This is a genomic window from Diaphorobacter aerolatus, from assembly GCF_014489535.1.
Lineage (GTDB): Bacteria > Pseudomonadota > Gammaproteobacteria > Burkholderiales > Burkholderiaceae_C > Diaphorobacter_A > Diaphorobacter_A aerolatus.
Map to the genome: position 1 here is coordinate 3994833 of NZ_CP060783.1, position 55900 is coordinate 4050732.

Consider the following 55900-nt stretch of genomic DNA (forward strand, 5'->3'; position numbering starts at 1 on the left):
GTGAACGACCGCTGCATGTGCAGCTTCATGAGCAACGAAAAGCTTGACGAGCTGATTGACGGCCTGAAGGCTGCGGAGGGCAGGGCATGAATACCAGTGCGGCAGCCAATGCAGTCCTGAACAAGTTCGCCGCCAGCGGGGTCGAGACCTGTTTTCATGATCGCCACATCAATCCGCAGATCTATGCGGACCTGAACGGCAGCAACTGGTCCATCAAGGACTACGAGGCGCGCGGCGGCTATGTCGCGCTGCGCAAGCTGCTCGGCAAGGACGGCGGCGAAGGTCTCACGCAGGATCAGGTCATCGCCACGATGAAGGAAAGCGGTCTGCGTGGGCGTGGCGGCGCAGGTTTTCCGACTGGCCTCAAGTGGAGCTTCATGCCGCGCCAGTTCCCGGGTCAGAAGCATCTCGTCTGCAATTCGGACGAGGGTGAGCCGGGCACCTGCAAGGACCGCGACATCCTGATGTTCAACCCCCACATCGTCATCGAAGGCATGATCATTGCCGCTTACGCGATGGGCATCTCGGTGGGTTACAACTACATCCACGGCGAAATCTTCCAGGTCTACGAACGCTTCGAGGCGGCCCTGGAAGAGGCGCGTGCCGCCGGATATCTCGGCGACAACATCCTGGGCAGCAGCTACAGCTTCCAGTTGCATGCGCACCATGGTTTCGGCGCGTATATCTGCGGCGAGGAAACCGCGCTGCTCGAATCGCTCGAAGGCAAGAAGGGCCAGCCGCGCTTCAAGCCGCCGTTTCCGGCCAGCTTCGGTCTGTACGGCAAGCCGACGACCATCAACAACACCGAAACATTCGCGGCCGTGCCGTGGATCATCCGCAATGGCGGTCAGGCCTACCTCGAATGCGGCAAGCCCAACAACGGCGGCACCAAGATTTTCTCGGTGAGCGGCGACGTGAACCTGCCCGGCAACTACGAAGTTCCGATGGGCACGCCGTTCGGCAAACTGCTCGAGCTCGCTGGCGGTGTTCGCACCGGTCGCACGCTCAAGGCCGTGATCCCCGGGGGATCATCGTCACCCGTGCTGCCTGCCAACATCATGATGGACTGCACGATGGACTATGACTCCATCTCCAAGGCCGGCTCGATGCTGGGCTCGGGCGCGGTGATCGTGATGGACGACTCGCGCGACATGGTCGAGAGCCTGCTGCGCCTGTCGTACTTCTATCAGCACGAGTCCTGCGGCCAGTGCACGCCATGCCGTGAAGGCACGGGCTGGCTGTGGCGCGTGGTGAACCGCATTCAGCACGGCGAGGGCCGTCCGGAAGATATCGAGTTGCTGGATTCGGTGTCGGTGAACATCATGGGGCGCACGATCTGCGCGCTGGGCGATGCGGCTGCGATGCCGGTTCGCGCCATGATCAAACATTTCCGTCATGAGTTTGAAGCGAAGATCCAGAACGCTTCCAAGCAGGCTGCATAGCCGCCGGATCGCGAGAAAAGCATATGGTTGAAATTGAACTGGACGGTAAGAAGGTCGAGGTCACGGAAGGCAGCATGATCATGCATGCCGCCGAGAAGGCCGGTACCTATATCCCGCACTTCTGCTACCACAAGAAGCTGTCGATTGCGGCCAACTGCCGCATGTGTCTCGTGGATGTCGAAAAGGCCCGAAAGCCATGCCCGCTTGCGCCACGCCGGTGACGCAGGGCATGATCGTTCGCACCAAGAGCGACAAGGCGATCACGGCTCAGCAGTCCGTGATGGAATTCCTGCTGATCAATCACCCGCTCGACTGCCCGATCTGCGATCAGGGCGGTGAATGCCAGTTGCAGGATCTGGCCGTCGGTTACGGCGGCAGCACATCGCGCTACGAAGAAGAAAAGCGCGTGGTGCCGGTCAAGGACGTCGGTCCGCTGATTTCCATGCAGGAAATGACGCGCTGCATCCACTGCACCCGTTGCGTGCGCTTCGGCCAGGAGGTGGCCGGTGTCATGGAACTCGGCATGATCAACCGTGGCGAGCATTCCGAAATCACCACGGTGCTGGGCGACACGGTGGATTCCGAACTCTCTGGCAACATGATCGACATCTGCCCGGTCGGCGCGCTCACGAGCAAGCCGTTCCGCTACAGTGCCCGCACGTGGGAACTGTCGCGCCGCAAGTCGGTGTCTCCGCACGATTCCAACGGTGCCAACCTGATCGTCCAGGTCAAGAACCACAAGGTCATGCGCGTCGTTCCCTTCGAGAACGAAGACGTCAACGAGTGCTGGATTGCCGACCGCGACCGTTTCTCGTATGAAGCGCTGAACAGCGAAGACCGACTCACGAAGCCCATGCTCAAGCAGGGCGGTCAGTGGAAGGAAGTCGATTGGCAGACCGCGCTCGAGTACGTGGCCAACGGCCTGCGTGGCATCAAGAGCGATCACGGTGCAAACAGCATCGGCGCTCTGGTAAGCCCGCACAGCACGCTGGAGGAGCTGTATCTCGCCGGTGCGCTCATGCGCGGTCTGGGCAGCGACAACATCGACCATCGCCTGCGCAATGCCGAATTCGCGAAGAGCGAAGGCGTGCACTGGCTCGGTACCTCGATTGCTTCGTTGTCTGCTCTGCAATCGGTACTCGTGGTGGGTTCGAACCTGCGCAAGGATCATCCGCTGTTTGCGCAGCGCATCCGCCAGGCCACGCGCAAGGGCTGCGCCGTGAATGCGATCAACGCCACGGTGTATGACTGGGCCATGCCCGTGTCGCAGGCCATCGTGGCACCGGCCGCGCTCTGGAGCGACGCGCTCGCGCAGATCGTCGCCGCCATCGCCGCAGAAAAATCCATGCCGACACCGATTGCCGTCGAAGGTGTGAGCGAAGGCGCGCGTGCCGTGGCTGCGTCGCTGCTGTCCGGCGAGCGCAAGGCAATCCTGCTCGGCAACGCCGCCGCGCACCACACCAACGCCTCCAACCTGCTGGCACTGGCGCAATGGATTGGCGCGAACACCGGTGCATCCGTCGGTTACCTGACCGAAGCCGCCAACACCGTGGGCGCGCAGTGGGTTCAGGCCGAACCGCAGCAAGATGGCCTGAACGCCGGCCAGATGCTGCGAGGTGCGCTCAAGGCCGTGCTGCTGCTGAACACCGAACCCGAGTTCGATTCGGCGCTGGGCGCAGAGGCAAAAGCCGCCTTGAACAATGCGCAGATGGTCGTGACCATGAGCCCGTTCAAGGCCAACATGGAGTTCTCCGACGTCCTGCTGCCCATCGCGCCATTCAGCGAAACCGCTGGTTCGTTCGTGAACGCCGAGGGCCGCCTGCAGAGCTTCCACGCCGTGGTCAAGCCCGCTGGTGATGCACGTCCCGCATGGAAGGTGCTGCGCGTGCTGGGCAATCTCATGGATCTGCAGGACATGAACTACGAGACCTCGCAGGACGTGCTTGCACGCATCACGGGCAGGCAGCCTGGCGAGACCACCCAGGTGCCCGCCGAGGCGCTCAGCAACGCCACCTCTGCGTCGCTGCAGGCTTCGGGTGTTGCTGGCGAGCCGAGCGTTGCGAGCATCTACCAACTGGACAGCCTGGTGCGCCGCGCGCCATCGCTGCAACTGACGGCTGACGGTCGTGCAGCGCTGAAGGGAGCAGCCCAATGATCGACGCAATCTACAACGGCGGTCTGAATGCCATCAATGCGGGCTGGTGGACGGCCGTGGTCTGGCCGGTGCTCTGGATTCTCATCAAGATCGTCTGCATCGTGGCCCCCTTGATGGGCGCCGTTGCCTACCTGACGCTCTGGGAGCGCAAGCTGCTCGGTTTCATGCAGATCCGTTTCGGCCCCAACCGCGTGGGCCCCATGGGCCTGCTGCAACCATTGGCCGACGGCTTGAAACTGCTGACCAAGGAACTGATTCAGCCGACCGCTGCGGCCAAGGGTCTGTTCTATCTTGGCCCGATCATGGCGATCATGCCCGCGCTCGCGGCCTGGGTCGCGATTCCGTTCGGGCCCGACGTGGCACTCGCCAACGTGAATGCCGGTCTACTGCTGATCATGGCGATCACGTCGATCGAGGTCTACGGCGTGATCATCGCGGGCTGGTCGTCCAATTCCAAGTACGCCTTCCTCGGTGCGTTGCGCGCATCGGCGCAGATGGTGTCCTATGAAATCGCCATGGGTTTCTGCTTCCTGGTGGTGATCATGGTGTCCGGTTCGATGAACCTGACCGAGATCGTCCTGGGTCAATCGCAGGGCCGCTTCGCGAGCATGGGCGCGAGCGTCCTGTCGTGGAACTGGCTGCCGCTGCTGCCGATCTTCATCGTCTACCTGATCTCGTCGGTCGCCGAAACCAACCGTCACCCGTTCGACGTGGTGGAAGGCGAGGCGGAAATCGTCGCCGGTCACATGGTCGAGTATTCGGGCATGGGCTTCGCGGTGTTCTTCCTGGCCGAATACGCGAGCATGTGGCTCGTGTCCATCCTTGCCGTGATCATGTTCCTCGGCGGCTGGTTGCCACCGTTCGATTTCCTGGGCTTCATCCCCGGCTGGATCTGGCTGGCGGTCAAGACCTTCCTCGTGGTGTCCATGTTCATCTGGATCCGCGCTACCTTCCCGCGCTTTCGCTATGACCAGATCATGCGTCTGGGCTGGAAGATCTTCATCCCGGTGACACTCATCTGGCTGCTCGTGATTGCAGGCTGGTTGCTGTCGCCCTGGAATATCTGGAAATAAGCGGGGATAGACATGACTACCGTTACTGCTCCTGCGTCTAATTTCTCCATCAAGGATTTCTTCAAGAGCTTCATGCTCGTGGAGCTGGTCAAGGGCATGGCGCTGACTGGCCGCTACACCTTCCGTCGCAAGATCACGGTGCAGTTTCCTGAGGAAAAGACGCCTCTGTCGCCGCGCTTTCGTGGCCTGCACGCGCTACGCCGTTATGAAAATGGCGAAGAGCGCTGCATTGCCTGCAAGCTGTGCGAAGCCGTTTGTCCGGCCATGGCCATCACCATCGAATCCGACGTGCGCGCCGATGGTTCGCGTCGCACCACGCGCTATGACATCGACCTGACCAAGTGCATCTTCTGCGGCTTCTGCGAGGAAAGCTGCCCGGTGGACTCCATCGTCGAGACCCATATCTTCGAGTACCACGGAGAAAAACGCGGCGACCTGTATTACACCAAGGACATGCTCCTGGCCGTGGGTGATCGTTATGAACCCGAGATTGCAGCTGCCAAGGGCGCAGATGCCAAGTACCGCTGAAGCGGCTCCTTGATCACAAAAGAAGATTCGATTCATGGACGCCAAAACCGTTTTTTTCTACCTGTTCTCGGCAGTGCTGCTGTTCGCAGCCTTCCGCGTCATCACTGCGCGCAATCCGGTTCATGCAGTGCTCAATCTGATTCTGGCCTTCTCGCAGGCGGCTGCCATCTGGCTGCTGCTCAAGGCTGAATTCCTCGGCATCGCGCTGGTGCTGGTGTATCTGGGCGCCGTGATGGTGCTGTTCCTGTTCGTCGTGATGATGCTGGACATCAACATCGATACCGTGCGCAAGGGCTTCTGGCGGCACTTTCCGCTGGCCGCGTTCATTGGTGCGCTGATTGCGTTTGAAATGGGTGCCGTGCTGATGACCGGCTTTCGCGGCATGGAGGAGCCCAAGGCCGCAGCCGTGGTGGTCGATGCCGCAGGCAAGGTGATCCCTTATTCGAACACCAAGGAACTGGGCAAGCTGCTCTACACCGAGTATCTGTACCCCGTCGAGATTGCCGCCGTGATCCTGCTCGTGGCGATGATTGCCGCGATTGCCCTGACGCTGCGTCAGCGCAAGGACAGCAAGGCGGTCAGCCCATCGCAGCAGATTCGCGTGCGCGCGTCTGATCGCCTGAAGGTCGTGAAGATGGATGCGGTGCAAAAACCCGTCGCTCCCGCAGCGCCGCAGGCCGAGCCGACTCCCGAGGAGAAGAAATAATGACTTTGACATTGGGTCACTTCCTGGCACTCGGCGCGATGCTGTTCGCCATGTCGGTGGTGGGCATCTTCCTCAATCGCAAGAACCTCATCGTTCTGCTGATGGCCATCGAGCTGATGCTCCTGGCCGTCAATATGAATTTCGTCGCGTTCTCCCATTACCTTGGCGACATGCATGGCCAGGTATTCGTGTTCTTCATCCTGACTGTGGCCGCCGCGGAGTCGGCCATCGGTCTGGCGATTCTGGTGCTGCTGTTCCGCAACAACCGCAACATCAACGCCGAAGATCTCGACACCCTCAAGGGTTGAACGGACTAACCAAGGTTCAGAAGAATGAGTCAAACCCTTAATGCATCCATGCTGCTGGCCGTGCCTCTGGCACCGCTGGTCGGCTCAGCCTTGGCGGGTATCTGGGGTACCGCCTTTGGTGGCAACAAGATCGGCCGCACCGTCAGCAGCTCGTTGACGATTCTCGGCGTTCTGCTCTCCTTCCTGCTGTCCGCCTTCGTGTTCAAGCAGGTCGTGTTCAACGCTGCCACGTTCAACGAGACGATCTACACCTGGATGGTGGTCGGCGGCCTGAAGATGGAGGTCGGCTTCATGATCGACAGCCTCACGGCCATGATGATGTGCGTGGTGACCTTCGTGTCGCTGATGGTGCACATCTACACGCTGGGCTATATGGCGGACGACGACGGCTACGACCGTTTCTTCTCCTACATCTCGCTGTTCACCTTCTCCATGCTGATGCTGGTGATGGCCAACAACCTGCTGCAACTGTTCTTCGGCTGGGAAGCCGTGGGTCTGGTGTCCTATCTGCTGATCGGTTTCTACTACAAGAAGCCCACGGCGATCTTTGCCAACATGAAGGCGTTCTTGGTCAACCGCGTGGGTGACTTCGGCTTCATTCTCGGCATCGGCCTGATCGCTGCCTACACCGGCACGCTGAACTACACCGAAATCTTCGCGAAGCTGCCCGAAATCCAGACCACGCAATTGCCCGGCACCACCTGGCTGCTGGTCACCGTGATCGCCATCTGCCTGTTCATCGGCGCGATGGGCAAGTCGGCGCAGTTCCCGCTGCACGCCTGGCTGCCCGACTCCATGGAAGGCCCGACACCGATCTCCGCGCTGATTCACGCCGCGACCATGGTGACCGCAGGTATCTTCATGGTCTCGCGCATGTCGCCGCTGTACGAACTCTCGGACGCCGCGCTGAACTTCATCCTCGTGATCGGTTCGATCACCGCGCTGTTCATGGGTATCCTGGGCATCATCCAGAACGACATCAAGCGCGTGATCGCGTACTCGACGCTCTCGCAGCTCGGCTACATGACCATCGCCCTGGGCGTGTCGGCGTACTCGGTTTCGGTATTCCACCTGATGACGCACGCGTTCTTCAAGGCGCTGCTGTTCCTTGGCGCCGGTTCGGTGATCATGGGCATGCACCACAATCAGGACATCCGCTGGATGGGCAATGTGCGCAAGTACATGCCACTGACGCACTGGACCTTCGTGATCGGCAGCCTTGCGCTGATCGGCACGCCGTTCTTCTCGGGCTTCTATTCCAAGGACGCGATCATCGAGGCCGTGCACGCTTCCAACCTGCCGGCTGCCGGTTTCGCCAGCTTTGCGGTGCTCGCCGGAGTGTTCATCACGGCGTTCTATTCGTTCCGTCTGTACTTCATCGTCTTCTGGGCAAGGAGCGCTACGACCAGAATCCCGACGCACACCACGACGCGCACCACGCGCATGATGACCACCACGGCCATGGACATGACGACAAGCCGCACGAGTCGCCATGGGTCGTGACGCTGCCTCTCGTGCTGCTCGCGATTCCTTCCGTGGTGATCGGCGCGATTGCGTTGGCGCCGATGGTGCTGGGCGACTTCTTCAAGGGCGTGATTAGCGTCGACGGTACGAAGCACCATGCCATGGCCGAACTCGGCGAGGAGATCCATGATTGGGTCTCAATGGCGCTGCACGGCTTCACCGCCGCGCCATTCTGGCTTGCACTGGCCGGTGTGGTGGTGGCTGGCATCTTCTATCTGGCCAAGCCCGAAATTCCGGCTGCCATCATGTCGTTCTCCAAGAAGATCGGCCTGTATCAACTGCTCGAAAACAAGTACGGCGTTGACTGGGTGTATGAAAACGTCTTCGCGCGTGGCGCGCGCGCTTTCGGCACGGTGTTCTGGAAGGTCGGCGATCAGGCGATCATCGACGGGGCGCTCGTCAACGGTTCATGGAAGCTCATGGCTCGATTCGGCCAGTGGGTCCGCACACTGCAGACCGGCTATCTCTATCACTACGCGTTGGTCATGATCCTGGGTGTGTTTGCGCTCATGACGTACTTCGTGTGGCTCAACAAGTAGTAGGGGAAAAATAAAAATGGGATTGTTGAGTCTTGCAATCTGGGCACCGATCGCCTTCGGCGTTCTGCTGCTTTTCTTTGGGCGTGACAACCAGGCACCGATGGTGCGCTGGATCGCGCTGATCGGGGCGCTCATCGGGCTGGCGGTCACGTTGCCCATGTTCGGCGGTTTCGACAACGCGACGGCTGCCGCGCAGTTCGTTGAGAAGGCGATGTGGATTGAGCGCTTCAACGTGCACTACCACCTCGGCGTGGACGGCATCAGTTTCTGGTTCGTGCCGCTGACCGCCTTCATCACCGTGATCGTGGTGATCGCCTCGTGGGAAAACATCACCGAGCGCGTGAATCAATACTTCGCCGCGTTCCTGATCCTCTCGGGCATCATGATCGGCGTGTTCTCGTCACTCGACGGCATCCTGTTCTATGTGTTCTTCGAAGCGACTCTGATTCCGATGTACCTGATCATCGGCATCTGGGGCGGCCCGAACCGTATCTACGCGGCGTTCAAGTTCTTCCTGTACACGCTGGCCGGTTCGCTGCTCATGCTGATCGCGCTGATCTACCTGTACAACGCGTCGGGTGGCAGCTTCGACATCGCCACCTGGCACGCGTTGCCACTCTCGGCGACCGCGCAGACACTGTTGTTCTTCGCATTCTTTGCCGCCTTCGCGGTGAAGGTTCCGATGTTCCCGGTCCACACCTGGTTGCCGGACGTCCACGTGGAAGCGCCTACCGGTGGTTCCGCCGTGCTGGCCGCGATCATGCTGAAGCTCGGTGCCTATGGTTTCCTGCGTTTCTCGCTGCCGATTGCTCCGGACGCCGCGCGTGAATATGCGTGGCTCATGATCACGCTGTCGCTGATCGCCGTGATCTACGTGGGCGTGGTGGCGCTGGTTCAGCGCGACATGAAGAAGCTTGTGGCTTACTCGTCGGTCGCCCACATGGGTTTCGTGACGCTCGGTTTCTTCATCTTCAACGACCTCGGCATCTCCGGTGGCATCGTGCAGATGATCGCTCACGGCTTCGTGTCGGGTGCGATGTTCCTGTGCATCGGCGTGCTCTACGACCGTGTTCACTCGCGGGAAATTTCGGCCTATGGCGGTGTGGTCAACACCATGCCCAAGTTTGCCGCGTTTGCCCTGTTGTTCGCGATGGCCAATTGTGGTCTGCCCGCGACCGCCGGTTTCGTGGGCGAGTGGATGGTGATCCTCGGAGCGGTGAAATTCAACTTCTGGATCGGTCTCGGCTCTGCCACGGCGCTGATCTTCGGCGCGGCCTACACCCTTTGGATGTACAAGCGCGTGTATCTGGGCCCGGTTGCCAACGACCATGTCGCAAAACTCAAGGACATCGGTTCGCGCGAGTTCCTCGTGCTGGCGATTCTGGCCATTGCCGTGCTCTACATGGGTCTGTATCCGAAGCCATTCACCGACGTGATGGACGTTTCTGTTGCCGAGCTGATCAAGCACGTCGCGCAGTCGAAATTGAACTGACCAGACTGGATTGAGAGATAAGAAATGATTGACAACATCAGCTGGCTGGCCATTTATCCGGAGATCGTGCTGCTGGTCATGGCCTGCGTGATCGCGCTGGTAGACCTCGGCGTGAAGAGCTGTGGCCGCGCTCCGACCTACATCCTGACGCTGCTCACGCTGCTCGTCGTGGCCGTGCTCGAGGCCATGTACGCCCGCAATGGCACCACCTTCTACGGCTGGGGCAATATGGTCGTGAGCGACGCCATGGGTAGCTGGCTCAAGTGCTTCGCCGCCGTGGCGATGATGATCACCATGGTCTACGGTCGTCCCTACGCGGCCGACCGCGACATGCTGCGCGGCGGTGAGATGTTCACGCTCTCGCTGTTCTCGCTGCTGGGCATGTTCGTGATGATCGGTGCCAACAATTTCCTGGTCGTCTACCTTGGCCTTGAGTTGCTGACGCTCGCAAGCTACGCGCTTGTGGCGCTGCGCCGCGACCATTCGCAGTCCATCGAGGCCGCGATGAAGTATTTCGTGCTCGGCGCGATGGCTTCGGGCTTCCTGCTCTATGGCCTGTCGATGATCTACGGCGCCACCGGTTCGCTCGACATCGGTCAGGTATTCCAGGCCATCAACGGTGGCCAGATCCGTCATCAGGTACTGGTTTTCGGCACGGTGTTCGTGGTCGCCGGTCTGGGCTTCAAGCTCGGCGTGGTGCCGTTCCACATGTGGGTGCCCGACGTCTACCAGGGCGCGCCGACCTCCATCACCTTGTTGATCGGCAGCGCGCCCAAGCTCGCAGCCTTCGGCATGACCATGCGTCTTCTGGTCGATGGCCTGCTGCCGTTGGCCTTCGACTGGCAACAGATGCTGATGGTGATGGCGGTCTGCTCGCTGCTGATCGGCAACCTGGCGGGTCTGATGCAGACCAATCTGAAGCGCATGCTGGCCTACTCGACCATCTCGCAGATGGGCTTTGTGCTGCTTGGCCTGATGTCCGGCGTCATCCATGGCAACGTCGACGCCAATGCCGTCGAGAACGCCTACAGTGCCGCGATGTTCTACGTGGTGACCTACGTGCTGACGACGCTCGCGGCGTTCGGCGTGATCCTGCTGCTGGCGCGCGATGGCTTCGAAAGCGAAGAGATTGCCGATCTGGCAGGACTGAACCAGCGTAGCCCGCTCTACGCCGGCGTGATGGCCATCTGTTTGTTCTCCATGGCCGGCATTCCGCCGCTTGTGGGTTTCTATGCCAAGCTGTCGGTGCTCCAGGCACTGGTGTCTTCCGGCGAGACCTCGCACATCGCATTGGCGGTGTTCGCGGTGATCATGTCGTTGATCGGTGCGTTCTACTACCTGCGCGTGGTGAAGGTCATGTACTTCGACAAGCCGCTCACAGCCACCACGGTTTCCGCGCCAATGGACGTGCGCACGGTGCTCACGCTGAACGCCGCCGCATTGCTGGTGCTGGGCCTGTTGCCCGGTGGCCTGATGAACCTGTGCGCCGACGCCATCGTTCGCGCACTCGCGACCTGATCGGTGGATCGGTTCGCGACAAGGCAAAGAGACAAGAAAAAGGAAGAGGCCGCATGTCACAGACCGCTGCGATCTGGCTGGTGATTCTGGCGGCGTTTGCCGCTGCCAACTGGCCTTTCCTGTCTCAACGCCTCATGCTCGTGGGGCCGCTTCCCAAGGGCGCGAAGCCCTTTGCCGTCCGGCTTCTCGAACTCGTCGTGCTGTATCTCGTGGTCGGCTTGATCGCGATGCTGCTCGAACGCCGAGCGGGCCAGAATGCTCCTCAGGGATGGGAGTTCTACGCCGTGACCGCAACGCTGTTCATCACGCTCGCATTCCCGGGCTTTGTCTACCGTTATCTGGTGCGCCGCCGCGGCTGAGGCGTTTGGCGCTACCATGCGCATCTCGCACCCCATGCGGTGCAGTTGGCCCTCTCTTTTCTCCTACGACTCACGTTGATCTGCCGATATGAAGGTTCTTGATCTGCTCTGTGATGCCGACCACCGCTTCGAGGGCTGGTTTGCGTCCGAAGAGGACTTTCAGTCTCAGCTTGATCGTGGCCTCGTCGAATGCCCCATGTGCGGCAGCGACCACATCCGCAAGGGCCTGAGCGCCCCGCGCCTGAATCTGCGCACGCCCCTGCAGGATCATCCGCCGCCGCATCAGGCCAGTGCTTCGGACGACAGCGTAGCGGCGGCAACGTCCCGGAACGTCAGCAATCGCGCGTCACCGATGTCCGCGCAATTGCAGTCCCAGTTACAGGAAGCATGGCTGCGAGCGGCGCGCCATGTCGTCGCCAACACGGAAAACGTTGGCGAGCAATTCGCTCACGAGGCACGCCGCATTCACTACGGCGATGCGCCCGAGCGCGGCATTCGCGGTCAGGCGTCGGCCGAGGAGACGGCTGAACTGCTCGAAGAAGGCATCGACGTGATGCCCTTCGTGCTTCCGGATTCGCTCAAGGAAACGCTGCAGTAACGGCGCGCGCCGTCAACTGGCGGCACCTCACTTCAGCCATTTCTGAGCCGCAGCCTTCAGTCCGCCACGCTGATCGATCTGGTCCCACGAGAAGCGCAGCACGCGTGCGTAGTCGGCGTCATCGCTGGGAAACAGAAAGCCCAGCCGGTTCACCGGCGTGAGCGGCTTTTCCAGAAATGCGGCATGAAGACGCGGCTCGGCGTGCGCATAGTGCAGCGCCTCATAGGTCTCGGTGATCATCACGTCGCCTTTGCCTTCGGCAATCAGCGCGGGTATCTCGGCATTCTTGTCGTGGGTGCTGACCTGCGCCGAAGTGAGGTTCTGCAGCACATAGGCCTCATTGGTACCGCCGGGATTCTTGATCACGCGTACACCGGATTGATTGAGGCTTTCGGGCGTCTGGAACTTGTCCATGTCGGCCTTGCGCACCAGCGCGACCTTGCCGAACGGCGCATAGCCCGGAAGCATGTCGGCCTGGCTGATGCGTGCCACATTGCGCGTGATACCGCCCACCGCCACGTCGTACTTGTTGGCCTTGAGGTCTGCCATCAAGTTGGGCCAGCTCGTGGGCACGAACTCCACCTTGACGCCCATTTCCTTGGCCATGGCCTCGATCACGTCCACGTCATGACCGCTGTAGCCACCATCGGTCTTGATGGCAAACGGACGATAGTCGCCCGGCGTGCCGACGCGCAGCGTCTTGGTCTGCATGATCTGGTCGAGGCGAGGACCGGCGGTGGCGGAAAAACAAGCCAGCGCACAGGTCGCCGAGGCGATGACGGTCAGCGTGGAGTGCAAAAAGCGGTGGTGAGCGATGGGCATGATGAAAGATGTCTCCTTAGAAAGTGGCTGGTCGATAGCCAGCAAAACCACCTGCCGAGTATTGCACCGAGTCGGCTGGATTTTCACTACCGCGCAAATGCTGCGCATGGAAGGTCAGGCTGCGTGGCAGGTGCGCCCATGAAAAAACCGCCCGAAGGCGGTTTCCAGATCAAGCAGGGGCGCCGAGGATCAGATCACGCCCTGTGCCAGCATGGCATCGGCCACCTTCACGAAACCAGCGATGTTGGCACCATCGATATAGCTCACGGTGCCGTCCGCGCGCTTGCCATGCTTGACGCAGGCGGCGTGGATGTTCTGCATGATCTGCAGAAGGCGAGCGTCCACTTCCTCGCGGTTCCATGTCAGGCGCATGGCGTTCTGGCTCATTTCCAGACCCGACGTGGCCACGCCACCGGCGTTCGACGCCTTGCCCGGGGCGTAGAGCACGCCTGCCGCTTCAAACGCCTTGGCGGCTTCGATGGTGGAGGGCATGTTCGCGCCTTCGGCGACGCAGACCACGCCGTTCTTGATCAGCAGTCTGGCGTCGCTCTCGTCGAGTTCATTTTGTGTAGCGCAGGGCAGCGCGATATCGACCGGAACATGCCAGGGACGCACGTTCGCTTCAAACCTCGCGCCCACGCGCGCGGCATAGTCGTTGACGCGGCCATACAGATGGTTCTTGACCTCCATGAGGACCGCGAGCTTCTCGGGCGTGAAGCCGTCCTCGTCGATCACGGTGCCCGAGGAATCCGACACGGTCACGACCCTGGCGCCGAGTTCCATGGCCTTTTCGACCGCGTACTGCGCCACGTTTCCCGAGCCGGACACCGACACACGCATGCCGCCAAAGCTCTTGCCCTGCGTCTTGAGCATTTCGTCGGCAAAGTAGACCGTGCCGTAGCCGGTCGCCTCGGGACGGATCAGCGAACCGCCGAACGCCATGCCCTTGCCGGTGAACACCGAAGCCGCGCTGTTCGCGAGCTTCTTGTACATGCCGGCCATGAAGCCGACTTCGCGGCCACCCACGCCGATGTCCCCTGCGGGCACGTCGGTGTCGGGCCCCACGTGGCGGAACAGCTCGGACACGAAGGCCTGGCAGAACCGCATGACTTCAGCGGGACTCTTGCCCTTGGGATCGAAATCGGATCCGCCCTTGCCGCCGCCCATGGGAAGGGTGGTCAGCGCGTTCTTGAAGGTCTGCTCGAAAGCCAGGAACTTCAGCACCGACAGATTCACCGAGGGATGAAAGCGCAGACCGCCCTTGTAGGGGCCGATCGCCATGCTGTGCTGGATGCGAAAGCCCGGTTGACCTGCACGTCGCCGTGGTCGTCGGTCCAGGACACGCGGAACATCACGATGCGCTCGGGCTCAATCAAGCGCTCGAGCAGGCCGTGCTCCGCATAGCGCGGATTCTTCTCGATGAAAGGCCACAGGCTTTCCATCACTTCGGTGACGGCTTGCAGAAATTCCGGTTGACCGGGATTGCGCTGCGCGACTTGTTCGAGAAATTGACCGAGCGATGCGTGCTTCATAGAGCGGAACCTTCTATCTATCTTGGTGACAACTGTTTCTTGATTGCAAGCGGAATTATGTCAAAAAGACATGGCGTCATGCACCAAAATGGAAGGCATGCACCCGCGGTGCTCAGGTTTCTTGACGATGGACAATTCGGGATAGGTAGTTTGCACTCTTTTGGTGATACCACTGCCTTGTTTTGGTGATTGATGGTCGTCGATCCAGGGCTGTCCGGAGTCGCACCGATTTCGCGTGCGGGAGTCCCTGATCGCGTGAGTGGCAAGAATGGGGTACACGGGGTTGTCATCTCGCGGACAGACAGTGTCGATCCCGGTTGATCGAACACTTCCGGATCGAAGTGATGGCGGGTTTACGAAAAAGGGGTCAATCCATGAAAAATAGGACCAGAGCCTGCGCATTGAGCGCGACTGCCGCAGCGGCCGTTTTTCTCACGACCGGCGCATCGGCGGCGCAGGACGATGACGTGGTGAGCAAGCGGCGATCACCCGTCGCGGTCGAATACGCACTCGCCGCCCAGCGCCAGCCAGGGCTGGTGGATTTCACGCACAGCTTTGCGACGCAATGGGTGCTCTCATCGGCCGCCCTGGCGGGCAGCCCGACGCCCGAGGCCTCAGAGCTGGACTGAAAACGTTCAGCGGCCGCGCAGGAACAGCGCGTCCAGCTCCTTCATGGAGAGCTGCCGCCACGTGGGCCGTCCGTGGTTGCATTGGTCCGAGCGGTCGGTCACTTCCATCTGCCGCAGCAGTGCATTCATTTCGTCGAGCGTGAGCTTGCGGTTGGCACGCACCGCGCCGTGGCAGGCCATGGTGGCGAGGATTTCATTGCGCGCGCGCTGCACCACGGTGCTTGCATCATGCTGCGACAGCTCGGCCAGCACGCTGCGCGCAAGCTCCACGGGATCGCCATGCGCCAGCGCGGTGGGAACGGCCCGAACCGCCAGCGTGCGCGGCGAGAATGGCGAAATTTCCATGCCCAGCAGCGCCAGCGTGTCGGCGTTCGATTCCGCCGCCGCAACTTCGTGGGGCGTGGCGGCGAAGGTTGCGGGGATCAACAGCGGCTGGCTGGCGATGCGTGCCGATTCGTCGATCACCTGGCTCTTGAGGCGTTCATAGACGATGCGCTCATGCGCTGCGTGCATGTCCACGATGATCATGCCTTGCGCGCTCTCGGCCAGAATGTAGACGCCGTGAATCTGCGCCACGGCGCGGCCCAGGGGCCACGGCGATGCGTCGGACTCGGTCGTCGGTGCGCGCGGTGTGTCGATCGGCGTAGCGGCACCGGTCGATGCCGACGGTGCGGCAGCGGAGCCAGCGGGCGGCGAGTCGGCAGCAGCCGACCTCGGCGCACCCCAGAGCGCCTGCAGATCCTCGACCTTGTGGCCCACGCGTTCCTCGAACGGCATGGTGGACTGGGCCTTCCAGTGAGGCGTTGGCGCCCATGCCGTGGCCGCGTTGCCCGGCGATGCCGCCATGGGCTCATTGCCCGTAGGCAGGGGCGAATTCTCGCTCGCCGCAGCCGCAGCCGCAGCCAGCGCCTGGGCGCGTGGCACGGCGAGCGCGTTTTCCACGGCGTGACGCACGGCCTGATGGACCTCCCGGCTATCGCGAAAACGCACTTCGATCTTGGTCGGATGCACGTTCACGTCCACGCGCAGTGGATCGATTTCGACGAACAGCGCATAGACCGGCTGCTTTTGTCCGTGCAGCACGTCCTCGTATGCGCTGCGCGCCGCATGCGTCAGCACCTTGTCGCGAACGAAGCGGCCGTTGACGTAGCAGAACTGTTGATCGGCACGCGAACGCGCGGCATCCGGAAGCCCTGCGCGGCCCGAGACCGTCGCATTGCCTAGCTTGAACTGCACGGCCACCGATTCCTCGATGAAGTCGGCGCCAAGCACGTCGGCGAGTCGGCGACCAAGGGCTTCCTGATGCTTGTCGGCATTGTCGATGTCGGCGCGATCCAGCGTGGCGCGCCATTGCTCGACCAGCTTGCCTTCGTGCCAGATCGCAAAACCCACATCGGGCCGGGCGAGCGCATGGCGGCGCACGGCCTCCACGCAGTGCGCGAGTTCCGTGGCATCGGTCTTCAGGAATTTGCGGCGCGCGGGAGTGGAGAAAAACAACTCCTTGACCTCCACGGTCGTGCCCCGGCTGCGCGCAGCCGGACGCAACTCGCCACTGCGCGCATCCAGCAGAAAGCCATTGGCCTGATCCTGCGTGCGCGAGAGCAGGGCGGTTTCGGACACGGATGCAATGGCCGCCAGTGCCTCACCGCGAAATCCCATCGTGCTGACCGCTTCCAGATCGTGCAGATTGGTTATCTTGCTCGTCGCGTGGCGGCGCAGCGCCACCGGCAATTCTTCTGGCGGAATGCCGACGCCATCGTCTTCGACCGCGATCAGTCGAACCCCGCCCGCAAGCAGGCGCACGGTGATCTGCGTGGCACCGGCATCGAGTGCGTTGTCCACCAGCTCGCGCACCGCCGAGGCGGGGCGTTCGACGACCTCACCAGCGGCGATCTGGCTGATCAGCTCGTCGGGCAGATCGCGAATCGGGCGTCGGTCGGAGGTTGGGGAGAGTGGGTTGGGGTTGGCTTCGTTCACCGGTTGATTCTAGGGCCTGTTGTCGCGCGTCGAGCCCTGCAGAATCGTGGACACTCACGCTCCCGCTAAACTCGGGCCCGATCACGACCCGTTCGGTTGTTCGCAGGCGGGCCAAAGGCTGGACTTGATCTGCTTGAGTTCGTCCGCCTGCGCCGTTGTCAGAGTCTGCACCTGAACGCGCTCCAGATAGGCGATTCGACGCAGCTTGAGCATTGCGTCCGGCGAGGTTTTGAGCGCCAGTTGCAGGTCTGGTTCCATAGTGTGAATGGCGATCTGGGCGTCCGCTGACAACACGGTGATCTGCCCGAAAATTCCACCTTTGTAGCTGAAGTCATCGGAATATTTTTCGCCTTTTCGCGGGTCATGGAAGCAGGGGTCGGTGGGCAGCAGATGGGCCGTCAGGGTTCCGAGCTTGCCTTGAGCAGCGTCGCTTCGCAGGTCCGCATGCACCTCGGCATCCGACAGGGTCTCCCACAGGATGTCGTTTCTTGCGGTGGCACCCACGTTCAATTCGCGCGCGCGAATGCTCAGCGAAGGCATGTCGGCGGCCGACGCCATCAGCAGATGCACCTGGGGCCAGGTCAGTTCGGTAATCGATGCGGGGAGCGTCAGGCTGACAGGGCGGTCGAGAGCGATGAAAGGTTTCTTTTTCTGATCTGCGTTGGAAGGCGATTCGGCCATTCGGACAAAAACCGTGTCGCCTTCGCGCACCAGAAGCAAGGGCGTGGAGGAATTCTTCATCTCCCTGGCCGTCTGCAGTCGCATGTCTCCGCTCCAGCCCGCCAACACCAGCGTTGGCCGCGAGTATTGCCATTGGTATGAGGTTTTCACGTCGAAGACCACGCGCTTCACGCCCTGTAGTTCCGCTGCCTTGAGCGTTTGCAAGGGCCCCGTTTCGCGAGCGGGAGCGTTGTATTGCGCGATCCACACGCCGGCCCAGCCGACAATCACCGCAGCGACGAATACGACGGATGCCAGTCGCTGTTTCATGTGAGATCCCGTTCGCGCAATGCCAGATAAGCGGACCACCAGACAAGCGCGGGAGTACCCAGCCAGAACAAGAGATTGGAGACGATGGTGGAGGCGTTAAGGTCCACACGTCGCGAACCGTCGATCCAGTGCGTCAGCGCCCCGGTTTCACCATCGGTGAACATGCTCAGCGACAACACGAACAGTGAAAGAATCAGCAGGATGAAGGCGAGCGCCAGCGTCTTGAACGGCGCGGCGTGGCGAAATCGCACGAGCGCGAAGGCTCCAAAGCCAGCGATGACGGTGTAGAACCACTGGAACATCCATTGAGACGACGCGTCGATTTGCGACCTGTCGTCGGCGCGGAGGAACGGCAGGTAGACGTGAAACCCAGCCGACTGGCTGGTGATCGCGTTAGGCGTGATGAGGCGCGCTTTCGCATGATTCGCCGACTCCAGCATTGCGACGAAGCCATTGAGCGGCACGGTGGCCAGCAGATAGACCACGGTGTAGGCCAACGGAAAAGCCACCAGCATCAGCAAGGCCGCATGCAGCCATTTTTCGAATGTGGATGCGGGACGCATCAGCATCAGCAGGCCCGATCCCTGTTTGTACATGGGCGCGTGCAGCACGAACATGAACGGGATGCCGAAGATGCACAGGAAGACGTTGTACCAGCCTTGCTGCGTGCTGACGTCCATAGGGCGCATTTTGCCCAGCACGAACTGCGCCCAGCCATGCAGCAACAACTGCACGACGAGCGCAATCAGCAGCACTGCGGCATAGATTCGCCAGCGCTCGGCAAAATCCACCCTTGCAAGTGCCGCGAAGCGCGACCAGCGAAAGTGACTGCCTTTGCCTGTGGCTGTGTGTCTGGCCTGTGGGTTCTTCAATCCCGCTCTCCCGCGACGGCCAGCATCTGTTGAGGATTCAGGCTCAGCGCCTTGTAGATCAGTTCGAGTTGCAAGGGCGTTGCCGGAAAATCCGCTGCCAAGGCATCACGCCGCGCAAGCCAGGCGATCTGCGTGCCCAGCGGCTCGGTGTAGAGCAGCGCGTCCTGATCGGGGAGTTCGTCTGCGGACGCGGCCACGCCCATGGCGAGATCATCAGCGAGTCGCTGCATGTCCGAAGAAAGCCGCAGCGCGCCGCCGTCGATGAACCAGATGTGACGGATGATGCTTTCCAGATCGTGGGCCTGATGTGTGCTGATCAGCACGATGCGCGTGGCATGCTCCGGCCGCAGCATCAGTTCCTTGAACTGCATGCGGCTTTCGATGTCGAGGCCATTCGTCGGCTCATCCATGAGCAGCACCGGCGTGCGCGTTGCGAGCGCAAACGCAATCGTGGCCTTCTTCTTCTGACCCAGGCTCATCTGCGAGAAACGTTGATCGTGAGGCACTTGCAAGTCCGCGAGATATTCACGGAACAACGCTGCATCGAACGCCGGATAGAACACGCCCTGGTTGCGCATCAGCGCCTCGGGCTTCAGATTGGGCAGATGAAATTCCTCGGGCAGGAGATAGACCTGCGCGAGAAATTCCGCAGCGCGCTGGCGTGGCGTGTAACCCAGCACGCTGATCGCGCCGGCCTCGGGCGTGAGCAAACCGCAGAGGAGCTTCAGCAGCGTCGATTTCCCGGTGCCATTGCGCCCGAACAGCCCGTAGACGCCGGGCGCACCGATGTGCGCATTCAAGCGGTCGAACAGCGGCGTCTTGTAGCCGAATTGCAGATCGCTGACGCGTATCTCCGCCGCGAGCGGGTTATCTCCCATGGGGTCCTTGTCTTTGAGTGCCTGAGCAGTGGATTGCCAGCCAGCATTCTAGGTAGTCGCGAGAAATTCTCCATCCCGACAGGCGGTTGCGCGCGATGCGCTACAGTCCATGCCTTCTTGAGACACCGGGGAACGGGTTTGGAAATCGTCAGTTTTTTGATCGACTTCATCTTGCACATCGACAGGCATCTTGAAGCGTTTGTGATCAGTTATGGGCCATGGGTCTATGCGCTGTTGTTCATCATCGTGTTCGTGGAAACGGGCGTGGTGATCATGCCGTTCCTGCCGGGTGATTCGCTGCTGTTCATCGTCGGTGCGATGTGTGGTGCGGGGCTCATGCACTATTCGATTGCCGTGCCGATCCTGCTGGCGGCGGCGATTCTCGGCGACCAGTGCAACTATTCGATAGGGCGTTATCTGGGGCCGAAGGTATTCCAGTGGGAGGATTCGCGCTGGTTCAACAAGCGGGCGTTCGATCAGGCGCACAGCTTCTATGAACGCTACGGCGGCGTCACCATCATTCTGGCGCGCTTCATGCCGTTCATTCGCACCTTCGCTCCGTTCGTGGCAGGGGTGGCGCACATGACACGCGCGAAATTCACGATGTTCAACGTGGTGGGCGCGCTGATCTGGGTGATCGGCATCGTGTCCGCCGGTTATTTCTTCGGCAATCTGGAATGGGTGAAAGCCAACCTCGAGAAGATCATCTGGGGTCTGATCCTGATTCCGGGCCTGATCGCCATCTTCGGCGCATGGAAGGCCGGGCGCGCGGAAAAGCAACGCGCTGCATCGTCGCCACAGCCCTGAACGCAACCGCCTCCTCAGAGCAGGCCCCATGCAAAGCCCCTGACGCCGCGTGTGCAGCGTCAGGGGCTTTGTTCGATGAATGCCAGCCGCAGTGACTGGCAGGGCCTATCAGTAACCGTAGCCGCGACGGTCGTAGTCGTGATTTCGGCCGACCTGGTTGCCGATCAGCGCACCAGCGGCAGCGCCGCCAACGGTTCCAATCGTGTTGCCAAAGACGGCATTGCCGACGAGACCGCCCGCTACCGCGCCGACGCCGGTCCCGACCTGTGCATTCGTGGGATTCGAGGAGCAACCGACCAGGCTGAGTGTGGCTGCGCAAATTGCGGTGGAAATGATGATGCGGATGTTTTTCATGTCAGTACCTCTTTCTCTGGAAGCGATGAACCGGTGCATCAATGGAATTTGCGTCACCGTTCAATGGGACAGGAAACCGATCCTGCCTGTCCCTATTCAACGTCCTGAGCGTGTGCGTGGCCGACAGTGGCGGGTGTCGATCCTGTAGGACTGCTACCCGGATACCGGTGGTGACCGGCATGCCGGGTTTCTTTACACGGAGCGGCTGCGCGCGAGCGGTGGGTTCTTCGCGAAGTAGCGCGTGATGCCACGCATGAGTGCCTCGGCGAGCTGGTTCTGGTAGGCCGAGGAGCGCAGCTTGGCCTCTTCATCCGGATTGCTGATGAAGGCCGTCTCCACGAGCACGCTGGGAATGTCCGGTGCCTTGAGCACGGCGAACCCGGCCTGCTCCACGCGCGGCTTGTGCAGCTTGGCGAAGCCGCCGATCTCGCCGAGCAACACGGAGCCGAGCTTCAGGCTGTCGTTGATCTGCGCGGTGGTACTCATGTCGAGCAAGGCTTTCTGCACATGCTGGTCCTGCGAGGTCACGTTCATTCCGCCGATCAAATCGGACTCGTTTTCCTTGTTGGCGAGCCAGCGCGCGGCGGAACTCGAAGCGCCGCGTTCGCTCAGCGCAAACACGCTTGCGCCCTTGGCCGCGGGCGTGGTGAACGCATCGGCGTGGATGCTCACGAACAGGTCGGCCTGCACGCGACGGGCCTTTTCCACGCGCGTGCCGAGTGGAACGAAAAAATCCGCGTCACGCGTCAGAAAGGCGCGCATCGGATTGCCGCCGATGACGGTCGCGTTGATGCGGTCGCGCAGCAGGTGAGCGATGCGCAGCACCACGTCTTTCTCGCGCGTGCCATTCGGGCCGATGGCCCCGGGGTCTTCGCCGCCGTGGCCGGGATCGAGCGCAACAATGATCAGGCGGTCGGTAGCGCGCGGCGCGGTCGGTGCCCTGACTGGCGCAGGCGCGCGGGGCGGGGAGGCGCGGGCGGTGGCGGCGCGGCGGCAACCACGGCCGGGGCGGGAGGCGGGGCCGCTGGCACGGGTATCGGCAGGGGCAGCGGAGCGGGCGGCGGGGTGCAACCGCCACGACCGGGCGATCCTGCAGCGGCTTTTCGTTGCGCTGCGCGATCAGGTCACCGAGCGGATCGACCGGCGGCGTGTCGGCCGGCTTGTTGATCGGCGCCGGGGCCTGAGCAACAGTGGCCTTGGGATCGTTCAAACGCTCGGCGATCAATTCTTCGAGTGGATCGCGCTCCTGTGCGGGATAGAGGTCAAACACCAATCGATGCTTGTACGCAGCCACGGGCGAGAGCGTGAACACCTGGGGACGCGCCGCATGTTTGAGATCCATGACCATGCGCACCACGCCGGGCGCATTCTGGCCCACGCGAATTCCGGCGATGTTCGGGTCATCGGCACGCACCTTGGCCACCAGTTCCCTGAGCTGCGGATTCAGGTCGATGCCCTCGATGTCCACGGCCAGCCGTGGCGGCGTCTCGACGAAGGTGTGTTTGGTGACGAGCTTGGTGTCGGATTCGATGGTGACGCGTGAATAGTCCTGAGCGGGCCAGACGCGCACTGCCACGATCGACGCGCCGCGCGCGATCTGTTGTGCGCCAAGCAGCAGCACGACGGTCCCTGCCTTGAGCAATGTCCGGCGGGATGCAGAAGAGGCCTTGTCGGTGGGCGACTCGTCATTCACGAGAGGTCCTTTATGTGTGGCACTGAGCGGTGGTGTCATGCGAGTGTGAGTCTCGGCTTCTTCATATGTTCAAACCCTGGAGCAGATTTCTGCCCGAAACTGTTCGAGCCTCGAGCGTAACGCGTCGTTTCTGATCGTCCAACGCTTCAATGTAAATAGCTATATCGGCTGTCGGGATTAGCGAGCCGGCTTTTTCAGGCCATTCGGCGAGCTTGAGACCGTCGCTCGCAAAGATATCGCGAAAGCCCGCATCCTCCCATTCACGCGGATCGTTGAAGCGGTAGAAGTCGAAATGCCAGATGTTCAGGCTGTTCGCCTCATGCGGTTCGACCACGGCATAGGTGGGACTTTTGATACGACCTGTTACTCCCAAAGCGCGCAAAAGATGCCGCACAAAGCTTGTCTTTCCCGCACCGAGATCGCCGTGCAGCGTGATGAAGGCGTTGCGCAACTCGGGGCGGGCCGCCACTTGACGCGCGAATGCCTCGGTCTCGGACTCGCTGGCCCAATGCGATTGCGTGCGCGCCAACGCGGCGTGCGGGCTATTTTCCGCAGGCGTGGATGCGCTTGTTTCTACAATTTGCGGGTGATGTGGTGCAGCAGTCAACTCGTTCCTCAAATTCAGCTCTGGGCTCGCGAACTGGGATTTTCCCAAATTGGCGTGGCAGGCGTGGATTTGTCGTCTTCTGAACACGGTTTGCTCGAATGGCTTGCGAACGGATTTCATGGTGACATGCATTACATGCAGGTACACGGACTCAAGCGTGCGCGACCGGCGGAACTGGTTCCCGGCACGGTCAGCGTGATCACGGCGCGCATGGACTACCTGCCCAAAAGCGTTCCCGATGGCTGGCAGGCGATTGAATTCGAGCGGCTTCGGCGTCCCGAAGAGGCCATCGTGTCGATGTATGCGCGTGGACGGGACTACCACAAGGTACTGCGCGCGCGGCTTCAAAAACTCTCGGACCGGATTGCAGAGGCGGTCGGCCCGCTCGGGCATCGCGTGTTCACCGATTCCGCGCCGGTGCTCGAATGCGAACTCGCGAGCCGCAGCGGGCAGGGCTGGCGGGGCAAGCACACGCTGGTGCTCAATCGCGAGGCCGGGTCGATGTTCTTTCTCGGCGAGATCTATGTCGATCTCGCGCTCGAGCCCACCGCGCCGACGACGCCGCACTGCGGCACTTGCACCGCCTGCATGGATGTCTGCCCGACGCAGGCCATCGTCGGTGAGCGCATGGTGGACGCGCGGCGCTGCATTTCCTACCTGACCATCGAGCACGCCGGCTCGATCCCCGAGGCGTTGCGGCCGCTGCTCGCCAACCGCATTTACGGGTGCGACGACTGCCAGCTTACCTGCCCCTGGAACAAGTTCGCGCAACGCAGCGAGTTGCCGGATTTCGACGTGCGCCCGATGCTCGAAGGCAATTCACTGGTTCATCTTTTTTCGTGGAACGAGGCCGAATTTCTGCGCTACACCGAAGGCAGTCCGATTCGGCGCATCGGTCACGAACGCTGGTTGCGCAACATCGCGGTCGCCCTGGGCAATGCCTTGCATCGGCGCGACGATCCGCAGATTCGCGCCGCGCTGCTCACACGCGCAGCGCACGACAGCGCCATCGTGCGCGAGCATGTGGCCTGGGCGCTGGCGCGTACGGCAGCGGCCTGATCGCCCGGATCACTGCAGCAGGCCGAGCGCAAACGGCAGGCTCAGCACGCCAAGCATCGTCGACAGCGTCACCAATCCCGCGACGTAGGGGCCGTTGAAGCCCATGCGCGCCGCGAGCACGAAGGCCGAGGGCGCGGTCGGCGAGGCGGAAAACAGGATCAGCACGGTGGTCTGGGCCGGATCGAGCCGGAACGCCCGGGCGAGGCCGAAGGCCAAGAGCGGCAGAATCAGGTGGCGAATGGACAGCAGTGACACCGTCAGTACCTTGTTGCGCTGGAGTTCGCCAAACTGCAAACCCGCGCCGGCAGCCATCAGGCCGAGCGCCAGCGACGCCGAACCGATGCGCGTGAAGATCGGTTCGACCAGCTTCGGGATGCTCAACCCCATGAAGTTGCAGGCGAGTCCCACGACGGTGGCCACGATGAGCGGATTGCGCACCAGCTCGCCGATGAAGCCGCGATTCGATCCGCGCGACATCGGCCAGACCGCCGCAATATTGAACAGCGGCACGCAGATGCCGATCACCACCGCCATCATCAACAGGCCCTGCGTGCCGATGAGTCGCTCGGACAGCGCCAGCATGATGTAGGAGTTGAAACGAAACCCGACCTGTGCGCTGGCCGCGTGATCGCGCCGGTTGATGCGCTTGCCGACCACCGGCAACAGCGGCAGGCAGTACGACATCGCAATCGCCAATGCGCCCATCAACACGGTGGCGCCGATCAGGCTCGACGCTTCGTGGATCTGGATGGGACTCTTGAGGATCGACTGAAACAGCAGTGTGGGAAACAGCAGGTAGTAGACCAGCAACTCCACGGACTGCCATACCGGGCGATTGAGCAGCGTGTAGCGGCAGATCAGATACCCGAGAAGGATCAGCGAAAAATCCGGCAGTAGCAGTTGAGCGTAGTTCACGGCATGCAGCATAGCCGTATGCCTTGAGCGCTATCAATTGCTTGACATTCCGCGATAGAAATTTGGGGGAAATCCCGAGGGTTCGTGGCGAAAAAACAAGCCTTCGCGGGCGTTGCTGCGATTAGTATCGCTTCTCAAATCAATGTTTCGAATGTGAGGAGTTACGTATATGCAACGCCGACACTTGATGGCCCTGGCTTTGACAATGGCCGCCGGCACATCATTCGCAGACGGATATCCCAGCAAACCCATCAAGCTGGTCGTTCCGTTCGCACCGGGAGGAACGACCGACATCGTTGCCCGCGTGATCTCGGATCCGCTCGGCAAGATACTGGGGCAAGCGGTCGTGGTGGACAACAAGGGCGGCGGCGGCGGCCTGATCGGCGCGACCGAGACCGCGCGCTCGACGCCCGATGGCTACTCGCTGGGCGTGGCGACCGTCTCCACGACGGCGGCCAATCCGGCGATCAACACCAAGACGCCGTACAACCCGATCACCGACTTCACGCCGATCATCAACATCGCCGCGACGCCCAACATCATTGCGGTGAATCCGGGCTTCCCCGCCAAGGACTACGCAGGCTTCATCGCCGAGATCAAGAAGAATCCCGGCAAGTATTCCTACGGTTCTTCGGGCACCGGCGGTATCGGTCACATGCTGATGGAGCTGTACAAGAGCCTGACCGGCACGTTCGTGACGCACATTCCGTATCGCGGCGCCGGCCCTGCGCTCAACGACGTGGTGGCCGGGCAGGTGCCGATCATTTTCGACAACCTGCCGTCGGCGCTGCCGTTCATCAAGGCCGGCAAGCTGGTGCCCATCGTGGTGTCCGCTCCCCAGCGCCTGAAGGAGCTGCCCAATGTTCCGACCTTCAAGGAAGTCGGTCTCGAGCCGGTGAATCGTCTCGCGTATTACGGCCTGCTCGGCCCCAAGGGCATGCCCAAGGACGTGGTGGACAAGCTCAACGATGCAACCCGCAAGGCGCTCGAAGACCCGGCCGTGCGCAAGCGCATCGAGGACACGGGCTCGATCGTCGTCGCGAACACGCCCGATCAGTTCGCGCAGCAGATCAAGGCCGAGTTCGACATCTACAAGGATGTGGTGAAAAAGCAGAAACTGACGCTCGATTGAGCGCCGCTTGCGCACCCTGAAAACCCCGACGCCACCTCGCCGCAGGTGGCGTTTTTACGTGCTATGTTCGTTGCATGTCGGAAAGCCAGACCGCGATTGATGAATTCCTGGACGCCCTCCTGCTGGAGGACGGCCTCGCCCGCAACACGCTCGATGCCTATCGCCGCGATCTCACCGCGTTTGCCGACTGGCTGATCACGCGGACCCCTGCGGTCGAACTGAATCGGGCGCAGGAAAATGATCTGCAGAACTACTTCGCCGCGCGGCATGCCGAGACACGGGCGACCTCGGCCAACCGGCGACTCACGGTGCTCAGGCGCTACTTTCACTGGGCACTGCGTGAGCGGCGCATCGGCAGCGATCCCACGGTGCGCATGCAGGCGGCCAAGCAGGCGCTGCGTGTGCCCAAGACACTGTCGCAGCAGCAGGTGGAGGCCTTGCTGCATGCGCCTGATGTCGATTCGATGCTCGGCCTGCGCGATCGAACGATGCTGGAGTTGATGTACGCGAGCGGCCTGCGCGTGAGCGAACTGGTCAGCCTCAAAACCTTCCACCTCGGACTGCGCGAGGGCGTGCTGCGCATCATGGGCAAGGGCGGCAAGGAGCGGCTCGTTCCGTTCGGCGACGAGGCCATGCGCTGGCTTGAGCGCTATCTCGCGGACAGTCGCGGCGTGATCCTCGCGGGACAACAGACCGATGATCTGTTCGTCACCCAGCGCGGCGCGGGCATGACCCGCGTGATGTTCTGGGTGATCGTCAAGAAATACGCGCAGTTGGCGGGCATCACCTCGCCGCTCTCGCCGCATACCTTGCGGCACGCGTTTGCGACGCATCTGCTCAACCACGGCGCGGACCTGCGCGTGGTGCAGCTACTGCTGGGTCACGCCGATATTTCGACGACGACGATCTACACCCACGTGGCGCGCGAGCGACTCAAGACGCTGCATTCACAGCACCATCCGCGCGGATAGGCGGACATACCCATGCCGAAGCGGCCCGTGCTGCGCTTCAGGCGATCTCGGCCCAGTCCTCGGCCTGCGTGCGGGCCTCGTTCAACTGCTTTTGAGAGACGCGCAGACCCGACGCCGATTGCTGCAAATCGGCGATCTCGCCAAGTTCGGATGCCTGGGCGAGTGCCAGCAGGGCGCCCAGATAGCCGGTTTGCTGCAACACGGCATCGCGCACGCTTTGCGGCATGTGCAGCAGATCGACGATGGCGTCGAGCGGAATGTCCAGCAGTTCCTGAAGCTGCGAGATCGCGCCCACGAGGAATGCATGGTCGCTCACCGACGGCGGCAATTGCTGCGTCTTGGCGATCAGTTCCATGAAGCGCCCATAGCGCACGGCGTTGCGCGCCGCAGGCGGCGTTGTTTCGGAGGTCACGCGGAAGTTTTGCAGCAGTCCGGCCCAGCAGCTCAGGCGATGGTTGCCGAGCAGGCGGATCACGTGCTCGATCGACTGGAAGCCTTCGTCGGGCGTGACGCCCGAGGTGACCGCCAGACGCAGCAGATTGAAACTCAGCACCGCATCGCGCTTGATCAAGGCCTCGATTTCCTGCGTGCTCCCCTGACCGCGCAGCAACTGCATGAGGTGCGCCACATTCGCTGCGGTGGGAAACAGCAGTCGGGCCTCGACCAGTTGCGGGCGCGACAGCCAATAGCCCTGAAACAGCTTCACCCCGAGACTGCTCAGCAGCTCAAGCTGCGCCGCCGTTTCGATCTTCTCGGCGATGAGTTGCGCGCGTGTCTGGCGTGCGGCGTATTTGGCCAGCACGGTGACCTGATCGGCGGGAAGCACCGAGAGATCGAGCTTGATGAAGTCGGCCAGCGGCAGCCAGGCAGCATAGGCCGATTCGAGCACCGTATGGCTGAAAGCCAACCGGAAACCGCGCTGGCGCAGCGTCTGTAGCGTGGGCAGGCGGGTGCGGACTTCTTCGGCCGCCGTGTGGCCTAGTGGCGGAACTTCGAGAATCACCTTGTCCGGGTTGAGCAGGGACAGATGCCCTTCGACCAGACTCTCATGCGTGCAGTTCACGAAGATCAGCCGGTCTCCCAATAGTTCGTCTACACCGGCATGTGACAAGGCAGTGAGCGCCAGCATCATGTCGCTCGCGGCCGTGTGTGCTGCGTGATTGCGAGAACGATTGAAAAGCTCGTGACCGATAACTCGACCCTCTGAATTGACAATAGCCTGACGGGCGATCAAAGCGCCAGTTGATTGTCTGCTTTGAAAAGCATTTGGCAGAGACGGTGGAGCTGTATACATACTGAAAAATCAGATGCCGACCACTTTGGCGAATGAATGGTAGTCACCCAGGTGAAGCAATCTATTGCTAAATCAACGCTGTCTTTTAATGACGATTGATTTGATTGTCGCTGATAACGCGGCAATTGTTTTGGCGATATTTATCAACAACTCTTGCGTGATTGATGACCGTCAATGCGCAACTACGGATTTAGCCATAGCAATTCCTCTTCCGTGAACCCGGCGAGCAGACGTGCGGCCATGTTCAATGGAGGCTTGGGACGTGGCGCTTCGTATTGCGCCGTCAAGGCGATGAAATGTGCGTGCGGCTCGATCTCTTTACGCTGGCATAACCAACGATACCAATGGTTGCCGATGGCGACGTGGCCGATTTCCTCTTCGAGGATGATGTCTAGAATGGCGACGGCCGCCACGGCGTCGGGCGTTCCTATCTGGCGCAGCTTTTTCTGTATCAGTGGCGTTGCGTCCAGCCCACGTGCTTCGAGCGTTCGCGGCACGAGCGCCATGCGCGCCACGACATCACCCGAGGTCTTCTGGCACATGGTCCACAGGCCCTGATGCGCGGGAAAGTCGCCGTAGTCATGACCCATGGTGCGCAAATGATCGCGCAGCAGACGAAAATGCCTGGCCTCTTCACCGGCCACCCGCAACCAGTCGAGGTAGAAGGAATCGGGCATGCCGGGAAAACGCCAGATGGCATCAAGCGCCAGATTGATCGCATTGAATTCGATGTGGGCGATGGCATGCATCAGCACCGCCCGCCCCTCGATGGTGGCGGGCGAGCGGCGGCCCACCGCTGTGTGGTGGCGCAGCTCGGGCTTTTCGGGGTGCCCCGGCAGTTCCACTCCGACGGGTGGCTGAGGCGCTGCGCTCGCGTCTATTGAAAATTGGGCCGCCCGCGCATACATATCCAGCGCGGCAGCGGATTTCTCTTCGGGGTCCGTGATGCACAAGACCTGCAATGCTCGTTGGCGTAACTCCATCCCTACAATTCTAGGTTTTCCCCCACGGCAAAAGGAGACAACCCACCATGGCAGTCTATGAATTGGATGGAATCAGGCCGAACGTCCCCGAGTCGGCATGGATTGCAGACAGTGCGCAGGTTCTGGGCAATGTGTCGCTGGGCGAGGACGCGAGTGTCTGGTTCGGTGCCGTGATTCGCGGTGACACCGACAGGATCACCATTGGCGCGGGCAGCAACATCCAGGATGCGAGCGTGCTGCATGCGGATCACGGCACGCCCCTGGTGATCGGCGCGCACGTGACGGTAGGTCATCAGGTCATGCTGCATGGTTGCACGATTGGGGATGAGACGCTGATCGGCATTGGTGCCGTCGTGCTCAATGGCGCGAAGATCGGCAGAAACTGCCTGGTGGGCGCGGGCTCGCTGGTCACCGAGGGAAAGGAATTTCCCGACGGTTCGATGATCCTCGGCAGCCCTGCCAGGGTCGTCAAGCAGCTCTCGCCGGAGCAGATCGAGGGGTTGCGCAAGAGTGCGCAGCATTACGTTGAAAACGCGCGCCGCTTCAAGAAGGGGCTGCGCAAGATTGGTTGAGAAAGACTTCTTCCGTGTCCGAACTTCACAAGTTTCTTTTTGATGGCCTGCCGGTGCGCGGCATGATCGTGCGTCTGACCGACGCATGGAAGGAAATCCTGCGCCGCAGGGCCTCCAACACCGAGAGTGGCAACTACACGCCGGCCGTGCGCGAGCTGCTCGGCGAGATGGCCGCCGCCGGTGTGCTCATGCAGTCCAACATCCAATTCAACGGCGCGCTGATTTTCCAGATTCAGGGCGACGGGCCGGTGAAACTCGCGGTGGCCGAGATCCAGTCCGACCTGAGCCTGCGCGCCACGGCCACGATCCCGGGCACCGTGACCGAGGAGATGACCAGCCTGTCGTCGCTTGTCAACGTGAACGGCAATGGCCGCTGCGCGATCACGCTCGATCCCCAGAATCGCATGCCGGGTCAGCAGCCGTACCAGGGCATCGTGCCGCTCAACGGCGAGCATGGCCAGAAGCTCGAAAAGCTCAGCGACGTGATCCAGCAGTACATGCGGCATTCGGAGCAGCTCGACACCACGCTGGTGCTCGCCGCCGACGATGAGGTGGCTGCGGGACTGCTGATCCAGCGCATGCCGGTCAAGGGCGAGGGCAATCTGCAGGCCGAAGCGATCACCGATCCGGAAGCGGACCAGATGGATGCGAACGAAGACTACAACCGCATCTCCACGCTGGCCGCGAGCCTCACGCGCGACGAGTTGCTGACGCTCGACGTGGACACCATTCTCCGGCGGCTGTTCTGGGAAGAAAAGCTGCTGCGCTTCGTGCCCCAGCAGGGCGTGGACGGTCCGCGCTTTGCGTGTTCGTGCAGCCGCGAACGGGTGAGCAACATGCTGCGCGGACTGGGCGAGGAAGAGGTGCAGAGCGTGCTCGACGAGCGCGGCTCGGTCGAAGTAGGCTGCGAGTTCTGCGGCCAGCAATACCACTACGACGCCGTGGACGCCGCGCAGTTGTTCACCGAGCGGGAAAAGCAGCCACCGGGCCCACGCAATATCCAGTGACGCTGTGGCGCGCTGTCAGCGCGCGCCGAGCAGGTCGGTGAACAAGCGATGCTCGCAGTCAGGATCGCTGCATTTCTCGCAGTTCCAGCTGCGCATGCGCGGATGCAGCGGCTTGCCGGTGTCGCTCACGACGAAGCACGCACGGTCGATCGAGGGCAGCACGGCCTTTGCAGTGAGCGCGACGGCGTTGGCCGCACTGGCGACGCAGTCTGCAAGCGAGCTGCCATACAGCACCTGATAGCCCATTGCGGCTTCGGCCAATGCGTTGCGCAGTTGCAGTTCGCTGGCAATGGCGTCGCGCGCCGAAGAGGGAACGAGCAGGCACAGGTGCGGGCGAGTCGGGGCGGTCTCGAGTTCGGCGCGCAACCAATCGCGCATCTGCTCCGGGGTGGTCAGGCCGAGCAGATCATGTGCGCTCACCTGCAGTCGCTCGCTCCAGCCGACCTGGCCCGATGCATGAAGCGCAAAGGCCGCTGCATGCGCCTGGGCCTCCCGGCCCCAGAAGGCAATGTGCAGGATCCGGCGGGGATGGCGCTGCGGTTCGCGCGAGGAGGTCGTTGCAGTGCTGACGGACGAAGCCTCAGCGTTTGGGTGCAACGTGGACATAGATTTCGTTGGGCTTGACCATGCCGAGTTCGCTGCGCGCCTTTTCCTCGACCATGTCCATGCCATCCTTCAGGTCGGAGACTTCCGCTGAAAGGCGTTCGTTCTCGGTGCGGGCCTTGTCGTTGGCCGCTTTCTGTTCCGCAATCTGCTGGCGCATGTTCGAGACATGCTCGACGCTGCCACGACCGCTCAGCAGTTGGGTCAGCACCAGCAAGAGCAGCAGCAGAAGGATCAGCGGAACGATGCGGGTGCTCATGGACAGGGGTGGTGCAGCGGAGAAGGCCTTGTCGGCAATGGTACACGCCGTGCGTTGCAGCAAAACCACGGCAGCCACCGGCAAGCCATCGCCTCAAAGGATAACGGGCTTGCGGGATGCCGTGTTCGCATGGTTCAACCCACTGTTACAACGTGTTGATGATGGCCTTGGCCTCCTCGATCAGCGCAGGTTGTAGAACGCGGCGCGGCCCGGGTAGAAGGCAATGTCGCCCAGATCCTCTTCGATGCGCAGCAACTGGTTGTATTTGGCCATGCGGTCCGAACGGCTCAGCGAACCAGTCTTGATCTGGCCCGCGTTCGTGCCCACGGCGATGTCGGCGATGGTCGAGTCCTCGGTTTCGCCCGAGCGGTGCGAGATCACGGCGGTGTAGCCCGCGCGCTTGGCCATTTCGATGGCTTCGAAGGTCTCGGTCAGCGTGCCGATCTGGTTGATCTTGATGAGGATGGAATTGGCGATCTTCTTGTCGATGCCTTCCTTCAGAATCTTGGTGTTGGTCACGAACAGGTCGTCGCCCACCAGTTGGACCTTGCTGCCGAGGCGCTCGGTCAGGTGCTTCCAGCCGTCCCAGTCGCCTTCGGCCATGCCGTCTTCAATCGAGATGATCGGGTACTTGTCGACCCAGGTGGCGAGCATGTCGGTCCACTGCTCGACAGTGAGTTGCAGGCCGCCTTCGCCTTCGAGCACGTACTTGCCATCCTTGAAGAACTCGCTGGCCGCGCAATCAAGGCCCAGAACGATCTGTTCACCGGCCGTGTAGCCGGCGTTTTCGATGGCTTGCAGGATCAACTGGATCGCGGCTTCGTGGTTTTCCACGGAAGGCGCGAAGCCGCCTTCATCGCCCACGGCGGTGGACATGCCCTTGTCGTGAATGATCTTCTTGAGCGCGTGAAACACCTCGGCACCCCAGCGCACGGCTTCGCGGAACGAAGGAGCGCCCACGGGAATGATCATGAACTCCTGCAGATCGAGGCTGTTGTTGGCATGCGCGCCACCGTTGATCACGTTCATCATCGGAACGGGCAGTTGGGTCGCGCCCATGCCGCCAAGATAGCGGTACAGCGGCAGGCCCGATTCCTCGGCAGCGGCGCGGGCCACGGCCATCGACACGGCGAGCATGGCATTCGCGCCAAGGCGAGCCTTGTTGTCGGTGCCATCAAGATCGATCAGGGTCTTGTCGAGAAAAGCCTGCTCGGATGCATCGAGGCCCAGCACGGCTTCGGAAATTTCGGTGTTGATGTGTTCGACCGCCTTGAGCACGCCCTTGCCGAGGTAGCGGCTCTTGTCGCCGTCGCGCAGCTCGATGGCTTCGCGCGAACCGGTGGACGCGCCCGACGGCACGGCCGCGCGACCCATCACGCCGGATTCCAGCAGTACGTCGCACTCAACGGTGGGGTTGCCGCGGCTGTCCAGCACTTCGCGGCCTACGATGTCAACGATTGCGCTCATGAGAGATCCTAAAAGTTAAATCCAAAAATCAAAATCGGTGGCTCGGCAAATCGGCCCGCACAGCACCTGCGCGGGCAACGCGTCGTCTGTCTGGGCTACACGCCTTCGACGCAAATCAGCCGCATGACCGCGGCACCTTCGCGCGACGCGCGGGCCTTGCCGTATTCGGGAGAATTGTAGAAAGCCTTGGCGGCATCGAAGCTCGCAAACTTGAGCAGCACGATGCGCTCGGGCGACCAGTCGCCCTCCATCACCGCCACCTGACCGCCGCGAATGCAGACCTCGGCGTTGTGCGCCTGCATGGCGGCGGTGGACCACTTCTTGTACTCCTCGTACTGCGTGGGATTGGTGACCTGAACGGTGGCGATGACGTATCCGCTGGGCATGGTTTTATCTCGTCTCGGTTGTGTAGGGTGGATGGCTTCGACGTCTTCGGCCGAATATCAGGGGTTGAAGTCGTTTTCGAGGAAACCGTTGCGCTTGGTGACATCGTCAAGCGCCACCAGCGTTTCAAGCAGCGCCTTCATGTGCTTGAGCGGCACGGCGTTCGGGCCGTCCGACAGCGCATTGCAGGGATCGGGATGGGTCTCCATGAAGACCCCAGCCACGCCCACAGCGATGGCCGCGCGCGACAGCACGGGAACCATCTCGCGCATGCCGCCGCTTGACGTGCCGTTGCCGCCCGGCAATTGCACGCTGTGCGTCGCGTCAAAGACCACGGGCGCGCCGGTCTCGCGCATGATGGACAGCGAGCGCATGTCGCTCACCAGATTGTTGTAGCCAAAGCTCGCACCGCGTTCGCAGGCCATGAAGCTGTCTTCCGGCAGGCCCACTTCCTTGGCCGCCGCGCGTGCCTTGTCGATGACGTTCTTCATGTCATGCGGCGCGAGAAACTGCCCCTTCTTGATGTTCGCGGGCTTGCCGCTTTGGGCGACGGCGCGAATGAAGTCGGTCTGGCGGCAAAGGAAAGCGGGCGTCTGCAACACGTCCACGATGCTGGCCACGGTGGGAATTTCCGCCTCGGTGTGTACGTCGGTGAGGATGGGTACGTTCAGTTCCTTCTTCACCTTGGCAAGAATCTCGAGCCCCTTTTCCATGCCCGGGCCGCGAAAGCTGGTGCCCGAGGAACGGTTGGCCTTGTCGTAGCTGCTCTTGAAGATGAAGTGGATGCCGAGCGCGGAGGTGATCTCCTTGAGCTGCCCAGCCACATCCATCTGCAATTGTTCAGACTCGACCACGCACGGGCCGGCAATCAGGAAAAAACGTTTGTCGAGTCCGACATCGAATCCACAGAGTTTCATGATGTGACGGGTCCTTCTCTACTTGAAGATGTTGACGGCCTGGTCGCTTACTTGCGCGCGTCCTGGTGATGCACGATGGCTGCCTTCACGAAGGCATTGAACAGCGGGTGGCCGCTCCAGGGCGTGGACTTGAATTCCGGGTGAAACTGCACGCCGATGAACCACGGGTGCACCTTTTGCGGCAGCTCGACGATCTCGGTGAGTTGCTCGCGCTGCGTGAGCGCCGAGATCACCAGGCCCGCGTCGCGCAGCCTGTCCAGGTATTGCGTGTTGGCTTCGTAGCGATGGCGATGGCGTTCGGTCACCACATCGCCGTAGATGCTGTGCGCGAGCGTGCCGTGCTGCACGTCGGACGATTGCGCGCCCAGGCGCATGGTGCCGCCCAGGTCGGAGTTCTCATCGCGCTTCTTGATGGTGCCGTCCTCGTCCTTCCACTCGGTGATCAGGGCGATCACGGGGTGCCTGGCATGAGGATCGAACTCGGTGGAATTCGCGCCCTCGAGTCCCGCCACATGGCGCGCGTACTCGATGGTCGCCACCTGCATGCCCAGGCAGATGCCAAGGTACGGAACCTTGTTCTCGCGGGCATATTTGGCGGTCGCGATCTTGCCTTCCACGCCGCGCGAGCCGAAGCCGCCGGGCACCAGAATCGCGTCGTACTGGGCGAGCTTTTCGCTGGCATTGCGGTCGTCGATGGTTTCCGAATCGAGGTGCGTGATCTTCACCCGCACGTGGCTCTGCATGCCGGCGGCACGCAACGCCTCGTTCACCGACTTGTAGGCATCGGACAGCTCGACATACTTGCCGACCATCGCCACCTGCACCTCGCCTTGCGGGTGCTCGGTTTCGCGCACCAGATCATCCCAGCGCTTGAGGCTCGCGGGCGGCGTGTTCAGACGCAGCTTGTCGCAGATGAGGCCGTCGAGGCCCTGCTCGTGCAACATGCGCGGCACCTTGTAGATGGTGTCCACGTCCCACATCGAGATCACGCCCAGGCCTGAACATTGGTGAACAGCGAGATCTTCTCGCGCTCTTCTTCGGGCACGGCGTGCTTCGCGCGGCACAGCAGCGCGTCGGGCTGGATGCCGATCTCGCGCAGCTTCTGCACGGTGTGCTGGGTCGGCTTGGTCTTGAGTTCGCCGGCCGCTTCGATATAGGGCAGGTAGGTCAGATGCACGAAGGCCGAGTTGTTCGGGCCGAGCTTGAGCGAGAGCTGGCGAACGGCTTCGAGAAACGGCAGCGATTCGATATCGCCGACCGTGCCGCCGATTTCGCAGATCGCGACATCGACCGCATCGTCGGTACCGATACCGGCACCGCGCTTGACGTATTCCTGAATCTCGTTGGTGATGTGGGGGATGACCTGCACGGTCTTGCCCAGATAGTCGCCGCGGCGCTCCTTCTCCAGCACGGACTGGTAGATGCGTCCGGTGGTGAAGTTGTTCGACTGCTTCATGCGGGTTTCGATGAAGCGCTCGTAGTGTCCCAGATCGAGGTCGGTCTCGGCACCGTCGTCGGTCACAAAGACTTCGCCATGCTGAAACGGCGACATGGTGCCGGGGTCTACGTTGATGTAGGGATCCAGCTTGATCAGAGTGACTTTGAGGCCGCGCGATTCCAGAATCGCAGCAAGGGAGGCTGAGGCGATTCCCTTGCCCAGGGAAGACACCACACCGCCGGTGACGAAGACGAATTTAGTCATGTCTTTTATGGTGGTGGGAAATTCTGATTATACGGGTCGACCCGGGTGATGTTCAGGTCATCGATGGCTTGACCCTCGACTTCCTCTGCTAAATTCCGCCCATGACACAGCTTGCTGGAAAACACATCGTCCTTGGCCTCAGCGGTGGCGTGGCCTGTTACAAATCGGCCGAGTTGTGCCGCCTGCTCATCAAGGCTGGCGCCACGGTGCAGGTGGTGATGACGGACGACGCCGCGCGGTTCATCACGCCGGTCACCATGCAGGCGCTCAGCGGGCGCAGCGTGTATCTGTCGCAGTGGGATGCGCGCGAGCCCAACAACATGCCGCACATCAACCTGAGCCGCGAGGCCGACGCGATCCTGATTGCTCCGTGCAGCGCGAATTTCATCGCGCGGCTGGCGCAGGGGCGCTCGGACGAATTGCTGAGCCTGTTGTGTCTGGCCCGCCCGATGGAGACAGTGCCGCTGCTGCTCGCGCCGGCCATGAATCGGGAGATGTGGCTGCATCCCGCGACCCAGCGCAACATGGCGCAGGTGGTCAGTGATGGCGCCGTGATTCTGGGCGTGGGCAACGGCGAACAGGCCTGCGGCGAAACGGGCGACGGACGCATGCTGGAGCCCGAGCAAATTTTCGAAGACCTCACGGCACAACTCTCGCCCAGAAAGCTGATCGGCCATCGGGTGCTCGTGACCGCTGGCCCGACGTTCGAGGCCATCGATCCGGTGCGCGGCATCACCAATCTGTCGAGCGGCAAGATGGGCTTTGCGATTGCGCGTGCCGCCCGCGATGCCGGCGCGCAGGTCACGCTGATCGCCGGGCCGGTGCATCTGCCCACGCCGCGCGGTGTGCAGCGCGTCGATGTCCAGTCGGCCCAGCAGATGTTCGACGTGGCGACGGCGTTTTCCTCGGAAGCATCGATTTTCATCGCCACGGCGGCGGTGGCCGACTGGCGTGTGGCGCATGCAAGCGAGCAAAAGATCAAGAAGGACGGATCGGGAGCCGTGCCCGCGCTCTCGTTCGTCGAGAACCCGGACATTCTGGCGAGCATCGCCCATTCGCCGCGCGCCGAAGCCGGTGAACTGTTTTGTGTGGGCTTTGCCGCCGAAAGCGAGAATCTGCTCGAACACGCGAGCGCCAAACGCAAGCGCAAGGGCGTGCCGTTGCTGGTGGGCAATATCGGTCCGGCCACCTTTGGACAGGATGACAACGCACTGGTACTCGTCGATGCCGAGGGTCACCGCGAGCTGGCGCGCGCGTCAAAGCAGATACTGGCCGACGAGCTGATCGCCGAGATTGCGCGGCGCGTGCCGGTCAAGGGCTGAGATTCAACTGCAGGAGCTATTTTCCATGCGCGACCTTTTTGGTTCGGGATCGACCAGTCCGGCGGACACGCCTCGCGACGGAGATTTCGCGCGCTATGTGGAAGAGTTGGTCGAACGCCAGGCCAGAACGTTGGCCGGCGGTCAGCGGATGGCCCCCGTGCCTCCAGCGCCTGTCGTTGTAGTGCAAACGCCCATCGGCACGCCAGGCCGCCGACAAGAAAACCCCAGCCTCCCGCGCACAAGGCAGAGTTGAAATCCTTGGGCGACACGCAGGAAACCTGGGGCAGGAGCGGCTCGCCGCCCATGCCGGGTGGGCGGCGCCTACCGATTCCACCGTTCTGGATCTATGTGGCGGTGTTGGTGGCGATAGGCGCATTTTTCTTCGGCTGGCTCATGGCGATTCCGCCGCTCGTTACACTCGCGCTGCTGGGTTTTGCACTGCATCGCGTGCTCAAGCATTTTGGCGGGCTCGGAGGGCCCGGGCGCCCTCGGCCGCCCCAACGAAAGTAGTTTCAAGTGAAGATAGATGTGAAAATTCTCGATCCGCGCATGACGGATCAACTGCCCGCGTATGCGACGCCCGGCAGCGCGGGGCTGGATCTGCGGGCCTGCCTTGACGAGCCGCTCACGCTCGCGCCGAATGCCTGGCAGCTCGTGCCGACCGGCATTGCCATCCACCTGAAGGACCCGGCCTATGCGGCGCTGATCCTGCCGCGCTCGGGCCTTGGTCACAAGCATGGCATCGTGCTCGGCAACCTGGTGGGCCTCATCGACAGTGACTACCAGGGCCAGCTCATGGTCAGCGCATGGAATCGCAGTGACGTGGCATTCACCATGCAGCCCATGGAGCGTCTCGCGCAATTGGTCATCGTGCCCGTGATGCAGGCGCAGTTCAACGTGGTGTCCGAATTCAATGCCGCCACCGAGCGCGGCGAAGGTGGCTACGGATCGACCGGCAAACACTGAATGGTGTCTGCGCCGCCGTCCTGCACGGGCCCAATGCGATGTATCCGCGCGGTAAAGTCAATCGCCACCTACAAAAACCGGTTCCACGCGGCGCTATCCTGTGCCGCATGGAGCCCCATGGAAAGGATTGAACCAATGCGCAGCAAATTTTCGCGATTCGGCACCTGGGTGGCAGTTGCCACTACCGCCAGTCTGCTTTCGGCGTGTGTCTATCAGAGCCCATACGGGCCCGGGTACGGCTACGAACAACCCCCGCCTCAGCAGCAGCCCTATCCCCAGCAGCCCCGGCCCGGCTACAGCGGCTATGAGCAGCCCGCGCAGGGCGTGATGGAATACGGCGTGGTCACCACCATCGAAGGCATTCCGCGCAGTTACCAGCGCGGCAGCACCTCGGGCGTGGGTGCCATCATCGGCGCGGTCGTTGGCGGTGTGCTGGGCAACCAGATCGGTGGCGGCATGGGTCGTGCGGCCATGACGGCAGCAGGCGCGCTCGGCGGTGCGGCGGCCGGCAACGCGATCGAGGGCCGCACGGCTCCCGGCGGAGAAGTGGGCGGCGGCTACCGCATCTTCATCCAACTGGATCGCGGCGGTGGCCAGCGCGTCTACGACGTGCCCGATCCGGGCGACCTGCGACCCGGCGACCGGGTCCAGATGGTGAATGGGCAGATTTCGCGCTATTGATCGATCAGAGACGTTGCAAACAATAAAGTCCGGAGCGCTTTGATGCACTCCGGACGTTTCGTTTTATGGGAGTCGTCTGAGTCAGTGCACCGTATCGCCACCCGGCGCCAAGGGTTGAATGCGAAAGAAGCCGGTTCCTGCCGTTCCTCTGCCGATTTCCTCTTCCGTCGCTTCGCGAATGGCTTCGATCTTGATCTTGAGGCGCAGTGCAATTCCAGCGAGCGGGTGATTGCCGTCAAGCACCACATGGTCGGGATAGATTTGCGCGACGGTGTAGAGCGCGTCCTTGGGCATGTCGGGCGACAGGCCTTCGGGCAGCGCGTGTCCGTCAAAGCTCATGCCTTCCTCAAGCGTTTCCGGGAAAGCTTGACGGGGCTCCAAAAAGATCAATTTATCTTGATAGTCGCCAAAAGCCTCTTCGGGTTCGAGGTGTAATGAGATTTCGTCGCCGACCTTGTGACCCTGCAGCGCTTCATCGATGCGCTTGAGCAGATCTTCTCCGCCAACGAGAAACTCGACCGGCTCATCCAGCACGTCCAGCTCATCGCCGAGCGTGTCCTTGAGTACCCATGTGAGTGCGACAACACATTGTTGAGTGATTTCCATAGGAGAATTGTCGCAGTTCATTCGACGGTCGCCAACGCGGCCTCTTTCACGCCATGGATGTTCAGAAAAATTCAACGATGCTCGGCGGGCTGACGCCCGACGAGTTCATGCGCCGTTACTGGCACAAGAAGCCCTTGCTGGTGCGCCAGGCCATCCCCGGCTTCAAGGCGCCCATACAACGCGCCGAACTGTTCGAGCTGGCCGCGCAGGAGGGCGTCGAGTCGCGCCTGATCCAGCAAAAGAAAAGCGGCTGGACGCTCGGTCACGGTCCGTTCGCCAACAACCATCTTCCTGCAATCAAGACCCGCGAGTGGACGCTTCTGGTGCAGGGCGTGGATCTGCACCATGCCGCCGCGCGCGCGTTGCTCGACGAATTCCGGTTCGTACCCGAGGCGCGGCTCGACGACCTGATGATCAGTTGGGCAAGCGATGGCGGCGGCGTCGGCCCGCATTTCGACAGCTATGACGTGTTCCTGCTTCAGGCGCACGGCAGGCGTCGCTGGCGCATTGGCCGTCAGCGTGATCCGTCGCTGGTCGAGGGCATGCCGGTGAAGATTCTCGCCAACTTCGAGCCCGAAGAAGAATACCTGCTCGAGCCCGGCGACATGCTGTATCTGCCGCCGCGCTGGGCGCATGACGGAGTGGCCGAGGGCGAGTGCATGACGTATTCCATCGGCTTTCGCTCGCCGCAGCGTGACGAGCTTGCGCGCGAAGCCTTGCTGCGCATTGCGGATGCGCTGGGCGAATCGGAAGATTCGCCGATCTACCGCGATCCCAAACAGGTCGCGGTGCAGGCGCCGGGGCTGGTTCCCGAGCAGTTGCAGGAATTCGCGCGCGACGGCGTGATGCGCGCACTCGCGCAGTCCGGCATTGTCGAACGGGCGCTGGGCGAGACGCTGACCGAGCCAAAGGGCAATGTCTGGTTCGATCCGCCCGCCGAGGAGGTGGATCTGCAGCAGACCGGCATTGAACTCGACCGGCGCACGCGCATGATGTATGACGCGGCCCACGTCTACATCAATGGCGAGAGTTATCGCGCGTCCGGCAAGGACGCGACGCTGATGCGCAGGCTCGCCGATCAGCGGGGACTGACGGTGCGGCAGCTGGCGGGGGCAAGCGAGGCCGCCATTTCGCTGCTCGAGTCGTGGTTCGACGACGGCTGGCTGCGCGAGGCGTCGGTCATCTGACGCGGCCTGCGATATCCGATATCCTTGACACCACCATGACCGAGCCAGCCAACCCCGCCGCCGCCCCTTCCAAGGCACCCGTCGGTCGCTTCGACGGGCGTGTGCAGTTCGAGGACTGGTTGCGCGAAGCGCTGCGCGCCGCCGCCGATGAAGGTTGGCGCGAACTCATCCTCTGTGATGGCGACTTTCGTGATTGGCCGCTAGGAGATCGCGAGATATTGGAAATACTCAATCAATGGGCCGCCGGTTCGCGCGTTGGTGGGGCGCGGCGTTGCGTGTTGATGTCGGCGAATTTCGAGCAACTGCGTGTGTGTTTTCCGCGATTCGTCCAGTGGCGCACGCGCTGGGAGCATCTGCTGGATTGCCGCCAGATCAACGCTCGCAATGCGGCCGACGTTCCTAGCGTGCTGTGGTCCGCACGCTGGACCTTGCAGCGCGTGGACACCGAGCGTAGCCGTGGGGTTGCCAGCGCCGAGGCCCAGTTCTGCACGGAATGGCGCGAAAAACTGGGCGAATGGATTAACACGCGCACCCGCCCTGGATTCCCCTCGACCATTTTGGGGTTGTGACAGAAAAGTCACAGCCGCGCCAAGGCTGACCGTTCAGCTTGGTGAAACCAGCTATTGACTAAAATTAATCTTATAATACGCGGCTGTATTTCAATACTCCGGAGTGCAAACCTTGGATGGAGTGCTCTGGTCGGCCTAGCGTACCGCTTGCCAAAAGATGGACGTAATGGCTTTTTAATTTGAATTGTCTGTCCAAATAGGAAACTGAAATGAAGAATTCCGTCGTTCTGGCCGCTTTGTTTGCTGCTGTTGCCCTGTCCGCTTGCGGCAAGAAGGAAGAAGCTCCGGCACCTTCCACCGTTGTGGTTCCTGTTCCTGCACCTTCGCCCGCAGCCGATGCTGCTGCCGACGCTGCCAGCGCAGCCGCAAACGCTGCCAATGCGGCTGCAACCGCCGCTACCGGTGCTGCTAGCGCTGCCGTTGGTGCCGCTTCGTCGGCCGCTTCTACCGCTGCTGATGCTGCCAACACCGCAGCCAACAGCGCTGCTGACGCTGCCAAGTCTGCCGCTGACGCCGCAGCCGCTGCCGCAGCATCTGCTACCAAGTAATTCGCATTCACATTCGTTCGGGCCCGTGATATTGGCCTGAATGAGTTTGAAGCCTCAAGCCCCATGCCGAAAGCCTGGGGCTTTTGTCATTGGGTGTGGCATATGGGGATGTGCGCTTGTCAGCGCCTGGATTTATACGCCGGAATACCTTGTGGATATTGAATCCGGAAATGGGTTATTTATCCGGCGATCTCGACCCAGTCCGAGCCCGTTCGTTGCAGGGCGACCTCAATATCGGAGTGATTGCGGCCAATGGCCGCCGATAGCGTTTGCTGCGCGATGTCCGGGCGGTTGTTTTCCGCGCTCAGGTGCGCGGCCACTATGCGCGTCAAGCCGTCGTGGCTGACGGCGCGAAGCAGTTCAGCGGTCTGCGCATTGGCCAGATGGCCGTGATCACTGCCGATGCGTCGTTTCAGGAACGCGGGATAGCGGCCATTTCTGAGCATTTCCGTATCGTGATTGGCCTCGATGAGCAGCGCCGCGCAATCCCGTAGATAGGGGATGACTTCTGCACTCGGGTGACCGAGGTCCGTGAGCAGCGCAATATGGTGACTGCCGTCCGTGCACCGCAGATGCAGCGGCTGGGCGGCGTCGTGAGGAACCGAAAAAGGCAGGGCCTGGAATGCCCCGAGGTCGATGGGTACGTTGTGATCGGCGAAACGCAGCAGGCCGTGAAGATCGGGTGAACCGATGGCGCGATACGTTCCTTCGCTCATCCACACCGGAATGCGATGTCGCAGCGCGAGCGCGCTGACGCAGCCGACGTGGTCGGAATGCTCGTGCGTGATGAAGATGGCGCTGAGCTGTTGGTAGGCAAGTCCGGCAGCGCCCAGACGCTCTGCCGTGACGCGGATTCCCAATCCGCAGTCCATCAGCAGACGACTGACCGCATGTCCGCAACGCCCTTCGATGATGGTGGAATTGCCTGAGCTGCCACTGCCCAGGCTTTTAAAGCGCAGCAAACAAAATTACTTCATGTCGTCGGCCAGCACGCGCAGGATGCGTTCCGCGTTGGTCGAGTTTTCCGGAGCGCCGTTTGCATTCAGCACGGAGACGATGCTGCGTTCGCCCTGGCTGCGGACGGTGACGCGGTACTTGAGCGGCGGCACGGCGTCCGGCGCGCCCTTGAACAGCTTGCTGAAGAAGCCTTGCTCCTTCTTGTTCGCATCGGGTGCCACGTAACGCACGTAGTACACGCCTTCGGCGCGGTTGCGGTCTTCGACGGTGAAGCCGGTGCGGTCAAGCGACAGGCCCACACGACGCCAGGCGCGGTCGAAACCTTCGTCCATCTGGATCGCGGGAACGCCATTGACGCTGGCGACCTTGGCCGTGGCGGCCAGAGGTGTGGCCTGGGCGCTCGCGGCGGCAGCCTTGGACTGCTCCTCGCTCACGCCGAGCTTGACCATCATGCGGCGCAGGAATTCGGCTTCCAGTTCGGGATCGACCGGGCGGGGCTGCCACATCGTGGCGTCCTTCTGCGTGGTGCTGTAGACCTCGACCATGCCGCGATGGCTGACGAAGATGTTGCTGCCGCCCGAGGGATTGCGTTCGATGCGGGTGCGGAACCTGTCACGCTCGCCGGTCGAATACAGGCCGTCGAAGAGCTTGCCGATGCTCGAGCGGATGATGTCCTGTGGAATCTTGGCGCGGTTTTCGGCCCAGTCGGTTTCCAGGATGCCGAGTTCGGAATTGTCCGTGGTGAACACGAAACCGCTTTCCAGCCAGAAATCGCGCACCGGGTCCCAGAGCGTTTCGGCGGAGCGATTCACCACCAGCCAGCGCTGGTTGCCGTCGCGCTCGATGCGTACATCGCCGATGGTGGAGGGCGCCGTGTTGGGGCCGCTGGGTTTGGCCTTCTGACCTGCCTCGAAGGCCACGGCGGACGCCGCACCACCGGGAACGGTGTAGCGTGTGTCGGCCGAGAGCTGGGTCAGATCGGGCGGCACTTCCAGCGTCGGGCCCTTGCGGGCGCTCTTGTAGTCAATCTTGTCGCTCTCCAGAACGGAGCAGGCTGACAAGGTCAGTGCCAGGCCGAGCAGGCCGAGTCGAGTCGTAGCGTTCACGCGAAATTCCTCATTGAATTGGAAGTGCCGTTGGCAAGCTGAGCTGAACCGAGCGGGATGGATCGGAAGCTCTTCAATGCAGCAAACCCGCCGAGCGTAACGCAGCTTCGACGACAGCTTCGTTGCCTTGGCTCATCGTCGTCATGGGCAGACGCAGGGTTCCGCCGCAAAGGCCCATGCGCTGCATGGCCCACTTCACGGGGATCGGGTTGGCTTCGACAAACAGATTCTTGTGCACCGGCATCAGCTTGAACTGGATTTCCATCGCCTTGCGCGCATCTCCGGCCAACGCGGCCTTGCACAGATCGGCCATCAGGCGCGGGGCCACGTTGGCCGTCACGCTGATGTTGCCCTGACCACCGCAGAGCATCAGCGCCACCGCGCTCGGATCATCGCCGGAATACACGGCAAAACCCTTGGGCACGTCGCGGATCAGCCATTGCGCGCGTTCGATGTTGCCGGTGGCTTCCTTGATGCCGATGATGCCCGGCACCTGCGCCAGGCGCAGCACGGTCTCGTGGTGCATGTCGGCAACCGAACGACCGGGCACGTTGTACAAATACATGGGCAGATCGCCGACGGTTTCGGCAATCGTCCTGAAATGCTGGTACTGGCCTTCCTGCCCGGGCTTGTTGTAGTAGGGCACGACCTGAAGCTGGCTGTCTGCGCCCACGCTCTTGGCGAACCTCGCGAGTTCGATGGCCTCCCGCGTGGAATTCGCACCGCAGCCCGCCATCACCGGAACGCGGCCAGCGGCCTGCTCGACGGCCACGCGGATGATCTCGCAGTGTTCCTCGACATCCACGGTGGGCGACTCGCCGGTGGTGCCGACCACGCCCAGGCAGGCCGTACCTTCGGCGATGTGCCAGTCGATCAGTTTGCGCAGCGTGGGGTAGTCCACGCTGCCGTCTTCGAGCATGGGGGTGACCAGAGCGACGATGCTGCCGGTGAGTGGAGCGCTGGGAGAATTCATGTCCGTATCGTAAAACGGGGAAAGAAGCATTCTAACTAGACCGGGCCGCCAAGGCGGGCTCGGAATAACTCTGTTGCCGTTGAAGGCTCGCGTCGGGCGACGATGCGTTGAACGAATCGGTCAGGCTCGTCGAGAAATCCGTCTTCGTAAGCCAGAACGCGTAAACCTTTGCAAAGCTTGAGCAGTTCACCCGCCTGGAGCAGGAATTCCGCACGCGCCGGTCTTCCTACAGACTCGTTGCCGATGGCAAAAGTTTCATGCATCAGCACCCCACCGGGTGCCAGGCTGCCAAGAATGGCCGGGAAAATCGGTCGCCAGAGGTAGTTGGTGACCACCACCGCATCGAATTCGCGGCCATCGAGCGGCCAGGAGTCGGCCTCGATGTCCGCTTCGACCACCTCGCCGAACCGCGCGGCAGATGCCAGCGCCTCGGCAGACCGGTCGATGCCGGTCACGGCATTGCCGCGCTCGGCAAACCACTGCATGTGCCGTCCCGAACCGCAGGCCACGTCGAGCACGCGGGCCGACGCTGGCACGAGATGCGACCAGCGCTGAATCCATTCCGACGCTCGATGGAGCGGGGCGTGAGGTGCGGTGTCGCTGGCGGCGGGGTTTTGCATCAGGGAAAGAGCCTGCCCTTGCGGCAGCGCGATTGCGGGAAAGAGCGCGATTATTCCTCAACGCTCAGGCAACGCAATGCATGACCGCATCAAAAGCAGGCCCACAGTTGGTCGGCCATCGTGATCACGAATTGCGGATCGGCGTAGAGCGCGAACACGCCGAGCAGCACGGCGGCGGCGGCAACGCCCAGCAAGACCTTCACGCCGACGCGGCTGGCCGGAGACTTCGCTGTGCGGCGCTGGTTGGTGATCTCCATGATGGCTGTTTCTTTCCCGTTCACGCGGGTTGGGGCGCGCCGCGTGTAATCGCATTTTCGCGCACTGGCAGATTCACCAATCCCGCGAACACGCCAAGGGCAATTGCCAGATACCAGACCACGTCGTAACTGCCGGTGCGGTCATAGAGGTAGCCGCCCAGCCAGACGCCGAGGAAACTGCCGATCTGGTGGCTGAAGAACACGAAGCCGCTGAGCATGGACATGTGCTGCACACCGAAGATCTGCGCGACGATGGCGTTGGTCGGCGGCACGGTCGAGAGCCACAGCGCGCCCATCACTGCCGAGAAGATATAGACCGACATCGGCGAGAGCGGCACCAGCAGGAAGATCGTGATCACGACGGCGCGCGCGAAATAGATGAACGCCAGGATGTGCCGCTTGGCAAGACGCTGCCCAGCGTGCCGGCGATATACGTGCCGAACACGTTGAACAGGCCGATCAACGCGAGCGCGTAGCTTGCCACTTGCGGGGACAGGCCGTGGTCCTTCAGATAGCTCGGCATGTGCACGCCGATGAACACCACCTGGAAACCGCAGACGAAATAGCCGGCGGTGAGCAGCAGAAAGCTCGGGTAGCGAACCGCCTCCCTGAACGCTGCGGCCGCGCTTTGCGTGCGCTGGATCTTGGTCGATCCGTGAAAACCGGGCTCGCGCAGACCAAAGGCGAGCGGCACGATCAGCAGCACCGCAACCGCCAGCACCAGCAGCGCCGACTGCCATCCCAGTTGCAAAATCAACTGGCCCTCGATAGGCACCATCAGGAACTGCCCGAACGATCCCGCCGCCGCGGCGACGCCCATCGCCCAGGAACGCTTCTCGGGCGCAATCTGGCGACCCAGAATGCCGTAGATCACCGCATAGGTCGTGCCTGCCTGCGCCGCGCCGATGAGCACGCCCGTGGTGAGCACAAACCATCCCGGGGTCGGCGACAGGGCCATTCCCGCGAGACCGAGGCCATAGAGAATCGAGCCGCAGATCAGCACCTTGAACGCGCCGAAGCGGTCGGCGGCAATGCCTCCTACAATGCCGAACACGCCCCAGGCGAGATTCTGGATGGCCAGGGCGAATGCGAACGTCTCCCGTGTCCAGCCCATCTCCTGCGTCACGGGCTGCAGCCACATGCCGAAACCATGGCGAATCCCCATCGACAGCGTGACGATGGCTGCGCCACAGGCCAGCACCTGTGTCATTGACAATTTTTTTATTTCGTTTTGCATTGATGGAATGTAGCTAAATCCCGCACGGCTTGCTCGGTGTGGATTTGCCGCGTTGGCGCATGATCGCCCTTTCGCCTGTTTTTTTATCCAGTATTACAATGCGCCGCCATGGCAACCAAACCATCATCCAATTCGGCTAGTGAATACTCTGAAGGCTCGATTCGCGTCCTCAAGGGACTGGAGCCGGTCAAGCAACGTCCGGGCATGTACACCCGCACGGACAACCCATTGCACATTCTTCAGGAAGTGCTGGACAACGCCGCCGACGAGGCGCTCGCCGGTTTCGGCAAGAAAATCAAGGTCACGCTGCACGCCGACGGCTCGGTGAGCGTGGAAGACGACGGTCGCGGCATTCCCTTTGGCATGCACCCGGAGGAAGGTGCGCCGGTCGTCGAACTGGTGTTCACGCGGCTGCACGCGGGCGGCAAGTTCGACAAGGGCAGTGGCGGCGCGTACAGCTTCTCGGGCGGCCTGCACGGCGTCGGCGTTTCGGTGACGAACGCGCTGTCCAGGCGGCTTGAGGTCACCACGCACCGCGAAGGCAAGGTGGCGCGGCTGGTGTTCTCGGGCGGCGACGTGATCGAGCCGCTGGTTGCGCGCGCGTTGCAGGCCGGTGAACGCAAGCAGGGCACGACGGTGCAGGTCTGGCCCGACGCATCGTATTTCGAGTCGGCAGCGCTGCCGATGAACGAACTCACGCATCTGCTGCGCAGCAAGGCGGTGCTGATGCCCGGCGTCACCGTCACGCTCGTCAACGAAAAGACCCGCGACACGCAGACCTGGCAATACAAGGGCGGCCTGCGCGACTATCTCGCGCAGACGCTCAGCGCCGATCCGGTGATTCCGCTGATCGAGGGCGAAGGCTACGCCGACCGCCACAACGAGAGCTTCTCCGAGGGCGAGGGCGCTGCCTGGTGCCTCGCCTTCACCGAAGAAGGCCACCCGGTGCGCGAGAGCTATGTGAACCTGATTCCGACCACCGCTGGTGGCACGCACGAAAGCGGCTTGCGCGACGGGCTGTTTCAGGCGGTCAAGAGCTTCATCGAATTCCATTCGCTGTTGCCCAAGGGTGTGAAGCTCATGCCCGAGGACGTGTTTGCGCGCGCCAGCTACGTGCTGTCGGCCAAGGTGCTCGATCCGCAGTTTCAGGGCCAGATCAAGGAGCGCCTGAACTCGCGCGATGCCGTGCGTCTGGTTTCGAGCTTCGTGCGCCCCTCGCTCGAACTCTGGCTCAACGAACATGTGGCCATGGGCCGAAAGCTCGCCGAGCTTGCGATCAAGGCCGCTCAGACCCGCCAACGTGCCGGTCAGCGCGTCGAGAAGAGAAAGGGCTCTGGCGTTGCCGTGCTGCCCGGCAAGCTCACCGATTGCGAGAGCCGCGACCTCACCCACAACGAAGTGTTTCTGGTCGAGGGCGACTCCGCAGGCGGCAGCGCCAAGATGGGACGTGACAAGGAAAACCAAGCCATTTTGCCGCTGCGCGGCAAGGTGCTGAACACCTGGGAGGTCGAGCGCGACCGGTTGTTTGCCAATACCGAGGTGCACGACATCTCCGTGGCCATCGGCGTCGATCCGCATGGCCCGAACGACACGCCCGACCTGAGCGGTTTGCGCTACGGCAAGATCTGCATTCTCTCGGACGCCGACGTGGACGGCTCGCACATTCAGGTGCTGCTGCTCACGCTGTTCTTTCGCCATTTCCCGAAGCTCGTCGATGCGGGGCATGTCTGCGTGGCGCGTCCGCCGCTGTTCCGTGTGGATATTCCGGCGCGCGGCAAGAAGCCTGCGGCCAAGGTCTATGCGCTCGATACGGCGGAGCTCGAGAGCATTCTCGATAAATGCGCCAAGGACGGCGTGCCGCGCGAGAAGTGCCAGATCAGCCGCTTCAAGGGGCTCGGTGAGATGAACGCCGAACAGCTTTGGGAAACCACGCTCAACCCCGATACCCGGCGTCTGCTTCCGGTGCGTGTCGGCGGAGCCTACGATTTCGGTTCCACCGAAGACCTGATGACCAAGCTCATGGGCAAGGGCGAGGCTGCGGCGCGGCGCGAACTCATGGAAGTGCACGGCGACGATGTCGAGGTGGACATCTAGATCATGTTCTTCGCACCGCAAAGTCCTTTCAGGCAGAACAAGGCCGCCGCTTCCCACTGGCGCGCGCCGATCATGGCGGCGTTGCTGTGCCTTGCGGCCATGCAGTCGGCGCGTGCCGATCTGTGGGCCTATGTCGATTCGCGCGGCGTCACGCATTTCGCGGCCGAGCAGATCGACGCCAACTACACGTTGTTCTTTCGCGGCGACCAGTTCGATTCGACGCGGGACGCGTCCACCGAAACAAGCAGCGGCGCGGCAAGCGACGAGGTCATTGCGCGCGTCGGCTCTGAGGGGGCTGGCGCGCGCAAGCTCGCCTTCATCGACATTTCCCCGGGCTACAAGCGCGTTCGCACGCACATTCGCGGCGTATCTCAGACCTCGGGCATCGAATACGAGTTGCTCAAGGCCGTGATAGCGACAGAGTCCGGCTTTGATTCACTGGCCGTTTCGCCGCGTGGCGCGGTCGGTCTGATGCAACTGATGCCGGCCACGGCGAGCCGCTTCGGCGTGGCTGGCGACAAAAAGCGCAGCGTGACGCAGAAGCTTGAGGATCCGCTCACCAACATGAATGCCGGTGCCAGCTATCTGCGTTATCTGCTCAAGATGTTCGATGGCCGCAAGGATCTGGCGCTGGCCGCCTACAACGCGGGCGAGGGCGCGGTGCAGCGGGCTGGCAACAAGATTCCCGCATACCGCGAAACCCAGAACTATGTAAAGAGCGTGCTGGGGCTCTACGCCATGCTCAAGCCGCCGGAGCCGCTGCGCTCGCACCGTGAATTCAAGGCGCAGCAAGGCGTTGCCGGGCGCATCCGCATGGAGATTCCTGCGGGCGCTGCCGAGGGTGGGATAGCCCCATCTCCTTCGTCTTCTTCTTCCCCCACCACTTTCTCATCACCTCTTGGCGCTGCCGGTTCGAACGCAATGGTTCGCACTGCCGCGCGCGCGCCCTTGCAAGACTTGTCTGCGAACGAATGAGCGATCAATCCACTCTTGAATTTTCTACCGAGCCGCCCGATGGTGGCGAGAGCCTGAATCTGGCGCAGTACGCGCAGCAGGCGTATCTGGAATACGCCCTCTCCGTCGTGAAGGGCCGCGCGCTGCCCGATGTGAGCGACGGCCTGAAGCCCGTGCAGCGCCGCATTCTCTTTTCGATGGATCGCATGGGCCTCGGCTTCAGCGGCCCGACGCGCAACGTGCCCGCCAAGCCGGTCAAGAGCGCGCGCGTGGTCGGTGATGTGCTCGGCAAATACCACCCGCACGGCGACCAGTCGGCCTATGACGCGCTGGTGCGGCTGTCGCAGGATTTCAGCCAGCGCTACCCGCTGATCGATGGTCAGGGCAATTTCGGCAGCCGCGACGGCGACGGTGCCGCGGCCATGCGTTATACGGAAGCGCGCCTTGCCAGGATCACCACGCTGCTGCTCGATGAAATCGACATGGGCACGGTCGATTTCATGCCCAACTACGACGGCTCGTTCGAAGAGCCACGACAGTTGCCCGCGCGGCTTCCTTTCTCGCTGCTCAATGGCGCGAGCGGTATTGCCGTGGGCATGGCGACGGAAGTGCCGAGCCACAATCTGCGCGAAGTGGCGGACGCCTGTGTCGCGCTCCTGAAGTCGGCCAGGCTCAGCGACGAGGAACTGTACGCACTGATTCCCGGGCCCGACTACCCGGGCGGCGGCCAGATCATCAGCAGCGCCGCAGACATTCAGGACGCCTACCGCACCGGACGCGGCAGCCTCAAGGTGCGCGCGCGCTGGAAGATCGAGGAACTCGCGCGCGGACAGTGGCAGCTCATCGTCAACGAACTGCCGCCGGGCGTCAGCACGCAGAAGGTGCTCGAGGAAATCGAGGAACTCACCAATCCGAAGGTGAAGACCGGCAAGAAGGCGCTCACGCAGGACCAGAACCAGCTCAAGGCCAGCATGCTCGCGCTGCTGGACGGCGTGCGCGACGAGTCCAGCAAAGACGCGCCGGTGCGCATCGTCATCGAGCCCAAAACCGGCAAGGTGCCGCAGCAGGAACTCATCACCACGCTGCTCGCGCATACCAGCCTCGAATCCTCGTCGCCGATCAATTTGACCCTGATCGGCCTGGATGGCAGGCCGGTGCAGAAGTCGCTGCGCCAGATGCTGGAGGAATGGATCAGCTTCCGCCAGACGACGATTGCGCGCCGCTCGCAGCACCGCCTGGACAAGGTGCTTGACCGCATCCACATCCTCGAAGGACGGCAGCTCGTGCTGCTGAACATCGACGAGGTGATCGCCATCATCCGCGCGGCCGAAGACCCCAAGGCCGCATTGATCGCGCGCTTCAATCTGAGCGACCGCCAAGCCGAGGACATTCTCGAAATCCGGCTGCGCCAACTCGCGCGCCTGGAGGCCATCAAGATCGAGCAGGACCTCAAGGACCTGCGTGAAGAGAAAGGCAGGCTCGAGGAAATTCTGGGCAACCCGAATGCGCTGCGCCGCCTGATGATCAAGGAGATCGAGGCCGACGCCAAGCAGTTTGCCGACGAACGCCGCACGCTGATTCAGGCAGAGAAGAAGGCCGTGGCCGAAGTGAAGGTGGTGGACGAACCGGTCACGGTCGTCATCTCCGAAAAAGGCTGGGTGCGCGGGCGCACCGGGCATGGACACGAGGCGGGCAGCTTCGGCTTCAAGTCCGGCGACGCGCTCTATGGCACGTTTGAATGCCGCACCGTCGATACGCTGATCGTGTTTGGCTCCAATGGCCGTGTGTACTCGGTGGCAGTGGCGCAACTGCCCGGCGCGCGCGGCGACGGACAGCCGATCACCACGCTCATCGATCTCGAAAGCGGCACGCAGCCCGTGCACTACTTTGCCGGACCGAACCATGCGGCGCTGCTGATTGCGGGCTCGGGCGGATATGGCTTCATCACCACGGTCGAGCACATGACGGCGCGCAATCGCGGCGGCAAATCCTTCGTCTCGCTGGCAGACAAGGAAACGCTGTGCCGACCCTCGCATGCCGCGTTCAACAGCGGCAGCACGCCGCTGGTTGCGGCCACGCACGTGTGCTGCACCTCGGTGACCGGACGCATTCTCACGTTCGAAATCGCCGAACTCAAGATGATGGAAAAAGGCGGTCGTGGCCTGATGCTCATCGATCTGGACGACAAGGACAGCCTCGCGGGCGCGGCGGCCTACACCCGCAGCGTGCGCTTTACCGGCATCGGACGGGGCGGCAAGGAGCGCGAGGAGACGCTGGAAATCCGCTCGCTCAACAACGCCCGTGCAGCCCGTGGCCGCAAGGGCAAGGCCGGAGATTTCGGTTTCAAGATTGCGGACGTGATGCGCGTCGAATAGCAGCCTTCTTCGCTGACGAAAAGTGCGTGAACCAGTTGCTGGTCACGCACTTTTTTTTGTTTCACGATGACCTGATCACAAGACCGTGATGGTGTTTATGCACTACGTTCATATCGAGGATAAACATGTGCGGGATGCAGGCGAACTGGTGGCCAATCGGCGGCTGGCGATTCCAGGTGGGCGCCGCATGGAGGAAGCGGCGATATGCCCCGCCCGCGAGCTTCCATGTATTGCCTCGCCGCCCCGTTGGTGCGGCGGCATTCAGGTGTTTGTTATTTATACTCGAACGGATATAATCATGGCAGCGGAACGCAAGCTGCTGTACTGGGAAGGCTCATCGAAGAAGGACTTCAAGGAGTTTCCCATCGCCGTGCAGAAGGACATGGGCGTGTCATTGTTCGTCGTCCAATTGGGCGGCATGCCCAATTCAGCCAAACTCTGGAAGGGGCTTGGTTCCGGGGTGTACGAACTGGTGGATGATCACCGGAGCGACACTTTCCGTGTGGTCTACACAGTGAAGCTCGGAGACGCCGTGCATGTGCTGCATGCGTTTCAGAAGAAGTCCAAGTCCGGCATCGCCACGCCACAGCCGGATGTGGCGTTGATTGAGAGGCGGCTAAAGGCAGTGCTTGCCCGCTACGCGGCGAACAGGAGAAAATGATGAGTCGCAAAAATAACCGTCAAGGCACCGAAAACGTGCTGCTGGATCTCGGTTTCGACGATGCGGAAGAACTGTCGGCCAAGGCGGCGCTCGCGCTCAAACTTAACGAGTTGATCGACCAGCGCGACCTGACCCAGACCGAAGCGGCTCACATCACCGGCATGACCCAGCCCAAGGTGTCGCAGGTTCGTCGCTACAAGCTCCAGAACATTTCACTCGAACGCCTGATGCAAGCGCTGGTGTCCCTGGATCAGCATGTGGAAATCGTGGTGCGGCCTGCGCGGCGCGAGTGCGCGCCGCGCATCACTGTCGCTGCATGACCTCCATGGAAAACCCAATTCATGGAGTCAGGCATCGCATGATTTCCCCGCAATGCGTGGCAACGGAAATTTTTCTGTGTTGGCGCTTGCCTCTCAACGAGGCACGGGCACCAGAAAATCCCGACTGATGCGTGACCCGAGTTCGTTCACGCGGTCTAGAAACTGCGTGAGATAGGCGTGCAGTCCGGTCGCGAGAATTTCCTCGATGCGACCGTATCGCAGATCGGCGAGCAGGCGTCCGGCCCTGCGCTGCGTGTCGCCCGAGTGCTCGTTGGCAACGGCGGCGAGGTTGTCCACGAGCTGCTTCATATTCGAGTGCAGCGAGCGCGGCATGTCGGCGCGCAGCATCAGGAGTTCGGCCACACGCTCGGGCGTGATCACGTCGCGATAGACCTTGCGGTAGATCTCGAACGCCGAGACGCTGCGCAGGATGCCACTCCAGTGATAGAAGTCGAACTCGGGCGTGGCGCGCTTGGGGTCGCGCACGGTGCCGTGAAAGTCGGCGTCCACCGCATGGAACTTCACGTCGAGCAGGCGGGCGGTGTTGTCCGCGCGTTCGAGCGATGTGCCAAGGCGAATGAAGCGGTAGGCCTCGTCATGCAGCATGGTGCCGAGCGTCACGCCGCGCGAGAGATGCGAGCGGTATTTCACCCATTCGAAGAACTGCCCGGGGTCGCGCTCGAAGGTGCCCTCGCGCATGTGCTTGTTGAGCGTGAGCCAGGTGTGGTTCTGCGTTTCCCAGACCTCGGTGGTCAGCGCGCCGCGCACCGCCCGGGCGTTTTCGCGCGCTCCGCGCAGGCAGGAGTAGATCGACGAGGTGTTGTTCTCGTCATGCACCATGAAGGTCAGCACCTTTTCCTGCGTGATCGCTCCGTAGCGGGCGGTGTAGGCCGGGATCAGCTCGCTGATGGACAAGAGGCCGCGCCAGCCTTCCTGCGCCTTGTCCTCTGACTGCGGCAGCAGCGAGGTTTCGTAGTTCACGTTCAGCATGCGCGCGGTGCTCTCTGCACGTTCGGTGTAGCGCGACATCCAGTACAGATGGTCTGCGGTTCGGCTCAGCATGGTGTCAGGCTCCGGCGGATGGGTTGTGGGATTGCGACTGCGACTGCGACTGTCCTTGTGACCCGCGCTGCGTCTGGCTCTGGGACTGCGTTTGCGAACGTGTTTCCGATGCGCCCGCGCCCGCAGGCGAATCCTCCTGATTCAGAACCCAGGTGTCCTTGGTGCCGCCGCCCTGAGAGGAGTTGACGACGAGCGAGCCTTCCTTCAGGGCGACGCGCGTGAGGCCACCCGCCGCCATCTGTACTTTCTTGCCGGAGAGCACGAACGGACGAAGATCGATGTGGCGTGGCGCGATGCCCGATTCCACATAGGTCGGGCAGCTCGAAAGCGACAGCGTGGGCTGCGCGATGTAGCCCGCCGGATTGGCGAGCAGCGCGGCGCGGAATTCCTCGATCTCCGCCTTGCTTGCCGCCGGTCCGATCAGCATGCCGTAGCCGCCTGCGCCGTGCACCTCCTTGACCACCAGTTCATGCAGATGGTCGAGGACGTATTTGAGTTCATCCGGTTTGCGGCACAGCCACGTCGGTACGTTGGCGAGGATCGGCTCCTCGCCGAGATAGAAGCGGATCATCTCGGGCACGTAGGGGTAGACCGACTTGTCGTCGGCGATGCCGGTGCCGACGGCATTGCAGATGGCGACATTGCCTGCGCGGTAGGCATCCATGAGCCCGGCGCAGCCCAGCGTCGAGGACGAATGGAACACCTTGGGGTCGAGATAGTCGTCGTCGACGCGTCGA

Annotated in this window: 54 protein-coding genes and 5 pseudogenes (2 of these 59 only partly in view); 32 read left to right on the forward strand and 27 right to left on the reverse strand. The window is 62.0% G+C overall.

The window, feature by feature from the left end:
• The 13 genes and pseudogenes from nuoE to H9K75_RS18665 all read left to right on the forward strand — a co-directional run.
• On the forward strand, positions 1–90 hold the final stretch of the coding sequence (gene nuoE / locus H9K75_RS18610) for an NADH-quinone oxidoreductase subunit NuoE (protein WP_187723739.1). It extends 402 nt beyond the left edge of the window; the window shows 90 of its 492 coding nt (coding positions 403–492); its start codon lies beyond the left edge, outside the window; its stop codon occupies positions 88–90.
• Positions 87–1442: an NADH-quinone oxidoreductase subunit NuoF gene (gene nuoF / locus H9K75_RS18615; protein WP_187723740.1), complete on the forward strand. Its 1356-nt coding sequence runs from the start codon at positions 87–89 to the stop codon at positions 1440–1442. The genes nuoE and nuoF overlap by 4 nt, the downstream gene beginning before the upstream one ends.
• Before the next feature lie 23 nt (positions 1443–1465).
• Positions 1466–3597 (forward strand): annotated as a pseudogene (nuoG, locus tag H9K75_RS18620) (NADH-quinone oxidoreductase subunit NuoG).
• Positions 3594–4670, forward strand: a complete 1077-nt coding sequence (nuoH, locus tag H9K75_RS18625; protein ID WP_187723741.1) for an NADH-quinone oxidoreductase subunit NuoH — start codon at positions 3594–3596, stop codon at positions 4668–4670. The pseudogene nuoG and the gene nuoH overlap by 4 nt, the downstream one beginning before the upstream one ends.
• Positions 4671–4682: 12 nt before the next feature.
• Positions 4683–5198 carry an NADH-quinone oxidoreductase subunit NuoI gene (gene nuoI / locus H9K75_RS18630; protein ID WP_187723742.1) on the forward strand — a complete coding sequence of 172 codons (516 nt, stop codon included), beginning with the start codon at positions 4683–4685 and terminating at the stop codon, positions 5196–5198.
• A 34-nt stretch (positions 5199–5232) separates the two neighbouring features.
• On the forward strand, positions 5233–5904 hold the full coding sequence (locus H9K75_RS18635) for an NADH-quinone oxidoreductase subunit J (protein WP_187723743.1): 672 nt from the start codon (positions 5233–5235) through the stop codon (positions 5902–5904).
• Positions 5904–6212, forward strand: coding sequence for an NADH-quinone oxidoreductase subunit NuoK (gene nuoK / locus H9K75_RS18640; protein ID WP_187598586.1), 309 nt, complete (start codon positions 5904–5906; stop codon positions 6210–6212). Before H9K75_RS18635 ends, nuoK begins: the two co-directional genes overlap by 1 nt.
• Before the next feature lie 24 nt (positions 6213–6236).
• Complete coding sequence (gene nuoL, locus H9K75_RS18645) at positions 6237–7715, forward strand: NADH-quinone oxidoreductase subunit L (protein ID WP_226858307.1); 1479 nt, start codon at positions 6237–6239, stop codon at positions 7713–7715.
• A complete protein-coding gene (locus tag H9K75_RS24150) occupies positions 7712–8275 on the forward strand; it encodes a proton-conducting transporter membrane subunit (protein WP_226858308.1) in 564 nt (187 codons plus the stop codon). Before nuoL ends, H9K75_RS24150 begins: the two co-directional genes overlap by 4 nt.
• Positions 8276–8291: 16 nt before the next feature.
• The gene (locus tag H9K75_RS18650) at positions 8292–9767 is read left to right on the forward strand and encodes an NADH-quinone oxidoreductase subunit M (RefSeq protein ID WP_187723744.1); all 1476 of its coding nucleotides are present in this window, start codon (positions 8292–8294) and stop codon (positions 9765–9767) included.
• Between the two features lie 24 nt (positions 9768–9791).
• On the forward strand, positions 9792–11285 hold the full coding sequence (gene nuoN / locus H9K75_RS18655; RefSeq protein ID WP_187723745.1) for an NADH-quinone oxidoreductase subunit NuoN: 1494 nt from the start codon (positions 9792–9794) through the stop codon (positions 11283–11285).
• 53 nt (positions 11286–11338) lie between these two features.
• Positions 11339–11644 carry a DUF2818 family protein gene (locus H9K75_RS18660; protein ID WP_187723746.1) on the forward strand — a complete coding sequence of 102 codons (306 nt, stop codon included), beginning with the start codon at positions 11339–11341 and terminating at the stop codon, positions 11642–11644.
• A gap of 88 nt (positions 11645–11732) precedes the next feature.
• Complete coding sequence (locus H9K75_RS18665; protein ID WP_187723747.1) at positions 11733–12242, forward strand: DUF1178 family protein; 510 nt, start codon at positions 11733–11735, stop codon at positions 12240–12242.
• A 27-nt stretch (positions 12243–12269) separates the two neighbouring features.
• On the opposite strand, the gene H9K75_RS18670 is transcribed toward H9K75_RS18665, so the two are convergent.
• Together H9K75_RS18670 and gdhA are read right to left on the reverse strand one after the other, a co-directional pair.
• Positions 12270–13064, reverse strand: a complete 795-nt coding sequence (locus tag H9K75_RS18670; protein WP_187723748.1) for a transporter substrate-binding domain-containing protein — start codon at positions 13062–13064, stop codon at positions 12270–12272.
• Between the two features lie 189 nt (positions 13065–13253).
• Positions 13254–14596: pseudogene (gdhA, locus tag H9K75_RS18675) on the reverse strand (NADP-specific glutamate dehydrogenase).
• 374 nt (positions 14597–14970) lie between these two features.
• Between gdhA and H9K75_RS18680 the strand changes: the two are divergent.
• Entirely contained in the window at positions 14971–15225 is a 255-nt protein-coding gene (locus H9K75_RS18680) for a hypothetical protein (RefSeq protein WP_187723749.1), read from the forward strand.
• A gap of 6 nt (positions 15226–15231) precedes the next feature.
• Here H9K75_RS18680 and mutL read toward each other — a convergent pair whose 3' ends face one another.
• The 4 genes from mutL to H9K75_RS18700 form a co-directional block, all read right to left on the reverse strand.
• Complete coding sequence (gene mutL / locus H9K75_RS18685) at positions 15232–17202, reverse strand: DNA mismatch repair endonuclease MutL (protein WP_187723750.1); 1971 nt, start codon at positions 17200–17202, stop codon at positions 15232–15234.
• An 81-nt stretch (positions 17203–17283) separates the two neighbouring features.
• Positions 17284–18192: a hypothetical protein gene (locus H9K75_RS18690; protein ID WP_187723751.1), complete on the reverse strand. Its 909-nt coding sequence runs from the start codon at positions 18190–18192 to the stop codon at positions 17284–17286.
• Complete coding sequence (locus tag H9K75_RS18695; RefSeq protein WP_187723752.1) at positions 18189–19064, reverse strand: hypothetical protein; 876 nt, start codon at positions 19062–19064, stop codon at positions 18189–18191. The genes H9K75_RS18690 and H9K75_RS18695 overlap by 4 nt, the downstream gene beginning before the upstream one ends.
• On the reverse strand, positions 19061–19942 hold the full coding sequence (locus tag H9K75_RS18700; protein ID WP_187723753.1) for an ATP-binding cassette domain-containing protein: 882 nt from the start codon (positions 19940–19942) through the stop codon (positions 19061–19063). The genes H9K75_RS18695 and H9K75_RS18700 overlap by 4 nt, the downstream gene beginning before the upstream one ends.
• A gap of 138 nt (positions 19943–20080) precedes the next feature.
• On the opposite strand from H9K75_RS18700, the gene H9K75_RS18705 reads away from it, so the two are divergent.
• The gene (locus H9K75_RS18705; RefSeq protein ID WP_187723754.1) at positions 20081–20749 is read left to right on the forward strand and encodes a DedA family protein; all 669 of its coding nucleotides are present in this window, start codon (positions 20081–20083) and stop codon (positions 20747–20749) included.
• Between the two features lie 108 nt (positions 20750–20857).
• On the opposite strand, the gene H9K75_RS18710 is transcribed toward H9K75_RS18705, so the two are convergent.
• The 3 genes and pseudogenes from H9K75_RS18710 to tsaE all read right to left on the reverse strand — a co-directional run bounded on the left by H9K75_RS18710 (position 20858) and on the right by tsaE (position 23403).
• Complete coding sequence (locus H9K75_RS18710; RefSeq protein ID WP_187723755.1) at positions 20858–21103, reverse strand: glycine zipper 2TM domain-containing protein; 246 nt, start codon at positions 21101–21103, stop codon at positions 20858–20860.
• A 192-nt stretch (positions 21104–21295) separates the two neighbouring features.
• Positions 21296–22835, reverse strand: a pseudogene (locus H9K75_RS18715) (N-acetylmuramoyl-L-alanine amidase).
• A gap of 22 nt (positions 22836–22857) precedes the next feature.
• Entirely contained in the window at positions 22858–23403 is a 546-nt protein-coding gene (tsaE, locus tag H9K75_RS18720; protein WP_226858309.1) for a tRNA (adenosine(37)-N6)-threonylcarbamoyltransferase complex ATPase subunit type 1 TsaE, read from the reverse strand.
• Here tsaE and queG point away from each other — a divergent pair.
• Positions 23386–24462: a tRNA epoxyqueuosine(34) reductase QueG gene (gene queG / locus H9K75_RS18725; protein WP_226858310.1), complete on the forward strand. Its 1077-nt coding sequence runs from the start codon at positions 23386–23388 to the stop codon at positions 24460–24462. The two genes, tsaE and queG, sit on opposite strands and share 18 nt — an antisense overlap.
• Before the next feature lie 9 nt (positions 24463–24471).
• Here queG and H9K75_RS18730 read toward each other — a convergent pair whose 3' ends face one another.
• Positions 24472–25389 (reverse strand): AEC family transporter, encoded by a 918-nt coding sequence (locus H9K75_RS18730; RefSeq protein WP_187723757.1) that lies wholly within the window; start codon positions 25387–25389, stop codon positions 24472–24474.
• Positions 25390–25546: 157 nt separating this feature from the next.
• Here H9K75_RS18730 and H9K75_RS18735 point away from each other — a divergent pair, with 157 nt between their 5' ends.
• Together H9K75_RS18735 and xerD are read left to right on the forward strand one after the other, a co-directional pair.
• Complete coding sequence (locus tag H9K75_RS18735; RefSeq protein ID WP_187723758.1) at positions 25547–26509, forward strand: tripartite tricarboxylate transporter substrate binding protein BugE; 963 nt, start codon at positions 25547–25549, stop codon at positions 26507–26509.
• A gap of 74 nt (positions 26510–26583) precedes the next feature.
• The gene (gene xerD, locus H9K75_RS18740) at positions 26584–27480 is read left to right on the forward strand and encodes a site-specific tyrosine recombinase XerD (protein ID WP_187723759.1); all 897 of its coding nucleotides are present in this window, start codon (positions 26584–26586) and stop codon (positions 27478–27480) included.
• A 37-nt stretch (positions 27481–27517) separates the two neighbouring features.
• On the opposite strand, the gene H9K75_RS18745 is transcribed toward xerD, so the two are convergent.
• Both H9K75_RS18745 and H9K75_RS18750 read right to left on the reverse strand, forming a co-directional pair.
• Positions 27518–28609, reverse strand: a complete 1092-nt coding sequence (locus tag H9K75_RS18745) for an EAL and HDOD domain-containing protein (RefSeq protein WP_319016841.1) — start codon at positions 28607–28609, stop codon at positions 27518–27520.
• 347 nt (positions 28610–28956) lie between these two features.
• Positions 28957–29757, reverse strand: coding sequence for a ferritin-like domain-containing protein (locus H9K75_RS18750; protein ID WP_187723761.1), 801 nt, complete (start codon positions 29755–29757; stop codon positions 28957–28959).
• Positions 29758–29804: 47 nt separating this feature from the next.
• Here H9K75_RS18750 and H9K75_RS18755 point away from each other — a divergent pair, with 47 nt between their 5' ends.
• Together H9K75_RS18755 and hslO are read left to right on the forward strand one after the other, a co-directional pair.
• On the forward strand, positions 29805–30329 hold the full coding sequence (locus H9K75_RS18755; protein ID WP_187723762.1) for a gamma carbonic anhydrase family protein: 525 nt from the start codon (positions 29805–29807) through the stop codon (positions 30327–30329).
• 14 nt (positions 30330–30343) lie between these two features.
• Complete coding sequence (gene hslO / locus H9K75_RS18760; RefSeq protein WP_187723763.1) at positions 30344–31336, forward strand: Hsp33 family molecular chaperone HslO; 993 nt, start codon at positions 30344–30346, stop codon at positions 31334–31336.
• A 15-nt stretch (positions 31337–31351) separates the two neighbouring features.
• On the opposite strand, the gene H9K75_RS18765 is transcribed toward hslO, so the two are convergent.
• The 6 genes and pseudogenes from H9K75_RS18765 to H9K75_RS18790 form a co-directional block, all read right to left on the reverse strand.
• Positions 31352–31942, reverse strand: a complete 591-nt coding sequence (locus tag H9K75_RS18765) for a hypothetical protein (RefSeq protein WP_187723764.1) — start codon at positions 31940–31942, stop codon at positions 31352–31354.
• On the reverse strand, positions 31917–32198 hold the full coding sequence (locus tag H9K75_RS18770) for an FtsB family cell division protein (RefSeq protein ID WP_187726107.1): 282 nt from the start codon (positions 32196–32198) through the stop codon (positions 31917–31919). Before H9K75_RS18770 ends, H9K75_RS18765 begins: the two co-directional genes overlap by 26 nt.
• A gap of 180 nt (positions 32199–32378) precedes the next feature.
• On the reverse strand, positions 32379–33665 hold the full coding sequence (gene eno, locus H9K75_RS18775; protein WP_187723765.1) for a phosphopyruvate hydratase: 1287 nt from the start codon (positions 33663–33665) through the stop codon (positions 32379–32381).
• Between the two features lie 95 nt (positions 33666–33760).
• Complete coding sequence (locus H9K75_RS18780; RefSeq protein ID WP_187723766.1) at positions 33761–34051, reverse strand: DUF1330 domain-containing protein; 291 nt, start codon at positions 34049–34051, stop codon at positions 33761–33763.
• A 57-nt stretch (positions 34052–34108) separates the two neighbouring features.
• The gene (kdsA, locus tag H9K75_RS18785) at positions 34109–34966 is read right to left on the reverse strand and encodes a 3-deoxy-8-phosphooctulonate synthase (protein WP_187723767.1); all 858 of its coding nucleotides are present in this window, start codon (positions 34964–34966) and stop codon (positions 34109–34111) included.
• A 47-nt stretch (positions 34967–35013) separates the two neighbouring features.
• Positions 35014–36668, reverse strand: a pseudogene (locus tag H9K75_RS18790) (CTP synthase).
• Between the two features lie 101 nt (positions 36669–36769).
• Here H9K75_RS18790 and coaBC point away from each other — a divergent pair.
• From coaBC to H9K75_RS25255, 4 genes are all read left to right on the forward strand, one after another.
• The gene (gene coaBC / locus H9K75_RS18795) at positions 36770–37990 is read left to right on the forward strand and encodes a bifunctional phosphopantothenoylcysteine decarboxylase/phosphopantothenate--cysteine ligase CoaBC (RefSeq protein ID WP_187723768.1); all 1221 of its coding nucleotides are present in this window, start codon (positions 36770–36772) and stop codon (positions 37988–37990) included.
• Between the two features lie 258 nt (positions 37991–38248).
• A complete protein-coding gene (locus tag H9K75_RS18800; protein ID WP_226858311.1) occupies positions 38249–38500 on the forward strand; it encodes a hypothetical protein in 252 nt (83 codons plus the stop codon).
• A 6-nt stretch (positions 38501–38506) separates the two neighbouring features.
• Positions 38507–38956, forward strand: a complete 450-nt coding sequence (dut, locus tag H9K75_RS18805) for a dUTP diphosphatase (RefSeq protein ID WP_187723770.1) — start codon at positions 38507–38509, stop codon at positions 38954–38956.
• 135 nt (positions 38957–39091) lie between these two features.
• A complete protein-coding gene (locus H9K75_RS25255) occupies positions 39092–39637 on the forward strand; it encodes a glycine zipper 2TM domain-containing protein (RefSeq protein WP_319016842.1) in 546 nt (181 codons plus the stop codon).
• An 81-nt stretch (positions 39638–39718) separates the two neighbouring features.
• Here the strand turns inward: H9K75_RS25255 and H9K75_RS18815 are convergent, their stop codons facing one another.
• Positions 39719–40243: an FKBP-type peptidyl-prolyl cis-trans isomerase gene (locus tag H9K75_RS18815; protein WP_187723771.1), complete on the reverse strand. Its 525-nt coding sequence runs from the start codon at positions 40241–40243 to the stop codon at positions 39719–39721.
• A 53-nt stretch (positions 40244–40296) separates the two neighbouring features.
• Between H9K75_RS18815 and H9K75_RS18820 the strand changes: the two genes are divergently transcribed.
• From H9K75_RS18820 to H9K75_RS18830, 3 genes are all read left to right on the forward strand, one after another.
• Positions 40297–41430 (forward strand): JmjC domain-containing protein, encoded by a 1134-nt coding sequence (locus tag H9K75_RS18820; protein ID WP_187723772.1) that lies wholly within the window; start codon positions 40297–40299, stop codon positions 41428–41430.
• Between the two features lie 35 nt (positions 41431–41465).
• A complete protein-coding gene (locus H9K75_RS18825; protein ID WP_187723773.1) occupies positions 41466–41999 on the forward strand; it encodes a hypothetical protein in 534 nt (177 codons plus the stop codon).
• 209 nt (positions 42000–42208) lie between these two features.
• A complete protein-coding gene (locus tag H9K75_RS18830) occupies positions 42209–42547 on the forward strand; it encodes a hypothetical protein (RefSeq protein WP_187723774.1) in 339 nt (112 codons plus the stop codon).
• Between the two features lie 179 nt (positions 42548–42726).
• Here the strand turns inward: H9K75_RS18830 and H9K75_RS18835 are convergent, their stop codons facing one another.
• The 6 genes and pseudogenes from H9K75_RS18835 to H9K75_RS18860 all read right to left on the reverse strand — a co-directional run bounded on the left by H9K75_RS18835 (position 42727) and on the right by H9K75_RS18860 (position 47697).
• Positions 42727–43509 (reverse strand): MBL fold metallo-hydrolase, encoded by a 783-nt coding sequence (locus H9K75_RS18835; protein ID WP_187723775.1) that lies wholly within the window; start codon positions 43507–43509, stop codon positions 42727–42729.
• Positions 43510–43515: 6 nt separating this feature from the next.
• Complete coding sequence (gene bamC / locus H9K75_RS18840; RefSeq protein ID WP_187723776.1) at positions 43516–44610, reverse strand: outer membrane protein assembly factor BamC; 1095 nt, start codon at positions 44608–44610, stop codon at positions 43516–43518.
• A 73-nt stretch (positions 44611–44683) separates the two neighbouring features.
• The gene (gene dapA / locus H9K75_RS18845; protein ID WP_187723777.1) at positions 44684–45583 is read right to left on the reverse strand and encodes a 4-hydroxy-tetrahydrodipicolinate synthase; all 900 of its coding nucleotides are present in this window, start codon (positions 45581–45583) and stop codon (positions 44684–44686) included.
• A 35-nt stretch (positions 45584–45618) separates the two neighbouring features.
• Entirely contained in the window at positions 45619–46203 is a 585-nt protein-coding gene (locus H9K75_RS18850; RefSeq protein WP_187723778.1) for a class I SAM-dependent methyltransferase, read from the reverse strand.
• An 89-nt stretch (positions 46204–46292) separates the two neighbouring features.
• Complete coding sequence (locus tag H9K75_RS18855) at positions 46293–46460, reverse strand: hypothetical protein (RefSeq protein WP_187726180.1); 168 nt, start codon at positions 46458–46460, stop codon at positions 46293–46295.
• Positions 46461–46480: 20 nt separating this feature from the next.
• Positions 46481–47697 (reverse strand): annotated as a pseudogene (locus tag H9K75_RS18860) (MFS transporter).
• A gap of 108 nt (positions 47698–47805) precedes the next feature.
• On the opposite strand from H9K75_RS18860, the gene H9K75_RS18865 reads away from it, so the two are divergent.
• From H9K75_RS18865 to H9K75_RS18885, 5 genes are all read left to right on the forward strand, one after another.
• The gene (locus H9K75_RS18865; protein ID WP_187723779.1) at positions 47806–49791 is read left to right on the forward strand and encodes a DNA topoisomerase IV subunit B; all 1986 of its coding nucleotides are present in this window, start codon (positions 47806–47808) and stop codon (positions 49789–49791) included.
• Between the two features lie 3 nt (positions 49792–49794).
• Entirely contained in the window at positions 49795–50766 is a 972-nt protein-coding gene (locus H9K75_RS18870; protein WP_404826362.1) for a lytic transglycosylase domain-containing protein, read from the forward strand.
• On the forward strand, positions 50763–53120 hold the full coding sequence (gene parC / locus H9K75_RS18875; RefSeq protein ID WP_187723780.1) for a DNA topoisomerase IV subunit A: 2358 nt from the start codon (positions 50763–50765) through the stop codon (positions 53118–53120). Before H9K75_RS18870 ends, parC begins: the two co-directional genes overlap by 4 nt.
• Before the next feature lie 298 nt (positions 53121–53418).
• Positions 53419–53781 carry a type II toxin-antitoxin system RelE/ParE family toxin gene (locus H9K75_RS18880; protein ID WP_187726110.1) on the forward strand — a complete coding sequence of 121 codons (363 nt, stop codon included), beginning with the start codon at positions 53419–53421 and terminating at the stop codon, positions 53779–53781.
• Positions 53778–54101 (forward strand): helix-turn-helix domain-containing protein, encoded by a 324-nt coding sequence (locus H9K75_RS18885; RefSeq protein WP_449757720.1) that lies wholly within the window; start codon positions 53778–53780, stop codon positions 54099–54101. The genes H9K75_RS18880 and H9K75_RS18885 overlap by 4 nt, the downstream gene beginning before the upstream one ends.
• A gap of 93 nt (positions 54102–54194) precedes the next feature.
• Here the strand turns inward: H9K75_RS18885 and H9K75_RS18890 are convergent, their stop codons facing one another.
• Positions 54195–55163 carry an alpha-E domain-containing protein gene (locus H9K75_RS18890; protein WP_187723782.1) on the reverse strand — a complete coding sequence of 323 codons (969 nt, stop codon included), beginning with the start codon at positions 55161–55163 and terminating at the stop codon, positions 54195–54197.
• Positions 55164–55167: 4 nt separating this feature from the next.
• Positions 55168–55900, reverse strand: the final stretch of a protein-coding gene (locus H9K75_RS18895; protein ID WP_187723783.1) for a circularly permuted type 2 ATP-grasp protein. 842 nt of this gene lie beyond the right edge of the window; 733 of the gene's 1575 nt are visible here — the last part of the coding sequence; the start codon falls outside the window, past its right edge; the stop codon is at positions 55168–55170.

Excerpts from the sequence above, each read along its gene's own strand:
- H9K75_RS25255 (WP_319016842.1), top strand. The coding sequence starts at position 39,092 with ATGCGCAGCAAATTTTCGCGATTCGGCACCTGGGTGGCAGTTGCCACT.
- dapA (WP_187723777.1), bottom strand. The coding sequence starts at position 45,583 with ATGAATTCTCCCAGCGCTCCACTCACCGGCAGCATCGTCGCTCTGGTC.
- eno (WP_187723765.1), bottom strand. The coding sequence starts at position 33,665 with ATGAGCGCAATCGTTGACATCGTAGGCCGCGAAGTGCTGGACAGCCGC.
- H9K75_RS18885 (WP_449757720.1), top strand. The coding sequence starts at position 53,778 with ATGATGAGTCGCAAAAATAACCGTCAAGGCACCGAAAACGTGCTGCTG.
- H9K75_RS18735 (WP_187723758.1), top strand. The coding sequence starts at position 25,547 with ATGCAACGCCGACACTTGATGGCCCTGGCTTTGACAATGGCCGCCGGC.
- H9K75_RS18755 (WP_187723762.1), top strand. The coding sequence starts at position 29,805 with ATGGCAGTCTATGAATTGGATGGAATCAGGCCGAACGTCCCCGAGTCG.
- H9K75_RS18890 (WP_187723782.1), bottom strand. The coding sequence starts at position 55,163 with ATGCTGAGCCGAACCGCAGACCATCTGTACTGGATGTCGCGCTACACC.
- H9K75_RS18650 (WP_187723744.1), top strand. The coding sequence starts at position 8,292 with ATGGGATTGTTGAGTCTTGCAATCTGGGCACCGATCGCCTTCGGCGTT.
- H9K75_RS18770 (WP_187726107.1), bottom strand. The coding sequence starts at position 32,198 with ATGAGCACCCGCATCGTTCCGCTGATCCTTCTGCTGCTGCTCTTGCTG.
- H9K75_RS18690 (WP_187723751.1), bottom strand. The coding sequence starts at position 18,192 with ATGAAACAGCGACTGGCATCCGTCGTATTCGTCGCTGCGGTGATTGTC.
- H9K75_RS18665 (WP_187723747.1), top strand. The coding sequence starts at position 11,733 with ATGAAGGTTCTTGATCTGCTCTGTGATGCCGACCACCGCTTCGAGGGC.
- H9K75_RS18865 (WP_187723779.1), top strand. The coding sequence starts at position 47,806 with ATGGCAACCAAACCATCATCCAATTCGGCTAGTGAATACTCTGAAGGC.
- H9K75_RS18670 (WP_187723748.1), bottom strand. The coding sequence starts at position 13,064 with ATGCCCATCGCTCACCACCGCTTTTTGCACTCCACGCTGACCGTCATC.
- H9K75_RS18830 (WP_187723774.1), top strand. The coding sequence starts at position 42,209 with ATGAAGAATTCCGTCGTTCTGGCCGCTTTGTTTGCTGCTGTTGCCCTG.
- xerD (WP_187723759.1), top strand. The coding sequence starts at position 26,584 with ATGTCGGAAAGCCAGACCGCGATTGATGAATTCCTGGACGCCCTCCTG.
- H9K75_RS18815 (WP_187723771.1), bottom strand. The coding sequence starts at position 40,243 with ATGGAAATCACTCAACAATGTGTTGTCGCACTCACATGGGTACTCAAG.
- nuoN (WP_187723745.1), top strand. The coding sequence starts at position 9,792 with ATGATTGACAACATCAGCTGGCTGGCCATTTATCCGGAGATCGTGCTG.
- H9K75_RS18750 (WP_187723761.1), bottom strand. The coding sequence starts at position 29,757 with ATGGAGTTACGCCAACGAGCATTGCAGGTCTTGTGCATCACGGACCCC.
- nuoI (WP_187723742.1), top strand. The coding sequence starts at position 4,683 with ATGACTACCGTTACTGCTCCTGCGTCTAATTTCTCCATCAAGGATTTC.
- H9K75_RS18730 (WP_187723757.1), bottom strand. The coding sequence starts at position 25,389 with ATGCTGCATGCCGTGAACTACGCTCAACTGCTACTGCCGGATTTTTCG.
- kdsA (WP_187723767.1), bottom strand. The coding sequence starts at position 34,966 with ATGAAACTCTGTGGATTCGATGTCGGACTCGACAAACGTTTTTTCCTG.
- nuoK (WP_187598586.1), top strand. The coding sequence starts at position 5,904 with ATGACTTTGACATTGGGTCACTTCCTGGCACTCGGCGCGATGCTGTTC.
- H9K75_RS18745 (WP_319016841.1), bottom strand. The coding sequence starts at position 28,609 with ATGCTGGCGCTCACTGCCTTGTCACATGCCGGTGTAGACGAACTATTG.
- H9K75_RS18680 (WP_187723749.1), top strand. The coding sequence starts at position 14,971 with ATGAAAAATAGGACCAGAGCCTGCGCATTGAGCGCGACTGCCGCAGCG.
- H9K75_RS18765 (WP_187723764.1), bottom strand. The coding sequence starts at position 31,942 with ATGTCCACGTTGCACCCAAACGCTGAGGCTTCGTCCGTCAGCACTGCA.
- H9K75_RS18880 (WP_187726110.1), top strand. The coding sequence starts at position 53,419 with ATGGCAGCGGAACGCAAGCTGCTGTACTGGGAAGGCTCATCGAAGAAG.
- H9K75_RS18825 (WP_187723773.1), top strand. The coding sequence starts at position 41,466 with ATGACCGAGCCAGCCAACCCCGCCGCCGCCCCTTCCAAGGCACCCGTC.
- H9K75_RS18855 (WP_187726180.1), bottom strand. The coding sequence starts at position 46,460 with ATGGAGATCACCAACCAGCGCCGCACAGCGAAGTCTCCGGCCAGCCGC.
- H9K75_RS18710 (WP_187723755.1), bottom strand. The coding sequence starts at position 21,103 with ATGAAAAACATCCGCATCATCATTTCCACCGCAATTTGCGCAGCCACA.
- nuoH (WP_187723741.1), top strand. The coding sequence starts at position 3,594 with ATGATCGACGCAATCTACAACGGCGGTCTGAATGCCATCAATGCGGGC.
- queG (WP_226858310.1), top strand. The coding sequence starts at position 23,386 with ATGTGGTGCAGCAGTCAACTCGTTCCTCAAATTCAGCTCTGGGCTCGC.
- nuoF (WP_187723740.1), top strand. The coding sequence starts at position 87 with ATGAATACCAGTGCGGCAGCCAATGCAGTCCTGAACAAGTTCGCCGCC.
- coaBC (WP_187723768.1), top strand. The coding sequence starts at position 36,770 with ATGACACAGCTTGCTGGAAAACACATCGTCCTTGGCCTCAGCGGTGGC.
- H9K75_RS18850 (WP_187723778.1), bottom strand. The coding sequence starts at position 46,203 with ATGCAAAACCCCGCCGCCAGCGACACCGCACCTCACGCCCCGCTCCAT.
- H9K75_RS18660 (WP_187723746.1), top strand. The coding sequence starts at position 11,339 with ATGTCACAGACCGCTGCGATCTGGCTGGTGATTCTGGCGGCGTTTGCC.
- H9K75_RS18635 (WP_187723743.1), top strand. The coding sequence starts at position 5,233 with ATGGACGCCAAAACCGTTTTTTTCTACCTGTTCTCGGCAGTGCTGCTG.
- H9K75_RS18870 (WP_404826362.1), top strand. The coding sequence starts at position 49,795 with ATGTTCTTCGCACCGCAAAGTCCTTTCAGGCAGAACAAGGCCGCCGCT.
- H9K75_RS18820 (WP_187723772.1), top strand. The coding sequence starts at position 40,297 with ATGGATGTTCAGAAAAATTCAACGATGCTCGGCGGGCTGACGCCCGAC.
- parC (WP_187723780.1), top strand. The coding sequence starts at position 50,763 with ATGAGCGATCAATCCACTCTTGAATTTTCTACCGAGCCGCCCGATGGT.
- H9K75_RS18700 (WP_187723753.1), bottom strand. The coding sequence starts at position 19,942 with ATGGGAGATAACCCGCTCGCGGCGGAGATACGCGTCAGCGATCTGCAA.
- H9K75_RS18780 (WP_187723766.1), bottom strand. The coding sequence starts at position 34,051 with ATGCCCAGCGGATACGTCATCGCCACCGTTCAGGTCACCAATCCCACG.
- nuoL (WP_226858307.1), top strand. The coding sequence starts at position 6,237 with ATGAGTCAAACCCTTAATGCATCCATGCTGCTGGCCGTGCCTCTGGCA.